General features: G+C 60.3%; 48 protein-coding genes and 2 tRNA genes (1 of these 50 running past the window's edge). 30 read left to right on the top strand and 20 right to left on the bottom strand.

The features are described from left to right. The 4 genes from AC07V4_RS23780 to guaA all read left to right on the top strand — a co-directional run. Nucleotides 1-387, top strand: partial view of a sulfite exporter TauE/SafE family protein gene (locus AC07V4_RS23780; RefSeq protein ID WP_492638323.1) — the 3' portion only. 381 nt of this gene lie to the left of the window's left edge; only the last 387 of its 768 coding nucleotides appear in the window; its start codon lies off the left edge, out of view; its stop codon occupies nt 385-387. A 122-nt stretch (nt 388-509) separates the two neighbouring features. Next, on the top strand, nt 510-1,058 hold the full coding sequence (locus AC07V4_RS23775; protein ID WP_005791157.1) for a hypothetical protein: 549 nt from the start codon (nt 510-512) through the stop codon (nt 1,056-1,058). A 104-nt stretch (nt 1,059-1,162) separates the two neighbouring features. Beyond that, entirely contained in the window at nt 1,163-2,632 is a 1,470-nt protein-coding gene (gene guaB, locus AC07V4_RS23770) for an IMP dehydrogenase (RefSeq protein ID WP_010207937.1), read from the top strand. 82 nt (nt 2,633-2,714) lie between these two features. Then, the gene (gene guaA, locus AC07V4_RS23765; protein WP_431752650.1) at nt 2,715-4,292 is read left to right on the top strand and encodes a glutamine-hydrolyzing GMP synthase; all 1,578 of its coding nucleotides are present in this window, start codon (nt 2,715-2,717) and stop codon (nt 4,290-4,292) included. Between the two features lie 203 nt (nt 4,293-4,495). Here the strand turns inward: guaA and treR are convergent, their stop codons facing one another. After that, nucleotides 4,496-5,200, bottom strand: a complete 705-nt coding sequence (treR, locus tag AC07V4_RS23760) for a trehalose operon repressor (protein ID WP_492638322.1) — start codon at nt 5,198-5,200, stop codon at nt 4,496-4,498. A 233-nt stretch (nt 5,201-5,433) separates the two neighbouring features. Here treR and treP point away from each other — a divergent pair, with 233 nt between their 5' ends. The 5 genes from treP to AC07V4_RS23735 all read left to right on the top strand — a co-directional run bounded on the left by treP (nt 5,434) and on the right by AC07V4_RS23735 (nt 12,918). Further along, nucleotides 5,434-6,876: a PTS system trehalose-specific EIIBC component gene (treP, locus tag AC07V4_RS23755; protein WP_492638321.1), complete on the top strand. Its 1,443-nt coding sequence runs from the start codon at nt 5,434-5,436 to the stop codon at nt 6,874-6,876. Between the two features lie 118 nt (nt 6,877-6,994). Further along, nucleotides 6,995-8,641, top strand: coding sequence for an alpha,alpha-phosphotrehalase (treC, locus tag AC07V4_RS23750; protein WP_492638320.1), 1,647 nt, complete (start codon nt 6,995-6,997; stop codon nt 8,639-8,641). A 72-nt stretch (nt 8,642-8,713) separates the two neighbouring features. After that, nucleotides 8,714-9,934 (top strand): maltoporin, encoded by a 1,221-nt coding sequence (locus AC07V4_RS23745; RefSeq protein WP_492638319.1) that lies wholly within the window; start codon nt 8,714-8,716, stop codon nt 9,932-9,934. Nucleotides 9,935-10,117: 183 nt separating this feature from the next. Continuing rightward, on the top strand, nt 10,118-12,643 hold the full coding sequence (gene ptsP / locus AC07V4_RS23740) for a phosphoenolpyruvate--protein phosphotransferase (protein ID WP_492638318.1): 2,526 nt from the start codon (nt 10,118-10,120) through the stop codon (nt 12,641-12,643). Between the two features lie 2 nt (nt 12,644-12,645). Continuing rightward, nucleotides 12,646-12,918 carry a PTS sugar transporter subunit IIB gene (locus AC07V4_RS23735; protein ID WP_492638317.1) on the top strand — a complete coding sequence of 91 codons (273 nt, stop codon included), beginning with the start codon at nt 12,646-12,648 and terminating at the stop codon, nt 12,916-12,918. Nucleotides 12,919-13,043: 125 nt separating this feature from the next. Here the strand turns inward: AC07V4_RS23735 and mltF are convergent, their stop codons facing one another. After that, a complete protein-coding gene (mltF, locus tag AC07V4_RS23730) occupies nt 13,044-14,504 on the bottom strand; it encodes a membrane-bound lytic murein transglycosylase MltF (protein WP_431752797.1) in 1,461 nt (486 codons plus the stop codon). Nucleotides 14,505-14,791: 287 nt separating this feature from the next. On the opposite strand from mltF, the gene purL reads away from it, so the two are divergent. Further along, nucleotides 14,792-18,688 carry a phosphoribosylformylglycinamidine synthase gene (purL, locus tag AC07V4_RS23725; protein ID WP_492638316.1) on the top strand — a complete coding sequence of 1,299 codons (3,897 nt, stop codon included), beginning with the start codon at nt 14,792-14,794 and terminating at the stop codon, nt 18,686-18,688. A gap of 4 nt (nt 18,689-18,692) precedes the next feature. Next, nucleotides 18,693-19,004 (top strand): NGG1p interacting factor NIF3, encoded by a 312-nt coding sequence (locus AC07V4_RS23720; RefSeq protein WP_492638315.1) that lies wholly within the window; start codon nt 18,693-18,695, stop codon nt 19,002-19,004. Nucleotides 19,005-19,173: 169 nt separating this feature from the next. Here AC07V4_RS23720 and nagE read toward each other — a convergent pair whose 3' ends face one another. From nagE to AC07V4_RS23685, 7 genes are all read right to left on the bottom strand, one after another. Continuing rightward, nucleotides 19,174-20,880: an N-acetylglucosamine-specific PTS transporter subunit IIBC gene (gene nagE / locus AC07V4_RS23715; protein ID WP_492638314.1), complete on the bottom strand. Its 1,707-nt coding sequence runs from the start codon at nt 20,878-20,880 to the stop codon at nt 19,174-19,176. Between the two features lie 27 nt (nt 20,881-20,907). Then, nucleotides 20,908-23,418, bottom strand: a complete 2,511-nt coding sequence (gene ptsP, locus AC07V4_RS23710) for a phosphoenolpyruvate--protein phosphotransferase (RefSeq protein WP_492638313.1) — start codon at nt 23,416-23,418, stop codon at nt 20,908-20,910. A 36-nt stretch (nt 23,419-23,454) separates the two neighbouring features. Continuing rightward, a complete protein-coding gene (locus tag AC07V4_RS23705) occupies nt 23,455-24,477 on the bottom strand; it encodes an SIS domain-containing protein (protein ID WP_492638312.1) in 1,023 nt (340 codons plus the stop codon). Further along, a complete protein-coding gene (gene nagA / locus AC07V4_RS23700; RefSeq protein WP_492638311.1) occupies nt 24,458-25,564 on the bottom strand; it encodes an N-acetylglucosamine-6-phosphate deacetylase in 1,107 nt (368 codons plus the stop codon). The genes AC07V4_RS23705 and nagA overlap by 20 nt, the downstream gene beginning before the upstream one ends. Before the next feature lie 10 nt (nt 25,565-25,574). Beyond that, complete coding sequence (locus AC07V4_RS23695) at nt 25,575-26,333, bottom strand: GntR family transcriptional regulator (RefSeq protein ID WP_492638310.1); 759 nt, start codon at nt 26,331-26,333, stop codon at nt 25,575-25,577. A gap of 263 nt (nt 26,334-26,596) precedes the next feature. Continuing rightward, on the bottom strand, nt 26,597-27,100 hold the full coding sequence (locus AC07V4_RS23690; RefSeq protein WP_492638309.1) for a L,D-transpeptidase family protein: 504 nt from the start codon (nt 27,098-27,100) through the stop codon (nt 26,597-26,599). Between the two features lie 39 nt (nt 27,101-27,139). Beyond that, nucleotides 27,140-27,688: an NUDIX hydrolase gene (locus AC07V4_RS23685; RefSeq protein WP_492638308.1), complete on the bottom strand. Its 549-nt coding sequence runs from the start codon at nt 27,686-27,688 to the stop codon at nt 27,140-27,142. Nucleotides 27,689-27,834: 146 nt separating this feature from the next. On the opposite strand from AC07V4_RS23685, the gene AC07V4_RS23680 reads away from it, so the two are divergent. The 5 genes from AC07V4_RS23680 to purT all read left to right on the top strand — a co-directional run bounded on the left by AC07V4_RS23680 (nt 27,835) and on the right by purT (nt 31,078). Further along, on the top strand, nt 27,835-28,437 hold the full coding sequence (locus tag AC07V4_RS23680; RefSeq protein ID WP_492638307.1) for a CoA pyrophosphatase: 603 nt from the start codon (nt 27,835-27,837) through the stop codon (nt 28,435-28,437). Between the two features lie 35 nt (nt 28,438-28,472). Continuing rightward, nucleotides 28,473-28,997 carry a gamma carbonic anhydrase family protein gene (locus AC07V4_RS23675; RefSeq protein WP_431753542.1) on the top strand — a complete coding sequence of 175 codons (525 nt, stop codon included), beginning with the start codon at nt 28,473-28,475 and terminating at the stop codon, nt 28,995-28,997. Beyond that, on the top strand, nt 28,994-29,209 hold the full coding sequence (locus AC07V4_RS23670; protein ID WP_431753541.1) for a DUF1289 domain-containing protein: 216 nt from the start codon (nt 28,994-28,996) through the stop codon (nt 29,207-29,209). The genes AC07V4_RS23675 and AC07V4_RS23670 overlap by 4 nt, the downstream gene beginning before the upstream one ends. 150 nt (nt 29,210-29,359) lie before the next feature. Further along, nucleotides 29,360-29,827, top strand: a complete 468-nt coding sequence (locus tag AC07V4_RS23665; protein ID WP_431753540.1) for a preQ0 transporter — start codon at nt 29,360-29,362, stop codon at nt 29,825-29,827. Between the two features lie 69 nt (nt 29,828-29,896). Further along, entirely contained in the window at nt 29,897-31,078 is a 1,182-nt protein-coding gene (purT, locus tag AC07V4_RS23660; RefSeq protein ID WP_492638306.1) for a formate-dependent phosphoribosylglycinamide formyltransferase, read from the top strand. 96 nt (nt 31,079-31,174) lie between these two features. Here purT and AC07V4_RS23655 read toward each other — a convergent pair whose 3' ends face one another. From AC07V4_RS23655 to AC07V4_RS23645, 3 genes are all read right to left on the bottom strand, one after another. Continuing rightward, a complete protein-coding gene (locus AC07V4_RS23655) occupies nt 31,175-32,485 on the bottom strand; it encodes an MFS transporter (protein ID WP_492638305.1) in 1,311 nt (436 codons plus the stop codon). A gap of 336 nt (nt 32,486-32,821) precedes the next feature. Next, nucleotides 32,822-34,060, bottom strand: coding sequence for a transporter associated domain-containing protein (locus AC07V4_RS23650; protein ID WP_492638304.1), 1,239 nt, complete (start codon nt 34,058-34,060; stop codon nt 32,822-32,824). A gap of 12 nt (nt 34,061-34,072) precedes the next feature. Then, on the bottom strand, nt 34,073-34,885 hold the full coding sequence (locus AC07V4_RS23645; protein ID WP_372339912.1) for a cytochrome C assembly family protein: 813 nt from the start codon (nt 34,883-34,885) through the stop codon (nt 34,073-34,075). Between the two features lie 234 nt (nt 34,886-35,119). Between AC07V4_RS23645 and ffh the strand changes: the two genes are divergently transcribed. The 6 genes from ffh to AC07V4_RS23615 all read left to right on the top strand — a co-directional run bounded on the left by ffh (nt 35,120) and on the right by AC07V4_RS23615 (nt 39,186). Beyond that, entirely contained in the window at nt 35,120-36,496 is a 1,377-nt protein-coding gene (gene ffh, locus AC07V4_RS23640) for a signal recognition particle protein (RefSeq protein WP_003193965.1), read from the top strand. A 250-nt stretch (nt 36,497-36,746) separates the two neighbouring features. Further along, on the top strand, nt 36,747-36,998 hold the full coding sequence (gene rpsP / locus AC07V4_RS23635; protein WP_025854836.1) for a 30S ribosomal protein S16: 252 nt from the start codon (nt 36,747-36,749) through the stop codon (nt 36,996-36,998). A 5-nt stretch (nt 36,999-37,003) separates the two neighbouring features. Next, nucleotides 37,004-37,540, top strand: coding sequence for a ribosome maturation factor RimM (rimM, locus tag AC07V4_RS23630; RefSeq protein WP_003175898.1), 537 nt, complete (start codon nt 37,004-37,006; stop codon nt 37,538-37,540). Then, complete coding sequence (gene trmD, locus AC07V4_RS23625; protein ID WP_492638303.1) at nt 37,522-38,295, top strand: tRNA (guanosine(37)-N1)-methyltransferase TrmD; 774 nt, start codon at nt 37,522-37,524, stop codon at nt 38,293-38,295. Before rimM ends, trmD begins: the two co-directional genes overlap by 19 nt. A 45-nt stretch (nt 38,296-38,340) precedes the next feature. Beyond that, nucleotides 38,341-38,691 carry a 50S ribosomal protein L19 gene (rplS, locus tag AC07V4_RS23620; RefSeq protein WP_003175895.1) on the top strand — a complete coding sequence of 117 codons (351 nt, stop codon included), beginning with the start codon at nt 38,341-38,343 and terminating at the stop codon, nt 38,689-38,691. An 81-nt stretch (nt 38,692-38,772) separates the two neighbouring features. Continuing rightward, the gene (locus AC07V4_RS23615) at nt 38,773-39,186 is read left to right on the top strand and encodes an acyl-CoA thioesterase (protein WP_492638302.1); all 414 of its coding nucleotides are present in this window, start codon (nt 38,773-38,775) and stop codon (nt 39,184-39,186) included. Here AC07V4_RS23615 and AC07V4_RS23610 read toward each other — a convergent pair whose 3' ends face one another. After that, on the bottom strand, nt 39,187-40,995 hold the full coding sequence (locus AC07V4_RS23610; RefSeq protein ID WP_492638301.1) for a cation:proton antiporter: 1,809 nt from the start codon (nt 40,993-40,995) through the stop codon (nt 39,187-39,189). 107 nt (nt 40,996-41,102) lie between these two features. Here AC07V4_RS23610 and xerD point away from each other — a divergent pair, with 107 nt between their 5' ends. The 4 genes from xerD to thrC all read left to right on the top strand — a co-directional run bounded on the left by xerD (nt 41,103) and on the right by thrC (nt 45,784). After that, nucleotides 41,103-41,999 carry a site-specific tyrosine recombinase XerD gene (gene xerD / locus AC07V4_RS23605; protein WP_431749555.1) on the top strand — a complete coding sequence of 299 codons (897 nt, stop codon included), beginning with the start codon at nt 41,103-41,105 and terminating at the stop codon, nt 41,997-41,999. Nucleotides 42,000-42,140: 141 nt separating this feature from the next. Then, nucleotides 42,141-42,872 (top strand): thioredoxin fold domain-containing protein, encoded by a 732-nt coding sequence (locus tag AC07V4_RS23600; protein ID WP_431749554.1) that lies wholly within the window; start codon nt 42,141-42,143, stop codon nt 42,870-42,872. 130 nt (nt 42,873-43,002) lie between these two features. After that, on the top strand, nt 43,003-44,307 hold the full coding sequence (locus AC07V4_RS23595) for a homoserine dehydrogenase (protein WP_492638300.1): 1,305 nt from the start codon (nt 43,003-43,005) through the stop codon (nt 44,305-44,307). Nucleotides 44,308-44,374: 67 nt separating this feature from the next. Then, on the top strand, nt 44,375-45,784 hold the full coding sequence (thrC, locus tag AC07V4_RS23590; protein WP_492638299.1) for a threonine synthase: 1,410 nt from the start codon (nt 44,375-44,377) through the stop codon (nt 45,782-45,784). 81 nt (nt 45,785-45,865) lie between these two features. On the opposite strand, the gene AC07V4_RS23585 is transcribed toward thrC, so the two are convergent. Continuing rightward, complete coding sequence (locus AC07V4_RS23585; RefSeq protein WP_016971927.1) at nt 45,866-46,087, bottom strand: hypothetical protein; 222 nt, start codon at nt 46,085-46,087, stop codon at nt 45,866-45,868. A gap of 313 nt (nt 46,088-46,400) precedes the next feature. Between AC07V4_RS23585 and AC07V4_RS23580 the strand changes: the two genes are divergently transcribed. Further along, entirely contained in the window at nt 46,401-46,685 is a 285-nt protein-coding gene (locus tag AC07V4_RS23580) for a DUF3509 domain-containing protein (RefSeq protein WP_492638298.1), read from the top strand. A gap of 170 nt (nt 46,686-46,855) precedes the next feature. Here the strand turns inward: AC07V4_RS23580 and AC07V4_RS23575 are convergent, their stop codons facing one another. Beyond that, the gene (locus AC07V4_RS23575; RefSeq protein ID WP_492638297.1) at nt 46,856-47,740 is read right to left on the bottom strand and encodes a TIGR02285 family protein; all 885 of its coding nucleotides are present in this window, start codon (nt 47,738-47,740) and stop codon (nt 46,856-46,858) included. Next, entirely contained in the window at nt 47,740-48,939 is a 1,200-nt protein-coding gene (locus AC07V4_RS23570; protein ID WP_492638296.1) for a CaiB/BaiF CoA transferase family protein, read from the bottom strand. The genes AC07V4_RS23575 and AC07V4_RS23570 overlap by 1 nt, the downstream gene beginning before the upstream one ends. A 149-nt stretch (nt 48,940-49,088) precedes the next feature. On the opposite strand from AC07V4_RS23570, the gene AC07V4_RS23565 reads away from it, so the two are divergent. Both AC07V4_RS23565 and recJ read left to right on the top strand, forming a co-directional pair. Continuing rightward, nucleotides 49,089-49,631: a YaeQ family protein gene (locus AC07V4_RS23565; RefSeq protein WP_492638295.1), complete on the top strand. Its 543-nt coding sequence runs from the start codon at nt 49,089-49,091 to the stop codon at nt 49,629-49,631. 171 nt (nt 49,632-49,802) lie between these two features. Further along, nucleotides 49,803-51,512: a single-stranded-DNA-specific exonuclease RecJ gene (gene recJ, locus AC07V4_RS23560; RefSeq protein WP_492638294.1), complete on the top strand. Its 1,710-nt coding sequence runs from the start codon at nt 49,803-49,805 to the stop codon at nt 51,510-51,512. A 133-nt stretch (nt 51,513-51,645) separates the two neighbouring features. On the opposite strand, the gene AC07V4_RS23555 is transcribed toward recJ, so the two are convergent. The 4 genes from AC07V4_RS23555 to AC07V4_RS23540 form a co-directional block, all read right to left on the bottom strand. Further along, nucleotides 51,646-52,926, bottom strand: a complete 1,281-nt coding sequence (locus AC07V4_RS23555; RefSeq protein WP_492638293.1) for a virulence factor family protein — start codon at nt 52,924-52,926, stop codon at nt 51,646-51,648. Further along, nucleotides 52,926-55,568, bottom strand: a complete 2,643-nt coding sequence (mprF, locus tag AC07V4_RS23550; protein ID WP_492638292.1) for a bifunctional lysylphosphatidylglycerol flippase/synthetase MprF — start codon at nt 55,566-55,568, stop codon at nt 52,926-52,928. The genes AC07V4_RS23555 and mprF overlap by 1 nt, the downstream gene beginning before the upstream one ends. Nucleotides 55,569-55,847: 279 nt before the next feature. Continuing rightward, a tRNA-Met gene (locus AC07V4_RS23545) sits at nt 55,848-55,924 on the bottom strand. Between the two features lie 242 nt (nt 55,925-56,166). Further along, nucleotides 56,167-56,244 (bottom strand) — tRNA-Met (locus AC07V4_RS23540). Between the two features lie 278 nt (nt 56,245-56,522). On the opposite strand from AC07V4_RS23540, the gene dinB reads away from it, so the two are divergent. Beyond that, nucleotides 56,523-57,584: a DNA polymerase IV gene (gene dinB, locus AC07V4_RS23535; protein ID WP_492638291.1), complete on the top strand. Its 1,062-nt coding sequence runs from the start codon at nt 56,523-56,525 to the stop codon at nt 57,582-57,584. Nucleotides 57,585-57,671: the final 87 nt, after the last annotated feature.

Here is a 57,671-nt window from a genome sequence, read left to right as displayed (position 1 = left end):
AAGGCACGGCCCGCCCAGCTGGCGGCGGGCTGGTCGATTCCCATGGGCACCGTCGGTGGTTTGTTCGGCGCATTGTTCGGCAGTGGTGGTTTTTTGTATGCGATCTATCTGAACAGCCGTCTGCCCAAGGACGCGGCGCGTGCCACGCAAAGTGCGCTGATCAGTTGCAGCACGGTGGTGCGCCTGAGCCTGTTCCTGATCGCCGGGGTGTATGCTGACTTACCGCTGCTGATGCTGGCGCTGTGTCTATTGCCGGCGATGGCCCTGGGGTTGTGGTGTGGGCGCAGGCTGACTATGCGCATGTCCCGAGAGGCGTTTGTAAGATTGGTGACCTGGCTGGTGCTGGCCAGTGGGATTGCGTTGATTGGGCGTTACTTGAGCACTTGACCTCATTTCTTCAGGGATTAAGCTGCCAGCCTTCAGGGCCTCATCGCGGGCAAGCCCGGCTCCCACACTCTGGGAGCCGGGCTTGCCCGCGATGGCGTCAGACGCCACACCGCAGGACTCCCATGAACTCCCAAAGCATCCTTGTCCCGAAAATCTCCACCTTGCCCGTCCACGAACCCCGCGCCCGGGCGATCGTGCGCTGGCTGGTGCGCAAGAACATCATCAAGGAAGAACTCACCACCTGCGGGCGCACTGGCAACCGCATGGGCTACGCCCTGGCTGACGGCGCCCGCGCTGTTGTGTTGCATCCTGAGGCGCTGCCGTTCAACGAACCGGTCAACGGCCTGGAGATCATCTACAAGCGTTGCATCTATACGCCGGCCAAAGGTTTTCTCGAAGAAGCCGGATGCCCGGAGTGCCTTAAAGAAGTCGGCGAGGCGCTGTTCGAAAGCCTGGAAGACTGGATGCCCGGCCACACCGACAACTTCACCTGCCCGTTGTGTGGGCATGAAGATGACATCAACGGGTTTCTGTTCCTGCAGGAATGCGGGTTTTCCAACCTGGGATTCATCTTCAACAACTGGGCGGAGGCGGGGTTCAAGCAGAGCTTCATCGACGAATTTGCCGACTGGCTGGACCAGAAGATGAGTTGGGTCAAGGTCGAGCTTTAATCCATCTATCAGTATTACCAAGTTTGTCAGAGTTTTACATTGAGCCTGGCAGGGTGCATGTATATAATGGCGCGCTTCCATTTTCCCGCTCGGGAGCCCCCGCGATGCTGCGTATCAGCCAAGAAGCTCTGACATTCGACGACATTCTCCTAGTGCCCGGTTATTCCGAGGTGCTTCCTAACGAAGTCAGTCTCAAGACCCGCCTAACCCGTGGCATCGAGCTGAATATTCCTCTGGTTTCCGCTGCCATGGACACCGTCACTGAAGCCCGTCTGGCCATCGCCATGGCTCAGGAAGGCGGCATTGGCATCATCCACAAGAACATGACCATCGAGCAGCAAGCTGCCGAAGTGCGCAAGGTCAAGCGTTACGAAGCCGGTGTGGTGAAAGATCCGATCACCATCGAAGCCGACGCCACCGTGCGTGACCTGTTCGACCTGACCCGCCTGCACAACATCTCCGGCGTTCCGGTGCTGCACGATGGCGACCTGGTCGGCATCGTCACTTCCCGTGACGTGCGTTTCGAGAACCGTCTTGAAGTCACCGTTCGCGAAGTGATGACGCCGAAAGAGCGTCTGGTCACTGTCAAGGAAGGCGCCGACAAGAACGATGTGCGTGAACTGCTGCACAAGCACCGCATCGAGCGCGTGCTGATCGTCGACGACAAATTTGCCCTCAAAGGCATGATGACCGTTAACGACATCGAAAAAGCCAAGGCTTACCCGCTGGCCAGCAAGGATGACCAAGGTCGTCTGCGTGTTGGCGCCGCTGTCGGTACCGGTAAAGACACCGGCGACCGCGTTTCGGCCCTGGTAGCCGCCGGTGTTGACGTGGTGGTGGTCGACACTGCCCACGGTCACTCCAAAGGCGTGATCGACCGCGTTCGTTGGGTCAAACAGAATTTCCCTGAAGTGCAGGTGATCGGCGGCAACATTGCCACCGGCGCTGCCGCCAAGGCCCTGGCCGAAGCGGGCGCGGACGCAGTCAAGGTCGGTATCGGCCCGGGCTCGATCTGCACCACCCGTATCGTTGCCGGTGTCGGCGTACCGCAAATCAGTGCCATCGCCAACGTCGCCGCTGCCCTTGAAGGCACTGGCGTTCCGTTGATCGCCGACGGCGGTATCCGTTTCTCCGGTGACCTGTCCAAGGCCATCGTGGCCGGTGCTTCCTGCGTGATGATGGGCTCGATGTTCGCCGGTACCGAAGAAGCGCCGGGCGAGATCGAACTGTTCCAGGGCCGTTCGTACAAGGCTTACCGCGGCATGGGTTCGCTGGGCGCCATGTCCCAGGCGCAAGGTTCTTCCGACCGTTACTTCCAGGACTCCTCGGCAGGCGCCGAGAAGCTCGTCCCGGAAGGCATCGAAGGTCGTGTGCCGTATAAGGGCACCCTGAGCGCGATCATCCATCAACTGATGGGCGGCCTGCGTTCCTCGATGGGCTACACCGGCAGCGCCGACATCGAAGAAATGCGCACCAAGCCAGAGTTCGTACGGATCACCGGCGCCGGCATGGCTGAGTCCCATGTCCACGACGTGCAGATCACCAAGGAAGCGCCAAACTACCGCGTAGGTTGATGCTTTCTGCAAAACGTTAAGTAACCGGGGCTGTTTTATTCAGCCCCGAGTTGTTTCTGATTCACTAGACGAGACTGACTTCATGGCCCTCGACATTCACGCCCACCGCATCCTGATCCTCGACTTCGGTTCCCAGTACACCCAACTGATCGCCCGCCGCGTGCGTGAAATCGGCGTGTACTGCGAACTGCATCCGTTCGACATGGACGACGAAGCGATCCGCGAATTCGCCCCCAAAGGCGTCATCCTCGCCGGTGGCCCCGAGTCCGTGCACGAAGCCAACAGCCCGCGTTGCCCGCAAGCCGTATTCGACCTGGGCGTGCCCGTCTTCGGTATCTGCTACGGCATGCAGACCATGGCCGAGCAACTGGGCGGCAAGGTCGAAGGTTCCGAACTGCGTGAATTCGGTTATGCCCGTGTCGACGTGGTCGGCAAGAGCCGCCTGCTGGACGGCATCGAAGATCACATCGACGCTGATGGCCTGTTCGGCCTCGACGTATGGATGAGCCACGGTGACAAGGTCACCAAGATGCCGGAAGACTTCCACATCCTGGCCAGCACCCCGAGCTGCCCGATCGCCGGCATGTTCAGCGATGAGCGTCGTTACTACGGCGTGCAGTTCCACCCGGAAGTGACCCACACCAAGCAAGGCGGCCGCATCCTGTCGCGTTTCATCCTCGACATCTGCGAGTGTGAAGCCCTGTGGACCCCGTCGAAGATCGCTGAAGACGCCATCGCCCAGGTTCGAGCCCAGGTCGGCACCGACAACGTGCTGCTCGGCCTGTCCGGCGGCGTTGACTCCTCCGTGGTAGCGGCTCTGTTGCACAAAGCCATCGGCGACCAACTGACCTGCGTCTTCGTCGACAACGGCCTGCTGCGCCTGCACGAAGGTGAGCAAGTGATGGCCATGTTCGCCGAGAACATGGGCGTCAAGGTGATCCGCGCCAATGCCGAAGATCAGTTCTTGAACAACCTGGCCGGCGAGTCCGACCCGGAGAAGAAGCGCAAGATCATCGGTCGCACCTTCATCGACGTATTCGATGCCCAGTCCAACAAACTGGACAACATCAAGTTCCTCGCCCAGGGCACTATTTACCCTGACGTGATCGAGTCGGCTGGCGCCAAGAGCGGCAAGGCCCACGTGATCAAGTCCCACCACAACGTGGGTGGCCTGCCGGATGAAATGAACCTCAAGCTGGTAGAACCGCTGCGCGAACTGTTCAAGGACGAAGTCCGCCGTCTGGGCTTGGAACTGGGCCTGCCGTACGACATGGTCTACCGCCACCCATTCCCAGGCCCGGGCCTGGGCGTGCGTATCCTCGGTGAAGTGAAGAAGGAATACGCCGACCTGCTGCGTCGCGCCGACCACATCTTCATCGAAGAACTGCGCAAAGCCGATTGGTACCACAAAGTCAGCCAGGCGTTCGTGGTGTTCCAGCCGGTGAAATCCGTTGGCGTGGTTGGCGATGGTCGTCGTTACGCATGGGTCGTGGCCCTGCGTGCGGTGGAAACCATCGACTTCATGACCGCCCGTTGGGCACACCTGCCGTACGAACTGCTGGAGACTGTCAGCGGCCGTATCATCAATGAGATCGAAGGTATTTCGCGCGTTACTTATGACGTGTCGAGCAAGCCGCCAGCGACGATTGAGTGGGAGTGATCCTGCGGTAGCAGGTGAGTGCTGAATAACAAAACCCCGGTCTTTTTGCCGGGGTTTTGTGTTTCTGGTACGCGGTGAGTCAAACACCATCAATCAAATGTGGGAGCTGGCTTGCCTGCGATGGCATCACCTCGGTATGACTTGATACCCAGGCGCCTGCATCGCGGGCAAGCCCGCTCCCACATTGGGTTATGTGTGAGGTCTCACCGTCGCGCAATATCCGAAAAATAAAACTTATCCAACGTATGCCGCGACTCGGTGTACTCGAACTGCCGTCCATCCTGCAAAAACGTCTGGTTGCTCACCACGATCACATGGCTCTGACCTTCGAGGTCCAGGTGTGTCTGGTCGTCCTTGCCACGCGGCAGGGCTTCGATGGTGCGTTGGGCGTATGCAATTTGCAGTTGCAAGGTCTGTTCAATGAACGCGTAGATCGACTGTTCGGCGATCGAGCGGTCCAGGCCGGGAATCACCTCGGCAACGAAATGGTTGATATCGAGGATCACCCGTTTGCCACCGATGCGCCGTACCCGTTTGATGCGGGTGATCAGGGTGCCAGGTTCGGCTTCGATGTGTTGCAGCAGCGAACCCTCCAGCGGGAATTGGGTGAACTCGACCACTTCGGTGCGGACGTCATCGCCCAGGTCGGCGTGGGTTTCGTGGAAGCTGACGATGCCTCCCAATTGGAATTCAATCGGGTTGGGTGACAGCACGAAGGTCCCCTTGCCGTGGATTTTTTGCGCGAACCCACGCTCCTGCAGCTGTTCGATCGCGCGGCGCACGGTGCCACGGCTAGCTTGGTAGGCGTCCATCAGTTCTGTTTCGGAGGGGAGGCGCGTGCCGCGTTGCAGGCGTTCAGTGGTGATGCTGGCAAGCAGATCCGTATAGATCTGGTTGTATTTGCTCATGGGGATGGCTCTGTGCCCGGCTTGTTCAGGCAGGAACCTTAGTGGCAGCCATGGGGTTTGTCCATTGGGTGCCGGTGTAAGAACAGAAATGTCTGACTCAATACTCAGAAAAATAAACAATTTGTAACTCGTACAGACGAGTTGTTGCTTTAACTCGTCTGTACGAGTAGTTTTGCCCTCGGCGTGCTGCCAATGACTGCCCCTAAATAAAAAAACCAAAGTGGAAACCAAGCATGAGCCACGACTATTCGACGATTGCCCGCGAGATTCTCGAGAACCTCGGGGGCAGCGACAACCTTGAACAAGCTGCCCACTGTGTGACCCGCCTGCGCCTGGCGCTCAAGGACCCGAGCCGGGTCAACAACAGTGCGTTGAACCAGGTCGATCTGGTCAAGGGCTCGTTCTTTACCGGTGGCCTGTTTCAAATCGTGATTGGCCCGGGCGAAGTGGAAAAGGTCTACGCGGCCTTGCGCGAAGCCACTGGCCTTGCGGTGTCTACCATTGCCGACGTGAAGCAGAAGGGCGCCGACAAAACCAATGCCATGCAGCGCCTGGTACGGGTGTTTTCCGATGTGTTCATGCCGATCCTGCCGGCGTTGATCATCGCTGGCCTGCTGATGGGCGTGAACAACCTGATGGGCGCCAAGGGCATGTTCATCGAGGGCAAGACACTGCTGGAGGCGTATCCGAACCTGGATGGCCTGTGGAGCCTGATCAACCTGATGGCCAACACTTCGTTTGTGTTCCTGCCGGCGCTGGTGGGCTGGTCGGCGGCCAAGCGGTTTGGCGGCAGTGAGATCCTCGGCATCGTGCTCGGCCTGATGCTGGTGCACCCGGACCTGCTCAATGCCTGGAACTACGGCAAGGCGGTCGCCGGCCTGGACGGCCAGAGCTTGCCGTACTTCGATATTTTCGGCTGGTTCAAGATCGAAAAAGTCGGCTACCAGGGGCAGATCCTGCCGATCCTGATGGCTGCCTATGTGATGAGCGTGATCGAGAAGTGGCTGCGGGCGCGAGTACCCAATGCGATTCAACTGCTCGTCGTACCGATCACCACCATCGTCGTCACCGGCGTGCTGGCCCTGGCCATCATCGGCCCGGTGACCCGTCACCTCGGCATCCTGATCACCGAAGGCGTGGTCACCCTGTTTGACCTGGCGCCGATGGTCGGTGGAGCGATTTTCGGCCTGCTGTATGCGCCGCTGGTAATCACCGGCATGCACCACATGTTCCTCGCCGTGGACCTGCAATTGATCGCCACCCAGGGCGGCACCTTTATCTGGCCGATGATCGTGATGTCCAACCTGGCCCAAGGCAGCGCCGCGCTCGGCGTGTTCTACATGACCCGCAATGCGCGGGACAAAAGCATGGCTTCCACCTCAGCGATTTCCGCGTACTTCGGCATCACGGAACCGGCGATGTTCGGCGTGAACCTGCGCTTCAAGTTCCCGTTTTATGCCGCGCTGCTGGGCTCGGCGTTGGGCGGTATTTTCCTGTCGCTGAACAAGGTACAGGCGTCGGCGATTGGCGTCGGTGGCTTGCCGGGATTTATCTCGATCATTCCGCAGTACATCCCCAGTTTCGTGATCGGGATGATCGTGGCGATGGTGGTGCCGTTTGTTTTGACCTGTGCGTTGAGCATGAAGATTGTTCGGCCGGGTTATCGCGTCGCCTGAGCCACCGCCTTCGCAGGCAAGCCGGCTCCCATATTTGAAATGCATTCCCATGTGGGAGGGGGCTTGCCCCCGATGAGGCCCCAGAGGCCAGCACAAAACTCTACTGAAGGAGTCCACCATGCAAGACTGGCAACACTCGGTGATCTACCAGATCTACCCCAAAAGCTTCCACAGCCACGCGGGTAACGCCACCGGTGACCTGCTGGGCATCGTGGGCAAACTCGACTACCTCAAATGGCTGGGTGTGGACTGCCTGTGGATCACGCCGTTCCTGCGCTCACCTCAGCGCGACAACGGTTACGACATCAGCGATTACTACGCCATCGACCCCAGCTACGGGACCATGGCCGACTGCGACCTGCTGATCAGCGAAGCGGCCAAGCGCGGCATCAAGCTGATGCTCGACATTGTGGTCAACCACACCTCCATCGAGCACGCGTGGTTCCAGCAGGCGCGCAGCAGCCTCGATAACCCGTACCGCGACTTCTACATCTGGCGCGACCAGCCGAACAACTGGGAGTCCAAGTTCGGTGGTTCGGCCTGGGAATACGAGGCACAAACTGGCCAGTACTTCCTGCACCTGTTCGACCACACCCAGGCCGACCTCAATTGGGACAACCCCAAGGTACGCGCCGAGGTGTTCAAACTGATGCGCTTCTGGCGCGACAAGGGCGTGGGCGGCTTCCGCCTGGACGTGATCAACCTGATCTCCAAACCGGCCGATTTTCCCGAAGACAACACTGACGGCCGGCGCTTCTATACCGACGGCCCGAACGTGCACGAATACCTGCAGGAAATGCACCGCGAAGTCTTCGAGGGGCATGACCTGATCAACGTCGGCGAGATGTCATCCACTAGCCTCGAACACTGCATCCGTTACTCGCGGCCAGAGTCGAAAGAGCTGTCGATGACCTTCAACTTTCACCACCTGAAAGTCGATTACCCGAATATGCAGAAGTGGGTGAAGGCGGACTTCGATTTCCTGCAACTCAAGCAGATCTTCTCCGACTGGCAACTGGGCATGCAGGCCGGTGGTGGTTGGAACGCGTTGTTCTGGTGTAACCACGACCAGCCACGGGTGGTCTCGCGTTTTGGTGATGACGGCGAACACCGTGTGGTGTCGGCCAAGATGCTCGGCACCGCGTTGCACTTCCTCCAGGGCACACCCTACGTGTACCAGGGTGAAGAGCTGGGCATGACCAATCCGGGTTTCGACAGCATCTCGCAGTACCGCGACGTGGAGACCCTGAACATCTTCCGTCTCAAGCGTGATGCCGGTGAATCCGAGGCATCGAGCATGGCGGCGATCATGCAGAAGTCCCGCGACAACAGCCGCACACCGATGCAGTGGAACACCCAAGCCAATGCGGGTTTCAGCACGGGCGAACCGTGGATCGGCATCCCGGCCAACGCGGCGCAGATCAACGTCGAGTGCCAGATGGATGACCCGGATTCGGTGCTGCATCACTACCGCGCATTGATTGCCTTGCGTCGCCACGAGCCGTTGATCCAGGCGGGCGTCTACCGCGAACTGCTGCAAGGCCATCGTCAGGTCTGGGCGTACCTGCGTGAAGGCCATGGCGAACGCTTGTTGGTGATCAATAACTTCTACGGCCAACCCTGCGAAATCCAATTGCCGCCAAGCGTTCTCGGCACCGCGAACGAGCAACGCCTGCTGATCAGCAACTATCCCGACTGTCCATTGCGTTCGAGCACGGTGGTGCTGCGCCCTTATGAGTCGTTTGTGCTGCACCTCAAGGATTGAGACCCGTTGTAACCCCTGTGTGGGAGCGCGGGGGGGCGTCAAAACAACATAATAAAAAGAGTGGAGTGCTTCATGAAAACAACAATAAAGCTGGGCCTCATTGCGTCGTGCCTCACCGCTCCGTTTGCTGTGCAAGCCTTGGAGTTCGCAGGTTACTTACGCAGCGGCGCAGGTACTTCAACGGGGAGTGGCAAACAGCAGTGCTTCCAGTTGCCGGGGGCTCAATCCAAGTATCGATTGGGCAACGAATGTGAACAGTACGCCGAGCTTGAGTTACGCCAGGACTTACTCACCCTTGATGACGGCTCGGTCCTTAGCGTCGATGCCATGGCGTCCCTCTACAACCAATACGACCGTGCCCTGAAATTCCAGGGCGAAGACAACGGCTCGGCGCGGATGCCGCAGATGTATGCGCAATGGTCCAACTTGCCCAGCCTCAATGGCGGCTCGCTGTGGGCGGGGAGACGTTACTACAAGCGTAACGACATCCATATTTCCGACTTCTACTACTGGAACCAGAGCGCCACGGGCGGTGGTGTCGAGGACGTGTTGATCGGCGACCTCAAATACAGCTACGCCATTTCGCGCAAGGACAACCTGTACCAGAAGGAATACGCCACTCGTCATGACTTCAACGTGGCGGGCTTCAAGACCAACCCCGGCGGCGAGTTGGAGTTGGGCTTGAGCTACATCGACAAAGCTGGCGGGCGTGATGCCAACAGCGGCTGGGCGATCACCGCGCAACATGTGCAAAAGCCTTTCCTCGGTGGCAAGAACAAATTCTCTTTGCAGTACGGTGAAGGTCCGGGCACCGGCCTCGGTTACACCGGCGATACCACGCTGGACAAGAGCAGCAAAAGCTACCGTGCGGTGGAGTTTTTCGACTGGCAGGTGACCCCGCGTTTCGGCGGGCAGATCGAAGCGGTGTACCAGAAAGATATTCGTCCAGGCTCAACGGACCAGACGTGGATGTCCATCGGCGTGCGCCCGGCGTATGCGATCAGCGAGCAATTCAAACTGGTCACCGAACTTGGACATGATCAGGTCGAAGCCACAGGTGGGACGCGCAAGCTGAGCAAATTTACCTTCGCCCCGACGTGGTCACCTAAAGGCCCGGAATTCTGGGCACGGCCAGAGGTGCGTTTGTACTACACCTATGCCAGTTGGAACGAAGCGGCCAAGCGGGCGGCGAATGAGCTGGCGGCGGGTTCGGCGTTGTCCGACACCGGCGCCTACGGCACGGCGCGGCATGGCTCGAATGTGGGTGTGCAAGTCGAATACTGGTGGAAATAACCGGCCCCTTATGTAAACCCCCTTTATGTGGGAGCTGGCTTGCCTGCGATGCATGCGACTCGGTCTCTCAGCAAGACCGAGGTGATGCAATCGCAGGCAAGCCAGCTCCCACAGGGGGTGTTGCTTACCCAAGTATTTGCATCCGACCAATGATTTTTAAAGAACAAAACAGCAGGTGAAGTCATGACCACAACTCAACCCCTGGAACTGCTGGCGCCCCTGTCCGGGGTGCTGCTGGCGCTGGATCAGGTGCCTGACCCGGTGTTCGCCAGCCGCCTGATCGGCGATGGCCTGTGCATCGATCCGACCTCGCAGACCCTTTGCGCACCCTTGGCCGGGGTGATCAGCAATATCCAGGACAGTGGGCATGCCGTCAGCGTGACCGACGACAACGGTGTTCAGGTGCTGATGCATATCGGCCTGGACACCGTGAACCTGGCGGGCCAGGGTTTCACCCGGCTGGTCGAGGAAGGCCAGCGGGTGGAGGCCGGGCAACCGTTGATTGAGTTCGATGCCGACTATGTGGCGCTCAATGCACGGAGTTTGCTGACCCTGATGTTGGTGGTCAGTGGTGAGCCGTTCACACTGCTGGCCCATGGCCTGGTGGAAACGGGGCAGCCAGTGTTGCGGGTTTCTCCCGGCGATAGTCCTGAACAAACCGCCGAGGAGGAGGGCGATGCACTGTTCTCCAAGCCGCTGACCTTGCCCAATGCCAACGGCCTGCACGCCCGCCCTGCGGCGGTATTGGCCCAGGCGGCCAAGGGATTCAAGGCGAGCATCTATCTGCATAAGCAAACCCAGAGCGCCAACGCCAAGTCGCTGGTGGCGATCATGGCGCTACAAACCGTACAAGGCGATACCTTGCAGGTGAGTGCGGCGGGTGAGGATGCAGAGGCGGCGATCAAGGCGCTAGTGGTGCTATTGAATGAAGGTTGTGGTGAGGCGGTAGTGGCGCCAGTCGAGGTGATTGAGCCGGTGGTGCCTGCGTCGTCACCGACATTGCTGCGAGGCGTGTGTGCGTCACCGGGTTCAGCATTTGGCCAGGTGGTTCAGGTGGCCGAGCCTGAATTGACGATCACTGAAAAGGGCGCCGGCGAGACGCTCGAGCGTGCAGCCTTGGAGCGTGGGCTGCGGGCGGCAAGCGAAGCCCTGCAAACATTGCAAGACAACGCGTCGGGTAGTGCCCAGGCCGAGATTTTCCGTGCCCATCAGGAATTGCTCGAGGACCCGACATTGTTGGAGCAAGCCCATGGATCATTGGCGAAGGGCAAGAGCGCCGCCTTTGCCTGGAATAGTGCCACGGTCGCGACCAGCAAGCTGTTCCAGGGGCTGGGCAGCGTATTGCTCGCCGAGCGGGCGGCGGACCTGGCCGATGTCGGCCAGCGCGCGCTGAAGCTGATCCTCGGCATTCAGGACAGCGTCTGGGATTTGCCCGAGCGCGCGATCCTGATCGCCGAACAACTGACCCCATCGCAAACCGCCAGCCTGGACACACGCAAGGTGCTGGGCTTTGTCACCGTCGGCGGTGGTGCGACCAGCCATGTTGCGATCCTCGCGCGTGCGTTGGGCCTGCCCGCCATCTGCGGCGTGCCGGTGCAGGTATTGGCGTTGGATAACGGCAAGCAGGTATTGCTCGATGCCGATAAGGGCGAGTTGCACCTGGAGCCGAACCTGGTCGAGATCGAGCAATTGGAAGCCGCGCGCAAACAGCAGGTGCAGAAGCGTCAGTGTGACGTGGCGCAGGCGGCTTTGCCGGCCACCACCTGCGACGGTCATCACGTCGAAGTCACGGCCAACGTCGCCTCATTGCAGGAGGTGGAGCAAGCCCTGGCCCTCGGCGGTGAAGGCGTGGGCCTGCTGCGCTCGGAGTTTCTCTACCTGGACCGCAACCGCGCACCGAGCCCGGAAGAACAAGCAGGCACCTATACCGCCATCGCCCGAGCCTTGGGCGCCGAGCGCAATTTGGTGGTGCGCACCCTGGACGTCGGTGGCGACAAACCGTTGGCCTATGTGCCGATGGACAGTGAGACCAATCCGTTTCTTGGTTTGCGTGGCATTCGGCTGTGCCTGGAGCGTCCTGAGCTGCTGCGCGAGCAGTTTCGCGCGATTCTCGCCAGCGCAGGTTTCGCGCGACTGCACATCATGTTGCCGATGGTCAGCCTGCTTTCGGAGCTGCACTTGGCCCGCACGATTCTTCAAGAGGAAGCTCTGGCGCTCGGGCTCACCGAGTTGCCGAAACTGGGCATCATGATCGAGGTGCCGTCTGCCGCCTTGATGGCCGATGTGTTTGCCCCGCATGTGGATTTCTTTTCCGTCGGCACCAATGACCTGACCCAATACACCCTGGCCATGGACCGCGACCATCCACGTTTGGCCAGCCAGGCCGACAGCTTTCACCCGGCCGTGCTGCGTTTGATCGCCACCACGGTCAAGGCCGCCCATGCCCATGGCAAGTGGGTCGGCGTATGCGGCGCATTGGCGTCCGAGGCGCTGGCGGTGCCGGTGTTGATCGGGCTGGGGGTGGATGAGTTGTCGGTCAGTGTGCCGTTGATCCCGACCATCAAGGCCACCGTGCGCGAGTTGAACCTGGCTGACTGCCAACTCATCGCCCGTCAGGTACTGGGCCTGGAAGAGGCCGTCCAGGTGCGCGAGGCGCTGCGCCTGTATCACGCCGCTACTGTTGAAACCTCACCTGTCGTGGAGCATTGAGCATGTTCGAGAAATTGCAGCGAGCGTTTTGGAAAGCGTTGACGCCGGATTTGATTGCCGAGAACGTAGCGGCGCCGGGGTTGTTGTCGCCCGAGGTGCTGAGTGGGCTCGGCGGCGCGGATAACCTCAAGTCGCAACAGCGTGTGGCGCTGACGCGGGTGAGGGTGCAACTGCTGGATGCGGGGCGGTTGGATGCCACAGCCCTAAAGGCGGCTGGAGTGCCGGGAGTGATGGTGTTGTCAGGCGGCGTGGTCCATCTGCTAACCGGCCTCTAAGCCAGTTGGAGATCTAAATGTGGGAGGGGGCTTGCCCCCGATAGCGGTGGGTCAGCTACAGATAAGCAGACAGATACACTGCAATCGGGGGCAAGCCCCCTCACACATTGGTTTTGTGGTGTTTGTTAGAGCTGTGGGGTTTCTTCCGGCGGCTTGGTCTTGTCGATGCCCGGCACATGCAAGTTGCCCTCGACCACCTGGTTGCCCTCCAACTGCGGTTGGGTTACCCAGGTGAGGATGTCGTAGTAACGCCGGATGTTCGCCACAAAGTGTACCGGCTCGCCGCCCCGGGCATAGCCGTAGCGGGTCTTGCTGTACCACTGCTTCTGCGACAGGCGTGGCAGCATCTTCTTTACATCCAGCCACTTGTTCGGGTTCAGGCCCTCGCGCTTGGCCAGGGTGCGCGCGTCTTCCAGGTGGCCAGTACCGACGTTGTAGGCGGCGAGGGCGAACCAGGTGCGATCGGGCTCGGCGATGCTGTCGTCCAATTCATCTTTGATTTTCGCCAGGTACTTGGCGCCGCCCATGATGCTTTGCTTGGCGTCCAGGCGGTTGGACACGCCCATGGCCTGGGCGGTGTTCTGGGTCAGCATCATCAGGCCGCGCACGCCGGTCTTGGAGGTGACGGCCGGTTGCCACAGGGATTCCTGGTAGCCGATGGCCGCCAACAGTCGCCAGTCGACTTTTTCTTCCTTGGCGTAGGTACGGAAGTGTTTTTCGTATTTGGGCAGGCGCTGCTGCAAGTGTTGCGCGAAGGTGTAGGCGCCGACATAGCCGAGTACATCGACATGCCCGTAGTAGCGGTCTTTCAGGCGTTGCAGGGTGCCGTTCTTCTCGACTTTGTCGAGGTAGCTGTTGATCTCGTTGAGCAGGCTGTTGTCATCACCCGGGGCCACGGCCCAGCTCTGGTTGCTGGCATTGCCGAGATCGAACGCCACGCGCACGTTGGGGAAGTACACCTGGTTCATCGCCACTTCGTTGGAGTCCACCAGGGTCAGGTCGATCTGGCCCTCGTCCACCATGCGCAGCAGGTCGACGACTTCAACGGCGTCGGACTCTTCATATTCAATCGCAGGGTTCTGCTTTTTAAGCTCGGCCAGTTGTTCGGCGTGGGTGCTGCCCTTGAGCACCATGATCTTCTTGCCGACCAGATCCGCCGCGTTGGTGGGGCGCGACTGGCCGTTGCGGTAGATGATCTGCGGGGTCACTTCGAGATAAGGATGGGAGAAGCGCACCTGCTGCTGACGCTGCTCACTGCTGACCAGGCCAGCGGCGGCGAGGACCGGCCCGTTGGGCTTGCCCAGTTGGCCGAACAGGTCGTCGAGGTTGTCGGCGGTCTCGATCTCCAGCTTCACGCCCAGTTCGTCGGCGAAGCGCTTGACCAGTTCATATTCGAAACCGGTTTCACCGTTGCGGTCCTGGAAATAAGTCGCCGGACTGTTTCGGGTGACCACCCGCAATACACCATCCTCCTTGATTCGCTCGAGCGTGCTGGGTTTATCAACACAGGCGCTGAGCAGCAGGAAGAGACCGGTGACGAAGAGCCATTTGGCGCATCGCTGGCGCAAAGCAGTTGGGGAGAACATTGGCGCAGTATACGCAAACGGCCCTCGGCGCCATATCTCGACAGCAGGGGACTTGTCTGCTAGCACCCGCAAAACCGGGCTGAAGCCCGCAGAAACGCGGGTTGGCGAGGGTTTGTGACGGTTAAAATAACTGTGCGCGTGATCTTGGAAAACGCCCCGATACCGTGCATTCCGTGCCAACTGACGTTCGGCAGCGGCCAGCCGTAGCGTTTCGGGTGCCGTTGGCGGCGGTTTACGCTAGAATGCACGGCCTCAAAGCACACCCCCTTCCCGAGGCTGTCCCGAAGATGTTGATCCTGCGCGGCGCTCCTGCCCTTTCTGCCTTTCGCCACAGCAAACTCCTTGAGCAACTGAGCCAGAAGGTTCCAGCTGTTACAGGCCTGTACGCTGAATTTGCTCACTTCGCCGACGTTACCGGCGTCTTGACCGCCGACGAACAGCAAGTGCTGGCACGCCTTCTGAAGTACGGTCCCAGCGTTCCCGTCCAAGAGCCTAACGGCCGCTTGTTCCTGGTTCTGCCGCGGTTCGGCACCATCTCGCCCTGGTCGAGCAAGGCCAGCGATATCGCCCGCAACTGTGGCCTGGAAAAAATCCAGCGCCTGGAGCGTGGTATCGCTTTCTACGTCGCCGGCCAGTTCAGCGACGCCGAGGCCGAGCTGATCGCCAGCAGCCTGCACGACCGCATGACCCAGATCATCGTCAGCCAGTTGGAACAGGCTGCCGGCCTGTTCAGCCATGCCGAGCCCAAGCCGCTCACCGCGATTGACGTGCTCGGCGGTGGCCGCGCCGCCCTCGAGAAGGCCAACACCGAACTGGGCCTGGCCCTGGCCGAAGACGAGATCGACTACCTGGTCAACGCCTTCAACGGCTTGAAGCGCAACCCGCACGACATCGAACTGATGATGTTCGCCCAGGCCAACTCCGAGCACTGCCGTCACAAGATTTTCAACGCCAGTTGGGACATCGACGGCGAGAGCCAGGAAAAAAGCCTGTTCGGCATGATCAAGAACACCTACGTGATGCACAGCGAAGGCGTTCTGTCGGCTTACAAGGACAACGCCTCGGTGATCGTCGGCTCCGTCGCCGGGCGTTTCTTCCCGGACCCTGAAACCCGCCAGTACGGCGCGGTGCAGGAGCCGGTGCACATCCTGATGAAGGTCGAGACCCACAACCACCCGACCGCGATTGCCCCGTTCCCGGGTGCAGCCACCGGTTCCGGCGGCGAGATCCGCGACGAAGGTGCTACCGGCCGTGGCGCCAAACCAAAGGCGGGTCTCACCGGCTTCACCGTGTCCAACCTGCAGATCCCGGGCTTCGAACAGCCGTGGGAAGTGCCGTACGGCAAGCCTGAGCGCATCGTCACCGCCCTCGACATCATGATCGAAGGCCCACTGGGCGGTGCAGCGTTCAACAACGAATTCGGTCGTCCGGCCCTCACCGGCTACTTCCGTACCTTCGAACAGTCCATCACCACCCCGCGTGGCGATGAAGTGCGCGGCTACCACAAGCCGATCATGCTGGCTGGCGGCATGGGCAACATCCGTGAAGAACACGTCAAGAAAGGCGAGATCCTGGTCGGCTCCAAGCTGATCGTGCTCGGCGGCCCGGCGATGTTGATCGGCCTGGGCGGCGGCGCCGCTTCCTCCATGGCCACCGGCACCAGCTCGGCGGACCTGGACTTCGCTTCCGTACAGCGCGAAAACCCAGAGATGGAGCGTCGCTGCCAGGAAGTCATCGACCGTTGCTGGCAATTGGGTGACAAGAACCCGATCAGCTTCATCCACGACGTCGGCGCGGGCGGTCTGTCCAACGCCTTCCCGGAACTGGTCAACGATGGCGACCGCGGTGGCCGTTTCGAACTGCGCAACATTCCAAACGACGAGCCGGGCATGGCCCCGCACGAAATCTGGAGCAACGAATCCCAGGAGCGCTACGTACTGGCGGTTGGCGCTGAAGATTTCGCACGCTTCCAGGCCATCTGCGAACGCGAGCGTTGCCCGTTTGCCGTGGTCGGCGAAGCCACTGCCGAGCCGCAACTGACCGTTACCGACAGTCACTTCGGCAACAGCCCGGTGGACATGCCGCTGGAAGTGCTGCTGGGCAAAGCCCCGCGCATGCACCGTTCGGCCGTACGTGAAACCGAACTGGGCGATGATTTCGACCCAAGCACACTCGACCTGGCCGACAGCATCGAACGCGTGCTGCACCACCCGGCCGTGGCGAGCAAAAGCTTCCTGATCACCATCGGCGACCGCACCATCACCGGCCTGGTGGCCCGTGACCAAATGGTTGGACCATGGCAGGTTCCGGTGGCTGACGTTGCCGTCACCGCCACCAGCTTCGACGTCTACACCGGTGAAGCCATGGCGATGGGCGAGCGTACGCCGCTGGCCTTGCTGGACGCCCCGGCGTCGGGCCGCATGGCGATTGGTGAAACCCTCACCAACATCGCGGCGTCGCGCATTGGCAAGCTGTCCGACATCAAACTGTCGGCCAACTGGATGTCCGCTGCCGGCCACCCGGGCGAAGACGCCCGCCTGTACGACACCGTGAAAGCTGTCGGCATGGAGTTGTGCCCTGAGCTGGGCATCACCATTCCGGTGGGCAAGGACTCCATGTCCATGGCCACCCGTTGGAACGAAGACGGCGTAGACAAGACGGTCACCTCACCGCTGTCGCTGATCGTCACCGGTTTTGCACCCGTCACCGACGTGCGTCAGACCCTGACCCCGCAACTGCGCATGGACAAGGGCACCACCGATCTGATCCTGATCGACCTGGGCCGTGGCCAGAACCGCATGGGGGCCTCGATCCTCGCGCAAACCCACGGCAAGCTGGGCAAACAGGCACCGGACGTCGATGACGCCGAAGACCTGAAAGCCTTCTTTGCCGTGATCCAGGGCTTGAACGCTGACGGTCACCTGCTGGCTTACCATGACCGTTCCGATGGCGGCTTGCTGACCAGCGTTGTAGAAATGGCTTTCGCCGGTCACTGCGGCCTGAACATCGTGCTCGACAGCGTTGCCGAGGATGCATCCGAGATCAACGGCATCCTGTTCAACGAAGAACTGGGCGCGGTGATCCAGGTTCGCCAGGACGCTACCCCGGACGTACTCGCACAATTCAGCGCCGCTGGCCTGGGCGATTGCGTGGCGGTGATCGGCCAGCCGATCAACAACGGTCAGATCGACATCGTCTTCAACGGCGACACTGTGTTCGAAGGCCAGCGCCGTCTGCTGCAACGCCAGTGGGCCGAGACCAGCTACCAGATCCAGCGCCTGCGTGATAACGCCGACTGCGCCGAGCAGGAATTCGATGTAATCCTGGAAGAAGACAACCCGGGCCTGAGCACCAAGCTCAGCTTCGACGTCAACCAGGACATCGCCGCGCCTTACATCAAGAAAGGCATCCGCCCACAAGTTGCCGTACTGCGTGAGCAGGGCGTCAACGGCCAGGTGGAAATGGCGGCCGCGTTCGACCGCGCCGGCTTCAATGCGATTGACGTGCACATGAGCGACATCCTCGCCGGTCGCGTTGACCTCAACGAGTTCAAAGGCCTCGTCGCCTGCGGCGGTTTCTCCTACGGCGACGTGTTGGGTGCCGGTGAAGGCTGGGCCAAGTCGGCCCTGTTCAACAGCCGTGCCCGCGATGCGTTCCAGGGCTTCTTCGAACGCAACGACAGCTTCACCCTGGGTGTGTGCAACGGTTGCCAGATGATGTCCAACCTCAGCGAACTGATCCCGGGCAGCGAGTTCTGGCCGCACTTTGTGCGCAACCGTTCCGAGCAGTTCGAGGCCCGTGTCGCCATGGTGCAAGTGCAGGAGTCCAACTCGATCTTCCTGCAAGGTATGGCGGGTTCGCGCATGCCAATCGCCATCGCCCACGGCGAAGGCCATGCCGAGTTCTCCAGCGAAGAAGCGTTGCTGGAAGCCGATTTGTCCGGTTGCGTGGCCATGCGTTTCGTCGACAACCACGGCAAAGTCACCGAGGCCTACCCGGCCAACCCGAACGGCTCGCCGCGCGGGATCACTGGCCTCACCAGCCGCGACGGTCGCGTCACCATCATGATGCCGCACCCGGAGCGTGTATTCCGCGCGGTGCAGAACTCGTGGCGTCCGGAAGAGTGGAACGAAGACGGCGCCTGGATGCGCATGTTCCGCAACGCTCGCGTATGGGTGAACTAAGACGGTGTTCAAGCTCGCCTTCTTTGTGCCCGACAGCCATGTGGAAACGGTGAAAACCGCCGTCTTCGCAGCCGGCGGTGGGCGCATCGGCAGCTACGACAACTGCGCCTGGCAAGTGCTGGGCCAGGGCCAATTCCGCGCGTTGGACGGCAGCCAACCGTTTATCGGGCAGGTCGGCCAGGTTGAAGTGGTTGAGGAGTGGAAGGTTGAGCTGGTGGTGACGGATGAGTTGATTGGGGCTGTTGTGGCTGCTTTGAAACTCAGTCACCCGTATGAGACACCGGCGTATGAGGTGTGGCAGTTGGCGGATTTTTGATTCGTACGCTGTAAAAACAAGAAACCCGCTGGGCCAGTTTGGTCAGCGGGTTTTTTGTTGTCTGTACGGGCCAATCGCAGGCAAGCCAGCTCCCACATTTTTAATGCATTCACCAATCAAAATGTGGGAGGGGGCTTGCCCCGATGGCGCCTGCACAGGCAACGAAGATTTAGGCGCCAGCCCCGATCTGCCGACCACTGACCAGCCGCTCCAACGCTTCACCCAACCCCAAAGCCTTGTCGCCAATCAGCAAATGCCAAACACCACTGTCGAGTTGGGTTACGCCTTGGCATCCAAGCGCCACAAGCTGAGCCTCGGACAACACCGAGTCATCCCCCAATTCCACCCGCAACCGCGTCATCGCCACCGCTTCCAGCTGGCGTACATTCCCCCGGCCACCCAAGGCATTCAGCCATTTCTCGGCTTCCTGCACATTCACCGCCACCGGCTTATCCACAGGCGTAACGCTCACTGGCGCAGTGGCGACAAACGACGGCATGGCCAAGCGAATTTCATCGGCGATGCTATCAGCCATCGGCCCAACCACTACCTGCAAGCTCCCGCCATTACCCGGCCGAACCACCGCCATGGCGCCCAGGGCTTTCAGCTCGGCATCCACGGCCTTATTGCGATCAACCATGTCCAACCGCAGGCGCGTGGTGCAAGCACCCACGCTCAGCAAATTCTCTGCACCGCCCAACGCCTGGATGTAAGCCGTGGCTCGCTGGTTATCACTCATCGCTTCAGCTTGTACGACCTGAATATCTTCACGCCCCGGCGTCTTCAGGTTGAACCGACGAATGCAGTAGTTGAACACGCTGTAGTAGATCGCTGCGTAGGCCAGGCCCACCGGAAACACCAACCAGCCATTGGTGGACTTGCCCCAACCCAGCACCATGTCGATAAACCCACCAGAGAAGGTAAAGCCCAGGTGGATATTCAGCATATTGGTGACGGCCATCGACAAGCCGGTGAGCACCGCATGGATCAGGTACAGGAACGGCGCCAGGAACATAAACGCGAATTCAATCGGTTCCGTCACCCCAGTCAAAAACGACGTCAGCGCCATCGACAGGAAGATCCCGCCCATCACCTTACGGCGTTCCGGCAAGGCATTGCGATACATCGCCAAACACGCCGCTGGCAGACCGAACAGCATCACCGGGAACATCCCTGTCATGAACTGGCCACCTTTCGGGTCGCCGGCAAAGTAGCGGGTCAGGTCGCCGGTCACGACCGCGCCGGTGGCCGGGTCGGTAAAGCTGCCGAACACAAACCACGCCATGTTGTTGAGGATATGGTGCAGGCCGGTGACGATCAGCAGGCGGTTGAACACGCCGAACACGAACGCGCCGAAGCTGCCGCTTTCCATTAGCAATACGCCGAAGCTGTTGATGCCGTGCTGGATCGGCGGCCAGATCAAGCCAAAGATGACGCCCAACCCCACCGCACTGAACCCGGTGGCAATCGGCACAAACCGCCGCCCACCAAAGAACGCCAGGTACTCCGGCAGTTTGATGTCCTTGAAGCGGTTATACAGTCCACCGGCCATCAAGCCGCTGACAATGCCGGCGAGCATGCCCATGTTGATGCTGGTGTCCATCACCTTGAGCGTGGAGACCATCACCAGGTAACCAATCGCGCCAGCCAGGCCTGCTGTGCCGTTATTGTCACGGGCAAAGCCTACGGCGATGCCGATGGCGAAGATCAGTGCCAGGTTGGCGAAGATCGCTTGCCCGGCGTCGTGCATGACCGCGATGTTCAAAAGATCCGTATCACCCAGGCGCAGCAACAGGCCGGCGATCGGCAAGATCGCAATCGGCAGCATCAGCGCACGGCCCAGGCGTTGCAGGCCTTCGATAAAGTGTTGGTACATGGCGAGTCTCCTTTGTTCTTGTTGTTGTCAGCTCAGCGGCCAGTGGTGTTGACAGGCTTGGCGAACCGCCTTGGCACTGCTCAGGTCAAGCAGGCTTCGGCTCAGTTGCCGGCATTGCGCCGCATCCAGGTGGCGGACGCGGTCCTTGATTTCTCCGATCTGCGGCGGGCTCACCGACAGTTCGCTGACCCCCAGGCCTACCAGCACCGGCGTGGCCAGCGGGTCAGAGGCGAGGGCGCCGCAGACGCCGACCCAGCGTCCATGTTTGGCAGCTCCCGCACAGGTCTGCGCGATCAGCCGCAGCAGTGCCGGGTGTAGGGCGTCGACCCGTGCGGCGAGGCCCGCGTGGTCGCGGTCCATAGCCAGGGTGTACTGGGACAGGTCATTGGTGCCGATGGACAGGAAATCAGCGTGCTCGGCCAGTTGTTCGGCCATCAACGCGGCGGCGGGCACTTCGATCATCACGCCCAATTCCGGGCGCTGCGTCAGCCCAAGTTCTGTGCATAACTCATCCAGGCGCAGGCGAATCTGCAACAGTTCGTCGACTTCACTGACCATCGGCAGCAGGATGCGGCAGCGCTCCAACGGGCTGATTTGCAACAGGGCGCGCAGTTGCTGGTCGAGCAGTTCCGGGCGCACCTGGGCCATGCGGATGCCACGCAGGCCCAACACCGGGTTGGCCTCGATGGGCAGCGGCAGGTAGTCGAGCTGCTTGTCGCCGCCCACGTCGATGGTACGGATGATCACGGATTTATCGCCCATGGCCTCCAGCACGGCTTGATAGGACTGGCGTTGTTCCTGCTCATCCGGCGCGGTGCGGCGGTCGACGAAGAGGAATTCGGTGCGCAGCAGGCCGACGCCGTCAGCCCCGTTTTCAAAGGCCACTTGGGCCTCGGCGCTGGAGGCGACATTGGCCGCAATTTCAATGCTCACGCCATCGGTGGTACGCGCCGGTTCGCGGGCCTGGGCCTGCTGCTGTTGGCGGCGCAGTTTCTGCGCGTCGCGAATCTGGTGCACTTCGGCGTGACGCGCTTCACTCGGCGCCAGTTCCAGGCGGCCGTTGGCGGCGTCGAGCACCACCCGTTGGCCTTGGGGCACATCGAGTACTTCGTCTCCAAGTGCGACCACACAAGGCAGGCCTTTGCCACGGGCCAAAATGGCCACATGGGACGTGGCGCCGCCTTCGGCCATGCAGATGCCGACGGCGTTCTGTGCACTCAGTTGCAACAGGTCGGAGGGGGTCAGCTCATGGGCGCTGACAATCGATCCTGCGGGTAACTCGAAATGCCAGGCTTCGCCCAGCAGCGCACGCAGTACACGTTGCTGCAAATCCCGCAGGTCGTTGGCGCGTTCGGCGAACAGCGGCTTACCCAGCGCCAGCAGCACGGCACATTGCGCCTGGATCGCATCGCGCCAGGCGTGGGTAGCGGCGCTGCCGTGTTCGATGGCGCCGGTGGCGGCGTCCAGCAGGGTCGGGTCTTCGAGCAGGGCGAGGTGGGCGGCGAAGATGTCTTCTTCTTCGGTGTTCTTACGCTGACGGGCGTGGTCCAGGGTGCTGCGGATTTCCCCGCGCACTTGTTCCAGCGCGGCATCCAGTCGTTGCAGTTGCTCATCGGCGATGTGGTCGCCGGAGTCTTGCGGCAGTTCGATGCCAGTCAGATGGAACAACGGCCCGCAGACCAGGCCGGGAGCGGCGCACACGCCTTGCAGCACGTTGGCTTCGGTGTTCGCCCGGCGTGGCGTGGCGACGACCGGCGCGTGGTGTTCTTCTTTGAGGGGGGCGGACAGCGCGGCAAGCAATGCCTGCAAGGCCGCCTCGGCATCCTTGCCGCGACAGGTCACACGTACTTCGTCACCTTCGCCAATCCCCAGCCCCAACAAGCCGGTCAGGCTGTCGCACGCGGCCGATTTATCGCCGAAGTGCAGATGGGCCGTACTGCTGAAATCCTGGGCTGTCTTGCGGATCAGCGCGGCCGGACGAGCATGCAAGCCGCCACGGTGGGTAATGCGCACGCTGGCGCTGACCTCGGTGGTTGAGTTATCCACAACCGCTTGCACCGCTGCCGTCGAGCGCGTCGCGATCTGCAACAATGGCTGGCCGACCTTGACCGTTTGTCCGGCGAGTGCCCGTAATTCAAAGCGCTCGCCATTGGTCAAAATGATCAAGCTGACCAGGCTTTTGCACTGGCGCGCAATGCGATCCAGATCAAACTGCACCAGCGCCTCGCCCTGGCTCACCCGTGCGCCTTCCTTGACCAGCAGCGCAAAGCCTTCGCCATTCAGTTCTACCGTGTCGATGCCCACATGCATCAATATTTCAGCGCCGTTCTCGGCACGGATCGTCAGTGCATGCCCGGTGCGGGCGACGTGGATGATCACCCCGTCACACGGTGCATGCAGGCAATCATTCAGCGGGTCGATGGCTATCCCATCGCCCATGGCGCCACTGGCGAACACTTCGTCGGGAACGTTGCCCAGGGTCAGCACGGGCCCGCTTAGGGGGGCGCTGAGGGTCAATGCATTATTGTTGTTGGACATGGGCACGGTACTCATCAGGAAAACGCTGCAAACCACTCAGTGAGTGCGGGTAACTTTGCTCAGGTGACGCGGCTGGTCCGGGTCCATGCCCCGGGCAACCGCCAGGCCTGCGGCCATCACGTAAAAGCTCTGGATCGCCAGGATCGGGTCCAGGCTCGGGTGCTCGGCGCGGCTCAGGGTCAGGTCGCGCTCGGCGATATCGTCTGGCGCGGCCAGCAGTACGCGGGCGCCGCGTTGACGCATGTCGGCAGCCAGGCTCAACAGTCCGGCTTGTTCAGCACCCCGTGGGGCGAACACCAGCAAGGGGTAGTTCTTGTCGATCAAGGCCATCGGCCCGTGGCGCACTTCGGCGCTGCTGAAGGCTTCGGCCTGGATTGCCGAGGTTTCCTTGAGCTTGAGCGCGGCTTCCTGGGCGATGGCAAACCCGGCACCACGACCGATCACCATCAGTTGCTGGCAGTCGCGCAGGGCTTCGATGGCCAGGCTCCAGTCCTGTCGGGCGGCTGCACGCAGCTCGACTGGCAAGGCGCGGCAGGCTTGCAACAGATCGACTTCCTGGTTCCAGTGGCCGATCAACTGCGCGCTGGCGCTCAGGGTGGCAATAAAGCTTTTCGTCGCAGCGACGCTTTGTTCCGGTCCGGCGCACAGCGGCACGTGGAACTCGCAGGCGGCTTCCAGCGGCGAGTCTTCGGCGTTGACCATCGAAATGCTCAAGGCACCGCGTTTGCGCAGCAGGCGCAGGCTGTTGACCAGGTCCGGGCTCTGGCCCGACTGGGAGAAACCAAACGCGACCTGGCCGCTGACTTTCATCGGTGCTTGCAACAAGGTCACCACCGACATGGGCAACGATGCCACTGGAATGCCCACGTGCTGCATGGCCAGGTACGCAAAGTAACTGGCGGCATGGTCCGAGCTGCCACGGGCGATGGTCATCGCCACTTGCGGCGGCTGACGGCGCAGGCGGCCGGCGATTTCTTCCAGCAACGGGTCCAGGCGTTGCAGTTGCGCCGCGACGGCGTCACAAGAGGCCAGGGCCTCTTCAAGCATTTTTGAAGTCAATGGTTTCTCCTTCGACCATTACGTCGGTGAGTGTCAGGGAGCGGTCCATGCGCACGCAGTCGGCAAAGCTGCCGGGCTGCAGGCGCCCGCGTTCTTCCAGGCCCAAATAGTCCGCAGGAAACTGCGACAGGCGTTGTGAGGCTTCGCTGATGGGCAGGCCGATCTTCACCAGGTTGCGCAGCGCCTGATCCATGGTCAGGGTGCTGCCGGCCAGGGTGCCGTCGGCCAGGCGCACGCCGCCCAGGCACTTGGTCACGGTGTGGCTGCCCAGCTTGTATTCGCCGTCGGGCATGCCGGCGGCGGCGGTGGAATCGGTGACGCAGTACAGGCACGGGATCGAGCGCAGGGCCACGCGCATGGCCCCGGGGTGCACATGCAGCAGATCCGGGATCAATTCCGCGTATTTGGCGTGGGCCAGCGCGGCGCCGACGATGCCCGGCTCGCGGTGATGCAGCGGGCTCATGGCGTTGTACAAATGGGTGAAGCTGGTGGCGCCAGCGGCGAGGGCGGCGACGCCTTCTTCATAGCTGCCCAGGGTGTGGCCGATCTGCATACGCACGCCGCGCTCGCTGAGGGCGCGGATCAAGGCGTCATGCCCGGCGATTTCCGGCGCGATGGTGATCACGCGGATCGGTGCCAGGCGCAGGTAGGCTTCCACTTCGGCCATCAGTGCGGTGTGGGCGAAATTGGGTTGGGCGCCGAGTTTTCCTGGATTGATATAAGGGCCTTCCAGGTGCACGCCGAGGACCCGGGCGCTGCCTGCCGGGCGCTGCTCACAGAAGGTGCCGAGTTGGCCGAGCACGCGGGAGATTTCTTCCACCGGCGCAGTCATGGTGGTGGCCAGCAGCGAGGTCGTACCAAAGCGTACATGGGTGCGGGTGATGGTCTCGAAGGCAGTGCTGCCTTCCATGATGTCCGCACCGCCGCCGCCGTGTACGTGCAGGTCGATAAAGCCCGGCAGCAGGTAGGGCAGGCCATTTTCCGCTGGGTCGCACGGCGTGCCTTCGATGGCGACCACCTTGCCGTGTTCGTGCACCAGACGGCCGCGAATCCAGCCGTGGGGCGTGAGGATATTGTCTTCGGACATGGGCAGTTCTCTAAGTTCGCAGTTCAGCGGAATAGTCATGGCGGCGCAGCTCTGCGACGAAGTCGTAGTAGTCGTTGCGGCAATAGGTATCGGTGATTTCAATCGGGGTGTTGTCGGCGGTGTAGCCGACCCGGGTCATCAGCAGCATGGCGGTACCGGGGGCGATGCCCACCAGCTTGGCGAACTCATCGGAGGCGTTGATCGCCTGGATGTGTTGCAGGGCCCGCACGATGGGTTTGCCGATGCCTTCGAGGTATTCGTACAGCGAATTGCCGATGGCCTGCGGGTGCGGCAACACCGAGGCGGGCATGGCGGTCGTTTCAATCGCCATCACGGTGTCATCGGCTTTGCGCAAACGCTTGAGGCGCGCCACCTTGTCAGTGGGCGACAGGCCCAGGCGGATCAGCTCTTCGTGGGTCGGCGGGGTGACTTCGCGCTCCAGCCACTGGGAGGTGGGCACAAACCCTTTGAGCCGCAGCATTTCGCTGAAGCCCGACAGGCGTGACAGCGGTTGTTCCAGGCGCGGGGTGATAAAAGTGCCGGAGCCTTGGCTGCGGCGGATCAGACCCTGGGCCAGCAACACTTCCAGCGCTTTACGGGCCGTCACCCGTGAGATGCCCAATTGCTCGCTGAGGACGCGTTCCGACGGCAACGCCTGTTCGGATTTCCACTGGCCGGCATGGATCGCCGCTTCCAGGTTGCGGGCCAATTGCAGATACAGCGGCGTGGATTGTTTGTCGTCGGGGCGCAGGGTCAGGATGGCGTTCATCTGTCAGGTTTCCGATGCGGTTATTGGAATGTTGTCGCCCGGTATTGGCCGGAAAGTAATACCACTTAAATACCATGTCAATGCAGCTAAAAGGGTGAAAACGATGGTTTTAGGGCCTTCTAGTGGGGCCTGGTATCAAGTGGTATTAGAGAGGTCTTTGTTGCGCGCAGAACGGCGCAGCCCGGCGCGGTGAACTGGTATTCACCGGCAGGCACGGCCAGGGGCGGGAATTTTTTTCGGATTATTTTACGAACGGTACGAGATTACGGACGAATCTCGATCAGGGTGCCGTCTTTGACCAGGTTCCAGACTTCACGCATGTCCACGTTGCGCATGCCGATGCAACCGTCGGTCCAGTCCAGGGTATGGAAGAGTTGTTCCGGGTACTCCTCGCTGTCGGGGGTGCCGTGGATCATGATCATGCTGCCCGGTTTCACCCCTTCGCGACGGGCGCGGGCGGCGTCGCTGATATTGGGGTAGGAGATGTGCATCGACAGGTTGAAGCGGTCGCTGGTCTTGCGCCAGTCGATCCAGTAGAGGCCTTCCGGTGTGCGACGGTCACCCTCGATCAGCTTGGTGCCCCTGGGATTGCGGCCCAAGGAAATGCGATAGGTCTTGAGGGGCTTGCCGTCGTTGATCAACTGCAACTGACGGGCAGACTTGAGCACCAGGATTTTTTCGACCGGCTTGCCGTCGATGATTTCCACCGTGGAGGCCGAAGAGAGCGTAGCGAACGACAGGCAGATAATAGCGAGCAACCAACGCATTAAAACGGATTCCCTTATTAGAAAGGTGCTGCCTGAAAATTATTTGGCCGACGGCTTCATCGGCGGCACCGACTCGCTGCGTACCGGGAACGCCTGTTGGCGACGGTCAGCGAAGAAGCATTCTAAGGTACGCCCGACCGTGCGGAAAGCCAGCTCGGACCAAGGGATGTCGGCTTCATCGAATAGCTTCACTTCAAGGCTTTCGGGGCCGGCGGCAAAGTCCAGGTCGACCAGTTCGGCACGGTAGAAGATATGCACCTGGCTGATGTGCGGCACATCGATCAATGTATAGATGCACAGGTTGCGTACGCGGGCGCAGGCTTCTTCCAGGGTTTCGCGCGCTGCGGCCTGTTCCACGGTCTCGCCATTTTCCATGAAGCCTGCGGGCAGGGTCCAGTAACCCAGGCGTGGCTCGATGGCGCGGCGGCACAGCAGTACTTGATCGCCCCACACCGGCACCGTACCGGCGACGATATTGGGGTTCTGGTAGTGAATGGTCGAGCAGTGGTCACACACATAGCGCAGGCGGCCGTCGCCTTCGGGAATGCGTTGGGTCACCGGTTTGCCGCACTGGCTGCAGAAGTTCATGCTGGGGTTCCTGGAGAATGGGCCTATCTTGGCTTGGCGGGCAGGGCCCTGCAAGTTGTCGTTTCGCGACATGCACCGGGTTTTGGGGTTGGGCGCCCGCACGCTTTGGTGCATGATGCAAGGTAGCCAACAGACCGAGATGACTCATGCTGGACGAGCTACTTCGCCGGGTAAGCAATCACACCCCCCACACGTTGGAGACTGACGGGCGTTTCCCCGAGGCCGCCGTGCTGGTGCCCATTACCCGCAGTGACGAACCTGAGCTGATCCTGACCCTGCGCGCCAGCGGCCTGTCGACCCACGGTGGCGAAGTGGCCTTTCCTGGCGGACGTCGCGACCCCGAAGACCCCGACCTGATCTTTACCGCACTGCGCGAAGCCGAAGAAGAAATCGGCCTGCCGCCCGGGCTGGTGGAGATCATCGGACCGTTGAGCCCGTTGATCTCCCTGCATGGCATCCGGGTCACGCCCTATGTCGGTGTGATCCCGGATTACGTCGAATACCTGGCCAACGATGCCGAGATCGCCGCAGTCTTTAGCGTGCCCCTGGAGTTTTTCCGCCAGGACCCGCGCGAACATACCCACCGGATCGATTATCAGGGGCGCAGTTGGTATGTGCCTAGCTATCGGTTTGGCGAATACAAGATCTGGGGCCTGACGGCGATCATGATTGTCGAGCTGATCAACCTTCTGTATGACGATGCGAAGATCAGCTTGCACCAGCCGCCCAAGAGCTTCATCAAAACCTGAGCCACCGCTTGAGTGGCACGCCGTGAGGACACACCATGAAATATCGCCTGGGCGACGCTCGCGTCGAGACGCACCCCCACAGCTGGGTGGCACCGAATGCCACGCTGGTAGGCAAGGTCAAGCTGGAGGAGGGCGCCAACGTGTGGTTCAACGCGGTGTTGCGTGGCGACAACGAACTGATCCTGATCGGCAAGAACAGCAACGTGCAGGACGGCAGCGTGATGCACACTGACATGGGCTACCCGCTGACCCTGGGCACCGGCGTGACCATCGGCCATAACGCGATGCTGCATGGCTGCACGGTCGACGACTACAGCCTGATCGGCATCAATGCGGTAATCCTCAACGGTGCCAAGATCGGCAAGCACTGCATCATCGGCGCCAATTCACTGATCGGCGAAGGCAAGGAAATTCCCGACGGCTCACTGGTGATGGGCTCGCCGGGCAAGGTGGTGCGCGAGTTGACCGAGGCGCAGAAACGCATGCTCGAAGCCAGTGCCGCGCACTATGTGCATAACTCACAGCGCTATGCGCGTGACCTGGTTGAGCAGGAAGAATGAACCCGATTGAACGCCCCGTCGCTTCGCCATGCGTGAATATTTGCGCGTTGGATGACGACGACATTTGCACCGGCTGCCAGCGTACGGTGGACGAGATCACGCGTTGGAGCCGCATGGACAACGCCGAGCGCCGGGTGGTGCTGGGGCTGTGCCATGAGCGGGCGAAGGCGAGTGGGTTGGTGTGGATGATTCCTGGGAAATCCGGTGCCTGATAGACCGCTATCGCAGGCAAGCCAGCTCCCACATTTTGAATTGTGAATACCTTCAAATGTGGGCGCTGGCTTGCCTGCGAAGAGGCCCTGCCAGACGACATATTTCCAAATGTGCAGTACCCTGTGCCCCTTGTTCACAGGTCCATCCCCATGCTCTTCCTGATCGCCTACATCAGCAGCGTCGTGCTGATCAACTTCGCCTTCTCCACCGCCCCGCACCTGGATGTCATCTGGTCCGCCTGGGGTGGCCTGGTGTTTATCCTGCGCGATATGGTGCAAACCCGCTTCGGCCACGGCGCAATCGTCGCCATGCTGGCGGCGTTGGTGCTGTCGTACGTGACATCCGACCCAGCCATTGCCCTGGCCAGTGCCACAGCGTTCGCCGTGTCCGAGTGCATCGACTGGCTGGTGTTCAGCATCACCAAGCGCCCGCTCCACGATCGCCTGTGGATAAGTTCGGCGCTGAGCATTCCTCTCGATACCTTCATTTTCTTCGGCCTGATCGGTGCGCTGACGCCTGCGGTGGCGGGGACGGCGCTGGTGTCGAAGTTCGCCGGGGTCACGGTGGTGTGGTTGATCATGGCCTGGCGTTTGCGCAAACGGGCCATCGCCAACTGAGGCCAATTTTTACAGTTCATGTAAAATGCCGGCCTTTCTCCCCATGATCCGCTCCCCTGAGGACCTGAGATGACCCGAATCGGAACTCCATTGTCGCCAACCGCGACCCGCGTTTTGCTGTGTGGCTGCGGTGAGCTGGGCAAGGAAGTGGTAATCGAACTGCAGCGCCTGGGCGTTGAGGTGATTGCCGTGGATCGTTACGCCAATGCGCCGGCCATGCAGGTCGCGCACCATAGCCACGTGATCAACATGCTCGATGGCGCCGCCCTGCGTGCGGTAATCGAGGCCGAGAAGCCGCACTTCATCGTGCCGGAAATCGAAGCCATCGCCACTGCCACCCTGGTGGAACTGGAAGCCGAAGGCTTCACCGTGATCCCGACCGCACGTGCGACCTCGCTGACCATGAACCGTGAAGGCATCCGTCGCCTGGCCGCCGAAGAGTTGGACCTGCCGACTTCGCCGTACCACTTCGCCGACACCTTCGAAGACTACAGCAAGGCCGTGCAAGACCTGGGCTTCCCGTGTGTGGTCAAGCCAGTGATGAGTTCGTCGGGCAAGGGCCAGAGCCTGCTGCGCAGCACGGACGATGTGCAGAAAGCCTGGGACTACGCCCAGGAAGGTGGCCGCGCCGGTAAAGGCCGTGTGATCATCGAAGGCTTTATCGACTTCGACTACGAAATCACCCTGCTGACCGTGCGCCACATTGGCGGTACCACCTTCTGCGCACCTGTTGGCCATCGTCAGGAGAAAGGCGACTACCAGGAGTCCTGGCAGCCACAGGCCATGAGCCCGATTGCCCTGGCAGAATCCGAGCGCGTTGCCAAAGCCGTTACCGAAGCTTTGGGCGGTCGTGGTCTGTTTGGCGTGGAGTTGTTCATCAAGGGTGATCAGGTGTGGTTCAGCGAAGTATCGCCGCGCCCTCATGACACTGGCTTGGTGACGCTGATTTCCCAGGACTTGTCCCAGTTCGCGCTGCACGCTCGCGCTATTCTCGGTTTGCCGATCCCACTGATCCGTCAGTTCGGGCCTTCGGCGTCGGCGGTGATCCTGGTGGAAGGGCAGTCGACCCAGACTGCATTCGCCAACCTTGGCGCGGCCTTGAGCGAACCGGACACGGCGTTGCGTCTGTTTGGCAAGCCGGAAGTGAATGGCCAGCGCCGCATGGGTGTGGCGTTGGCGCGGGATGAGTCGATTGAAGCGGCTCGGGCGAAAGCGACCCGTGCTTCCAAGGCTGTCGTCGTAGAGCTCTAAACCGAGTCGCGCCCATCGCGGGCAAGCCCGGCTCCCACATTTTGAATTGTGAATGCCTTCAAATGTGGGAGCTGGCTTGCCTGCGATAGCGGTGCATCAGGCGACGCGATTCAAATCGTTATCCCGCGTCTCTTTCAGGCACAGCACGGCAATCAAGCTAAGCAGCGCCGCCGCCGACACATACCCGCCGACATAACTCAGCCCGCCCATCGCCACCAGCTTGGTCGCGAAGAACGGCGCCGCCGAGGCTCCCACAATCCCACCCAGGTTATACGCCGCCGACGCGCCGGTATAACGCACGCGGGTCGGGAACAGTTCCGGCAGCATGGCGCCCATTGGCGCGAAGGTCACACCCATCAGGAACAACTCCAGCGCCAGGAACAATGCAACCGCCCAGGTTGAACCGTGGGTCAGCAGCGGCTCCATGGTGAAGCCCGACAGAATCGCCAGGAGCGCCCCGACGATCAGCACCGGCTTGCGCCCGTAGCGATCACTGGCCAGGGCTGCCAGCGGCGTTGCCAACCCCATGAACAGCACGGCAAAGCACAGCAGGCCGAGGAAGGTCTCGCGGCTGTAGCCCAGCGTCGACACGCCATAGCTCAGGGAAAATGCGGTGGTGATATAGAACAGCGCGTAGCACACCACCATCGATGCCGCGCCCAGCAGCACAGGCGCCCAATGTTGGCTGAACAGCTCAACCAGCGGTACTTTCACCGGGGCTTCTTTGGCGACGGCATTGGCGAACACCGGCGTCTCGTGCAGTTTCAGCCGCGCATACAGGCCAACCATCACCAGCGCAGCGCTGAGGATGAACGGGATACGCCAGCCCCAACTGCGAAATTGCTCATCGCTCAGGCTCATGGCCAGGATCAGGAACAAGCCATTGGCCGCTAGAAACCCAATCGACGGACCCAGTTGCGGGAACATGCCGAACCAGGCGCGCTTGCCCTTCGGCGCGTTCTCGGTCGCCAGCAACGCCGCGCCACCCCATTCTCCACCCAGGCCCAGGCCCTGGCCGAAACGCAGCACACACAACAGGATCGGGGCCCAGGCGCCAATGCTGTCATACCCCGGCAGCAAGCCGATCAGCGTCGTGCACACGCCCATCAGCAGCAAGGACGCTACCAGTGTGGATTTGCGGCCGATACGGTCACCGAAGTGCCCGAACAGCGCGGAGCCCAGCGGGCGGGCGATGAAGGCGATGCCGAAGGTCAGGAACGAGGCCAGCATCTGCGCGGTGCCGGAGGTTTGTGGAAAGAACACCGGCCCGATCACCAGCGCCGCAGCAGTGGCATAGATGTAGAAGTCGTAGAATTCGATGGCGGTGCCGACGATGCTCGCCGTGGCGACCCGTGCGGTCGAGTTGCTCGGGGCGGCGGTCGCAGCCTCGTTGTAGGTGGTGCTCATGGTGGTATCCCTGACAGTCATAGCGCGTTTGGACGCGGATTTTTATTGGTCGAACACCCAGGGTTCAGGGCAGTGCACGGGGCGGCTCGGGATGAGAGCAAACACCGGCCGGACAGAATGATACGGTGCCGGGACGCGCTCAGTGCGGGTAGCACGCGGTCGGGCGGGGCTTGGATAAGCCGCCCGATTATAGGAAGGGGGTTGAAGATACAACAAGTCAAAATGTGGGAGCGGGCTTGCTCGCGAATGCTGAGTGTCAGTCACTGAATAAGGCGACTGACCCACCGCTTTCGCGGGCAAGCCCGCTCCCACATTGGATTGAGTTTTGTCAGAGGGTTATGCAGCGACTGGCATGCGGCTGGTGTGCCAGATCAGTACCTTGCTGACGCGATTGTCCTCGGTTTCGAGGATTTCCAGGCGATAACGGCCGATCTTCAGGCACACCGCGCAATCGGGGATGGTCTCCAGTGCTTCGGTCACCAACCCGTTGAGTGTCTTGGGGCCATCGCTGGGCAGGTGCCAGCCCAGGCTTTTATTCAGCTCGCGGATCGAGGCGGCGCCGTCGATGATGTAGCGCCCGTCGGTTTGCGCTTCGATGTGCGGGTTGTCCGCACTTTGCTCGCTTTCGAACTCGCCGACGATTTCTTCGAGGATATCTTCCAGGGTGACAATGCCCAGTACTTCGCCGTATTCGTCCACTACCATGCCCAGGCGCCGTTGCTGCTTGTGGAAGTTCAGCAGCTGCAGTTGCAGGGGCGTGCTTTCCGGAACGAAGTAAGGTTCGTGGCAAGCGGCGAGCAAGGTTTCTTTGGTCAGGCTGGCGTCGGGCAACAGGTGCTGGATCTGCCGCGTGTTGAGCACGGCCTCGACCTGGTTGATGTCGCTGTGGAATACCGGCAGGCGGGTGCGCAGGGAGGTGCGCAGTTGCTCGATGATCTCTTCGGTGGAGTCATCCAGGTTGATGCCATCCACTTCGCTGCGTGGCACCAGGATGTCGTTGACCGTGATGTTGTCCAGTGCGTGGATACCCGGCATGCCTGGCGTACGGCCTTCGTCGGCTTCAGGTTCCGGCTCGTCGTCATGCTCGGGCTGCGGCTCGTCGCTCTTTTTCACCACGCCGGATTTGCGCGCGAATGGGCGCAGCAGCAACAGGCTGATGCTATTAAGCAGCCAGGCCAGGGGGTAGAGGATTTTCAGTGGTACGCCCAACAGCGCATTGCCGAACCCCAGTACCGCTTGCGGGTGGCGGGTGGCTAGGGCGCGAGGCAGGTAGTCGGCAAGTATCAGCAGCAGGGCGCAGGAAATCAGTCCGCCGAGCCAGGGGCCGTTCTGTGCCCAGGCGTAGATGGCGAGCAAGGTGCAGAGAATCACCACTCCAGCGCGGCACAGGTTGTTGCACAGGATCAAGCTATTGCGCGGGAAACTCAGGCGGGCCGCGGCCTTGTCACCCTGGCGTGTGCCGGGACGCAGGGCCAGCAGGTGCTGCTGTGCGGCCTCGATGGCGGTAAACAGCGCCGCCCATAGAATCAGCAGGGCGATTACCGCGAGCATCGGCCCTAAGGGCAAGTTGTCCATTTTTGCTGCCCGTCAGATATGCAGGATGTATTCGCGAACCAGCTTGCTGCCGAAATAGGCCAGCATCAGCAAGCAGAAACCAGCCAGGGTCCAGCGGATCGCCTTGTGCCCACGCCAGCCGAGGCGGTTGCGCCCCCACAGCAACACGCTGAACACCACCCAGGCCAGGCACGCCAGCAGGGTTTTATGCACCAGGTGCTGGGCGAACAGGTTTTCAACGAACAGCCAGCCGGAAATCAGCGACAGCGACAGCAGCGTCCAGCCAGCCCACAGGAACCCGAACAGCAGGCTTTCCATGGTTTGCAGTGGCGGGAAGTTCTTGATCAGCCCAGAGGGGTGTTTGTTCTTGAGCTGGTGGTCCTGCAACAGCAGGAGCAAGGCTTGGAACACCGCAATGGTGAACATGCCGTAGGCCAGGATCGACAACAGGATATGGGCCAGGATGCCGGGTTCTTCATCAATGACCTGAACAGTGCCGGTCGGGGTGAAGTGCGCCAGCAGCACTGTCAGCATTCCCAGTGGGAATAACAGCACCAGCAGGTTCTCGACCGGAATGCGGTAGCAGGCGAGCAGGGTCAGCGCGATCACGGCAGCGGCGATCAGGCTGGCAGCGCTGAAAAAGTCCAGGCCCAGGCCGACCGGAGTCATCAGGTGGGTGAACAGGCTCGTGGCATGGGCCAGCAGGGCCAGGACGCCAAGACCCACCAGCAGACGTTTGTCCGCTTTAGTGCCTTGGGCCAGACGAGTGCCCTGATAGAGGGTCGCAGCGGCATACAAGATGGCGGCGGCGAGGCTGGGTAGCAAACTGGGTGACAAGGGGACCATAAATCCTGATAGACAAGCCCGAAAGGCGTTGAGTTTGGCATACCCCCGCGTTCCACGAAAGACTCCCGGGCCAGACAGCGGGTGTGCACGGGCGCAGTCTTCGCTATAATCCGCGACCTGCCCCCGCCGCAGGCTCGCCGAGCGCTGTTTCTAATAGCGATTTACCACAGCCTGGGCCGCCATTACCTCGGTCTATCACTTCACTTCGATGAATAGGGCCTGAAAGGATCGCGCATGTTTGAAAATCTGACTGACCGTCTCTCGCAGACGCTGCGCCACGTTACCGGCAAGGCCAAGCTGACCGAGGACAATATTAAAGACACCCTGCGTGAAGTGCGCATGGCGTTGCTGGAAGCCGACGTGGCCTTGCCTGTGGTCAAGGACTTCGTCAACTCGGTCAAAGAGCGTGCGGTGGGCACCGAAGTGTCCCGCAGCCTGACTCCGGGCCAGGCCTTTGTGAAGATCGTCCAGGCCGAACTCGAAAGCCTGATGGGCGCGGCCAACGAAGACTTGAACCTCAGTGCCGTGCCTCCGGCCGTTGTGCTGATGGCCGGTCTGCAAGGTGCGGGTAAAACCACCACCGCCGGCAAGCTGGCGCGCTTCCTTAAAGAGCGCAAGAAGAAGTCTGTGATGGTGGTGTCGGCTGACGTCTACCGTCCGGCCGCTATCAAGCAGTTGGAAATGCTGGCGGGCGAAGTCGGCGTGACCTTCTTCCCGTCCGACCTGAGCCAGAAGCCGGTCGACATCGCCAACGCTGCTATTAAAGAAGCAAAACTCAAATTCATCGACGTGGTCATCGTCGATACCGCCGGTCGCCTGCACATCGACGAAGAGATGATGGGCGAGATCAAGGCGCTGCATGCCGCGATCAACCCGGTCGAGACGCTGTTCGTGGTCGATGCCATGACCGGCCAGGACGCGGCCAACACCGCCAAGGCTTTTGGTGACGCACTGCCGCTGACCGGTGTGATTTTGACCAAGGTCGACGGCGACGCCCGTGGTGGTGCTGCACTGTCGGTACGTGCCATTACCGGCAAGCCGATCAAGTTCATCGGTATGGGTGAGAAGAGCGAAGCGCTCGAGCCATTCCATCCGGAGCGTATTGCCTCGCGCATCCTCGGCATGGGCGACGTGCTCAGCTTGATCGAGCAGGCCGAAGCCACCCTCGACAAGGACAAGGCCGACAAGCTGGCCAAGAAACTGAAGAAGGGCAAGGGCTTCGACCTCGAAGACTTCCGCGACCAGTTGCAACAGATGAAGAACATGGGCGGCCTTGGCGGCCTGATGGACAAGCTGCCGAACATCGGCGGTGTGAACCTGGCGCAGATGGGCAATGCCCAGGGCGCGGCAGAGAAACAGTTCAAGCAGATGGAAGCCATCATCAACTCCATGACCCCGGCCGAGCGCCGCGACCCTGAGCTGATCAGCGGTTCGCGCAAACGTCGGATTGCCATGGGTTCCGGCACCCAGGTGCAGGACATCGGTCGCTTGATCAAGCAGCACAAGCAGATGCAGAAGATGATGAAGAAGTTCTCTGCCAAAGGCGGCATGGCCAAGATGATGCGCGGCATGGGCGGTATGTTGCCCGGCGGCGGCATGCCCAAGATGTAAAGAATTCGCGTCGACAGTCATGTCGGCGCGGCCCCACATGGACGTGGGACCTCCAGCAAACCCGCCGTTGGCGGGGGCTGACTCGCCGTTTTAACCGACGGCTCTATAGCAGATCTGAATGGCACGCCGATAGGCGCCAGAAAAAGACATTTGCAAAAGTCCGGATATTCCTTAGAATATGCGGCCTTTCGGGCACCTATGCCCGCTGTGCATTTAGATTTGCAGCACCGACTACAGGAACGATGTTCACATGCTAACAATCCGTCTTGCCCTTGGCGGCTCCAAAAAGCGCCCGTTTTACCACTTGACCGTAACTGACAGCCGCAACCCACGTGACGGCTCTCACAAGGAACAAGTTGGCTTCTTCAACCCGATCGCTCGTGGTCAAGAAGTTCGTCTGTCCGTGAACCAAGAGCGCGTAGCCTACTGGCTGAGCGTTGGTGCACAACCATCTGAGCGTGTTGCTCAGCTGCTGAAAGACTCGGCTAAGGCCGCAGCCTGAGCAATATGAACGCGACGCCAGCTGTTGCTGATGATTTGATCGTTATCGGCAAGATTTACTCTGTTCATGGCGTTCGCGGCGAAGTGAAGGTGTATTCCTTTACTGATCCGACTGAAAACCTGTTGCAGTACAAGACCTGGACGCTCAAGCGCGAAGGTAGTGTGAAACAGGTCGAGCTGGTCAGTGGACGCGGGAGCGATAAGTTCCTGGTCGCAAAGCTCAAGGGTCTTGATGATCGTGAAGAAGCTCGTCTTCTGGCCGGTTATGAGATCTGCGTGCCGCGCAACCTGTTCCCTGAATTGACCGACGGCGAGTACTACTGGTACCAGCTGGAAGGTCTGAAGGTTATCGATCAACTGGGGCAATTGCTCGGGAAAATCGATCATCTTCTGGAAACCGGCGCCAATGATGTAATGGTGGTCAAGCCTTGCGCTGGCAGCCTGGATGATCGCGAACGCCTGTTGCCGTATACCGAGCAATGCGTGTTGGCCGTCGACCTGGCAGCGGGCGAGATGAAGGTGGAATGGGACGCGGACTTCTAAGCGTGGCTAATTTGCGCATTGAAGTGATCAGTTTGTTTCCCGAGATGTTTTCCGCCATCAGCGAGTACGGCATCACCAGTCGGGCGGTGAAACAGGGGCTGTTGCAGCTCACCTGTTGGAACCCGCGAGACTACACGACGGATCGACATCACACTGTGGACGATCGCCCATTTGGCGGTGGCCCGGGCATGGTGATGAAGATCAAGCCCCTGGAAGACGCGTTGGTTCAGGCCAAGGCAGCCGCCGGGGAGAAGGCGAAGGTAATTTACCTGTCCCCTCAAGGCCGTCAGCTGAAACAGGCTGCGGTACGCGACATGGCGAATGAGGAAGCACTGATCCTGATTGCCGGTCGTTATGAAGGCATTGACGAGCGTTTTATTGAAGCTCATGTCGATGAAGAGTGGTCGATTGGGGACTATGTCTTGTCTGGCGGCGAGCTGCCGGCGATGGTCCTGATAGATGCGGTTACACGACTGCTGCCCGGAGCTTTAGGGCATGCGGACTCCGCGGAGGAAGATTCCTTCACGGATGGTTTGCTGGATTGCCCGCACTACACCCGTCCGGAGGTGTATGTGGATCAGCGTGTTCCCGACGTATTGCTAAGTGGCAATCACGCACACATCCGGCGTTGGCGTTTACAGCAGTCCCTTGGTCGGACCTATGAACGACGCGCCGATCTTCTGGAAAGCCGCTCGCTTTCTGGAGAAGAGAAGAAGCTGCTCGAGGAATACATCCTCGCGCGGGACGATAGTTAACAACGTATCGATGGTAGGTCCATTGACTTACCTTAGGAGCACAGCATGACTAACAAAATCATCCTTGCACTCGAAGCAGAGCAGATGACCAAAGAGATCCCTACCTTTGCCCCGGGCGACACCATTGTCGTTCAGGTGAAAGTGAAGGAAGGCGACCGTTCGCGTCTGCAAGCGTTCGAAGGCGTGGTAATCGCCAAGCGTAACCGTGGTGTGAACAGTGCTTTCACTGTTCGTAAAATCTCCAACGGTGTTGGCGTAGAGCGTACTTTCCAGACCTACAGCCCGCAAATCGACAGCATGGCCGTCAAGCGTCGCGGTGACGTACGTAAAGCCAAGCTGTACTACCTGCGTGACCTGTCCGGTAAAGCAGCTCGCATCAAGGAAAAACTGGCTTAAGTCCAGCTTCCCGATGCAGAAAAAAGCAGCCTACGGGCTGCTTTTTTGTGCCTGAAATTTGTCTATTCCCGGTATTTTTCCATGACCTCCCGCCTCGAAGAAATCCAGCGCCGCACCGACCTGTCCGTGACCCATGTGACCAAGGCCGTGTTCCCGCCGACCACCAACCACCACAACACCTTGTTCGGTGGCACTGCCTTGGCGTGGATGGATGAAGTGTCGTTCATCACCGCGACGCGTTTCTGTCGCTTGCCCTTGGTGACGGTGTCTACCGACCGTATCGACTTCAATCATGCGATCCCGGCCGGCTCCATCGTTGAACTGATTGGCCGGGTGATCAAGGTGGGCAACACCAGCCTCAAGGTAGAAGTGGAGGTGTTTGTCGAGAGCATGAGCGTTGATGGCCGTGAAAAGGCGATCCAGGGCGTGTTCAGCTTTGTCGCGATTGACGCGGATAAACGCCCTGTACCGGTGCTGCCTGGGTTTGTCGACTGATTACCCGGCTGTGCTGTTCTCCGGCTGAATCACGGCCAGCAAGGTCCAGCCGGCTGTAGGTTTCAAGCTGCTGTCTGGGGTGACGACATGCACCCAGCCGCTGGTATCTTGGGCAAACAACAGCGTCGCTCGATCGCCATGGAGTGCTTGGTACTGCTCCCAGCCGAAGCCTTCGGTGAGGTGAGTGCTGTACAGTTCGGCGCCTTGTCCCAGCAGGCTGGCGAGTTTGGTATAGCTCAGGGGCTGGCTGCCTAGCAGGTGGCCGCGGTGCTCATGGCTGGCCTTGTGTTTATCGGTGCGGCGGCTTTCCTGACTACTTGCCAGGGCGAACAGGCGGTGCCCGAAGTCGTGGCGAAAACGCATTGCAGCCAGGGTATTCAGTTCGCCCGAAGGGGAAAGCGCCAGCAAATGTCCGAGTCCAACCAGATCCAGGTGCGATTCGGCATGCTGGGACGCCGGATTACCGAAATACGTCGGTAGTCCCTCCATCCGACTGGCACGGATATTTTCCCAGCTTGAGTCGGTCAGCAGCACACGACTGCCCAGTTGTTGCAGGGCCTTGCCTAGGACTCGCGCCGGACCGTTCGCGCCGACTATCAAAAAGCCGCTGGGCGCAGGCTCGGCCACTTTCAGCAAACGAGCCAAGGGGCGCGCAGTGGCACTTTGCAGTACCACGGTGCCGATAATGACTGCAAACGTGAGTGGCACCAGCAGCAATGCGCCTTCATGACCGGCCTCATCCAGGCGAATCGCAAATATTGCCGACACTGCTGCGGCCACAATCCCGCGTGGCGCGATCCACGCCAGCAGTGCGCGCTCCCGCCAGCTTAGTTTCGAACCGAAGGTAGACAGCACAACATTGAGGGGGCGAGCAATGAACTGAATGATCAATAGCAGGATCAGTACAAAAGGGCCCAAGGCAATCAAAGCATTCAGGTCCAGGCGCGCCGCCAGCAGGATGAACAGCCCGGAAATCAGCAGCACACTGAGGTTTTCCTTGAAGTGCAGGATGTGCCTTACATCCACGCCCTTCATATTCGCCATCCACATGCCCATCAGTGTGACCGCCAGCAGGCCGGACTCATGCATCACCTGGTTGGAGGCGATAAAGATGCCCAGCACGCCAGCCAGCGTCGCCAGGTTATGCAGGTATTCCGGCAACCATTGCCGGCGCATGATCTGCCCCAGCACCCAACCACCGGCGATCCCGAACAGGCTGCCACACACAATCACCCCACCGAAAGTCAGCAGGCTGTGGCTCAAGCCATCACCCGAGGCACGGCTGATAATGAAGCTGTAGACCACCACGGCCAGCAGCGCGCCTATCGGGTCGATGACGATGCCTTCCCAGCGCAGGATATTGGCGATGGAGGCCTTGGGCCGTACCACGCGCAACATGGGCACGATAACCGTCGGGCCGGTGACCAGTGTCAGCGTGCCAAACAGCAGTGCCAGCATCCAGTCAAAGCCCAGTAGCCAGTGGGTAGCCAGTGTTATTACCGCCCAGGTTGAAAGCGCACCGATGGTCACCAAACGGTGCACCACGCTACCAATTTCCTTCCATTCCGACAGGTGCAACGTCAGGCTGCCTTCGAACAGGATCAGCGCAACCGCCAACGACACCAATGGCATCAGCAAGGAGCCGAACATTTCCTGCGGGTCCAGCCAGCCAAGTATTGGCCCTGCCAGAATCCCGCTCAGTAGAAGAAACAGAATCGCCGGCAGCTTCAGGCGCCAGGCCAGCCATTGGCAGCCGAGTGCGGCCACGCCAATACCGCCAAAAGCCAACAAAATCTGTTGTTCGTTCATTAAAGCTCCCTGTTCCTTGAAATAGCGGGCTATGAAAGACTAGTGACCTGAATCACAGTTCACTAATTAATTGTCGCAAAGCCCCGTGCCGTGTTGCTTGAGTACCCATGCCAGCCATTGACCACCTACTTATTGACCGTTTTCTCGATGCCCTTTGGCTGGAGAAGGGCCTATCCGACAATACACGCCAGGCTTATCGCAGTGACTTGGCCCTGTTCAACGGTTGGCTGCAGGAGAAAAACCTCGACCTGATCAATGCCGGGCGCGAGCTGATCCTCGATCACTTGGCCTGGCGGCTTGAGCAAAACTACAAGCCGCGTTCAACGGCGAGATTTCTCTCAGGAGTACGTGGCTTTTATCGCTATTTGTTGCGTGAAAAACTGATAGCAGTCGATCCGACTCTGCAAGTCGACATGCCGCAATTAGGTAGGCCTCTTCCTAAGTCTTTATCAGAAAAAGATGTGGAGGCCTTGCTTGCCGCTCCCGATCTCAGTGAGGCCATCGGCCAGCGCGACCGTGCCATGCTCGAAGTGCTATACGCCTGCGGCCTGCGAGTGACCGAATTGATCAGTCTCACCCTGGAGCAGGTCAACCTGCGTCAGGGCGTATTGCGGGTGATGGGCAAAGGCAGCAAGGAGCGCTTGGTACCGATGGGCGAGGAGGCAATAGTGTGGGTCGAGCGCTATATGCGCGATGCCCGCAGCGAATTACTCGGTGGGCGACCCAGCGATGTGCTGTTTCCTAGCCTGCGCGGTGAGCAGATGACCCGCCAGACCTTCTGGCACCGCATCAAGCATCAGGCCAAGGTCGCCGGGATTGGCAAGGCGTTGTCGCCTCACACATTGCGCCATGCCTTTGCCACCCATTTGCTCAACCATGGTGCCGATCTGCGGGTCGTGCAAATGCTGCTCGGCCACAGCGACTTATCCACCACGCAGATTTACACCCACGTGGCGCGAGCGCGATTGCAGGATATGCATGCCAAGCATCACCCGCGTGGTTGAAAACCGCCAATTTGTCCCGCTACGGGCTGCCCTGTGGCCCAACTGTGGTAGGCTTTGCCGGTTAGCAAAGGGGACTGCCCCGGCCCGCGTTACAGAGCGGTGTTCCTGTGCCAGTCCCTGCATCTGCCTTCAGGAGTTCCCATGCGCTTGACCCAGATTATTGCCGCCGCAGCCATTGCGTTGGTATCCACCTTTGCCTTCGCCGATGACGCTGCCGAGCAGACCATCCGCAAGAGCCTGGCCAACCTGCAACTCGACACCCCGATCGAAAGCATCAGCGCCAGCCCCATGGCCGGCCTGTACGAAGTCAAGCTCAAAGGCAGTCGCGTGCTGTACGCCAGTGCCGATGGTCAATACATTGTCCAGGGCTACCTGTTCCAGCTGAAGGATGGCAAGCCGGTCAACCTGACCGAAAAAGCCGAGCGCCTGGGCGTATCCAAGCTGATCAACGGTATTCCGGTGGCTGAAACCGTGGTTTATCCCGCTATCGGCGAAACCAAGACCCACATCACCGTGTTCACCGACACCACCTGCCCGTACTGCCACAAGTTGCACGCCGAAGTGCCTGCGCTGAACAAGCTGGGCATCGAAGTGCGCTACGTCGCGTTCCCGCGCCAGGGCCTGGGTTCGCCGGGTGACGAGCAGTTGCAGGCGGTGTGGTGCTCGACCGACAAGAAAGCGGCGATGGACAAGATGGTCGACGGCAAGGAAATCAAGGCGGCCAAATGTGCCAACCCGGTTTCCAAGCAGTTTGCGTTGGGCCAGTCCATCGGTGTGAACGGTACACCGGCCATCGTTTTGGCTGACGGCCAAGTGATTCCGGGCTACCAGCCGGCACCACAAGTTGCCAAACTGGCGCTGAGTGCCAAGTAAACCAGCATCGTCGAACCTTTGACGATCATGGCCCGCCGACAGATCGACGGGCCATCAAATTGCAGGCCGCCGTCGTGCGGCTGTTTTCCACGGCCGACCTAGCGTCGGCCGTTTCATGGGGAGTTCTTCAGTGAAACCGGTCAAAGTAGGCATCTGTGGGTTAGGGACCGTCGGTGGCGGCACCTTCAACGTGCTTCAGCGTAATGCTGAAGAAATTTCCCGCCGTGCAGGGCGTGGGATTGAAGTGGCGCAAATTGCCACGCGTTCGCCAAAGCCTCAGTTCCAAACGACCGGTATTGCGATTACCAACGATGTCTTCGACGTTGCCACCAACCCTGAAATCGATATCGTCATCGAACTGGTCGGCGGCTACACCGTGGCCCGTGAGCTGGTACTCAAGGCCATCGAAAACGGCAAGCATGTGGTCACTGCCAACAAGGCGCTGATCGCCGTGCACGGCAACGAGATCTTCGCCAGGGCCCGCGAGAAGGGTGTGATCGTGGCGTTCGAAGCCGCCGTGGCCGGTGGTATCCCAGTGATCAAGGCGATCCGGGAAGGCTTGTCCGCCAACCGCATCAACTGGGTCGCCGGCATCATCAACGGCACCGGTAACTTCATCCTCACCGAAATGCGCGAGAAAGGCCGTACCTTCGAAGACGTCTTGGCTGAAGCCCAGGCCCTGGGCTATGCCGAAGCCGACCCGACGTTCGACGTGGAAGGTATCGATGCCGCGCACAAGCTGACCATCCTGGCATCCATCGCCTTTGGTATCCCGCTGCAATTCGACAAGGCCTACACCGAAGGCATCACCAAACTGACCACCGCCGACGTGAACTATGCCGAAGCCCTGGGCTACCGCATCAAGCACCTGGGCGTGGCGCGCAGCACCGCTGCCGGTATCGAGTTGCGTGTACACCCGACGCTGATCCCGGCCGACCGCCTGATCGCCAACGTCAATGGTGTGATGAACGCTGTGATGGTCAACGGTGACGCGGCTGGCTCGACCCTGTTCTATGGCGCTGGCGCCGGTATGGAGCCGACCGCTTCGTCGGTGATCGCTGACCTGGTGGACGTGGTTCGCGCCATGACCAGCGACCCGGAAAACCGCGTACCGCATCTGGCCTTCCAGCCGGATTCGTTGTCGGCTCACCCGATCCTGCCGATCGAAGCCTGCGAAAGTGCCTACTACCTGCGCATCCAGGCCAAGGATCACCCGGGCGTGTTGGCCCAGGTGGCCAGCATCCTGTCGGAGCGTGGTATCAACATCGAGTCGATCATGCAGAAGGAAGTCGAGGAGCAAAACGGCCAGGTGCCGATGATCCTGCTGACCCACCGCGTGCTCGAACAGCACATCAACGATGCCATCGCGTCCCTGGAAGCCCTGCAAGGCGTGGTTGGCCCGGTGGTGCGGATCCGCGTCGAACACCTGAACTAATGGTTTTGCTGCAAGGGCCCCGCAGGTTCGGCGGCCCTTGTTCAAGAATGCTCTAGAGGAGCCAGTCATGCGTTATATCAGCACCCGCGGCCAGGCACCGGCCCTGAATTTCGAAGACGTTCTGCTGGCAGGCCTTGCCACTGACGGCGGCCTGTACGTGCCGGAAAACCTGCCACGCTTTACCCAGGAAGAAATCGCTTCCTGGGCCGGACTGCCATACCACGAGCTGGCGTTCCGGGTGATGCGCCCGTTCGTCACCGGCAGCATTCCGGACGCAGATTTCAAAAAGATTCTGGAAGAGACGTACGGCGTGTTTTCTCACAACGCCATCGCGCCATTGCGTCAGCTGAACGGTAACGAATGGGTACTTGAGCTGTTCCACGGCCCGACCCTGGCGTTCAAGGACTTCGCCCTGCAACTGCTGGGTCGTCTGCTGGACTACGTGCTGCAGAAGCGCGGCGAGCGCGTGGTGATCATCGGCGCCACCTCCGGTGATACCGGCTCGGCGGCCATCGAAGGGTGCAAGCACTGCGAAAACGTCGACATCTTCATCCTGCACCCGCACAAGCGCGTGTCGGAAGTGCAGCGTCGCCAGATGACCACCATCTTTGGTGAGAACATTCACAACATCGCGATCGAAGGCAACTTCGATGACTGCCAGGAAATGGTCAAGAACAGCTTCGCTGACCAGAGCTTCCTGAAGGGCACGCGCCTGGTGGCGGTGAACTCGATCAACTGGGCGCGGATCATGGCCCAGATCGTCTACTACTTTCACGCGTCCCTGCAGTTGGGCGGCCCGGCGCGTTCGGTGTCGTTCTCGGTGCCGACCGGCAACTTCGGCGACATCTTCGCCGGTTACCTGGCGCGCAACATGGGCCTGCCGATCAACCAGTTGATTGTCGCCACCAACCGCAACGACATCCTGCACCGCTTCATGAGCGGCAACCAGTACGTCAAGGAAACCCTGCACGCTACCTTGTCGCCGTCCATGGACATCATGGTCTCGTCGAACTTCGAACGCCTGCTGTTCGACATGCACGGTCGCAACGGCGCGGCCATTGCCGGCTTGATGGACACCTTCAAGAGCGGCGGCGGTTTCAGCGTGGATGAAGAGCGCTGGACCGAAACCCGCAAGCTGTTCGACTCCCTGGCGGTTGACGATGCGCAGACCTGCGAAACCATCGCAGAGATTTTCGCCCAGACCGGCGAACTGCTGGACCCGCACACCGCCATCGGTGTGAAGGCCGCCCGCGAATGCCGTCGCAGCCTGGATATCCCGATGGTGATTCTGGGCACCGCCCATCCGGTCAAATTCCCGGAAGCGGTGGAGAAGGCCGGTGTCGGCAAGGCACTGGAGTTGCCGGCGCATCTGGCGGACCTGTTCGAGCGTGAAGAGCGTTGCACCGTGTTGGCCAATGACCTGAAGACTGTGCAGGCGTTTGTGAGCCAGCATGGCAACCGAGGCAAGCCGTTGTAAGGCGAACCGCGCACACAAAAACGCCGCTCTCCCTTCCGTGGGTCAGCGGCGTTTTTTGTATCTGGCAGGCCGGGTCAAGCGCTACGAGAATAGTTTCTGAGCGACGACTATTACGGTGCCGACTGCGGCATAGAATCCCGTCGCGATACCCACTGGGTACCAGAAAGTCTCACAGGTTATCTTCAGGGACTCTTTATTGAGTTTGTTCTGCTCTGCATTCATACGTGCAATTTCAGCAAAAATACGTGATACCTCGGCGTGCATTCTGTCTGTCGATGTCTGCTGTTCATTTTGTTCCGCCATCTTGATCATCCTTCGTAGTAACGGCCTTTTGACATGCGCTTTTGTCTGCACCGCAGCGTGACCAGCGCTCACCGAGTATAGGATTCACCTCTGGCCTCAGCCCTCGGCCAACCCCAAAACAGTTGCCCATTGCGTAGGCAGTTATGTGTCGCCGTTTTTTCGTTGTCATGTTGCAAGCGCATGCTGGAATCCGTCACCCCTGACGGCCCCATAAAGACGAGAAAGCGAACTTTCCTACGTCACAAACAGTCACTTAGGATAGATGCAGCTCCCGTTGAAACGATTGTTCCCGAACTATTGAGTGGTGATCGAGATGGAAAGTATCAGCCTATTGCTCGAAGAAGCACTGAGCCCTTATCAGGTTACGCTGACCACCTCTGGTGTGCAGGACGAGTGTCTGGTGACCGTGAAGAACCCTGCTGGCGCCATCGTGGTCGAGCGTGAAGTTGACCGCGCGCAATTGACGGACAAGCGCGTCTTGGTCGACGTCGTGGATTGCCTGCTGCGCGATCTGAAGATTGCCGAAGGGCGCCTGGAACCGTCAGTCATTGCGGCTTTGCGCAACGCCGCGCAGACCCGTAGCGCAGTCCGCGCATGAAGAATTGTTCATCGCTGGAAACTTCCTACTGCATGGCCGGTCAGATTTTTTAACAGCAAGAGCAAGCATTGTGCTCCGGTGTTTGTGGCTTGTTGTACTGGTCTTTGTAGGCCACGTTTAACCCCGAGTTGTCTCCCCACTGCTCGGGGTTTCTTTTTGCCTGAAATTTTTCAGGGCTGTGGGTAATCCTGGAAAAAGTGCGGGTTGTCTTTCAAATACTGCTCGCGCATGACCGGGTCCAGCCACAGCGCATAGGCGTTCTGTACCTGCGCTTGTGGGAGATCTTCCAGTGCCTGATTGATCCGTGCGATGGCCTGGCGCCCCTGCGCGGTGTTCGAACACCCGACGTAGATGCGTTGGTAAGGCTCGGTGCCTTTGATTGCAAGGAACATCAGGTCGTCAGGCGCTATGCCCTGTTGCATCGCTTGGTAACGGATTTCCGTCCAGTAACCGAGCACGGCTTCCAACCTGCCCAGCCGCTGCATTTGCAGCAAGCTGCCCAGAGCGTCGTTACCGTAATGCAGGGCGAGTTTATGTGAGTCGGTGCTCTTGAGTCGCTCATCGATCACAGGCCCGTAGCTGCGCTCGGCGATGGCTCCAAGGCGGGCATTCGGGGTTTGCAGAAATGCCTGCAAGTCGAAGTGCCCTTCGACGATAAACGGCGCCATTGCTGCCTGCTGGCTGCGGCGGATCATCACCCCATTGCTGACCACCACAAATGCCTGGGCGGAAAACGCCACGTACTTTGCCCGTTCCGGGGTCCACAGCAGTGAGGGATCGCAGGTTAAAGACGGGGTACGCAACATTTGCATGCCCCGGGCACGGTTCACATGCAGAACCTGATGATGATATTCCGGCAGGCGCTCTTGAAGCATGGGCATCAGCTGGTCCAGTGCTCCCAGGCCTTTTTGCGGCCCTTCGAAAATAGTCAGCGGTGGCAGGTCACGCAGCAGCCAAGTCAGCGTGTCTTCGGCGCTAGCTGTGGGCGGCCACGCGCAGGCGATCAGGCTGACCAGGCACCCGTGCATAAACCAACGCAGGGAGCGGCGAGCCATCAGATCGCGCCATCCTCACGCAACCGAGAAATGGCTGTGACGTCGTAACCCAATTCATTGAGCAGTGTACTGTTGTGCTCGCCCAATTGCGGCCCGACCCACTCACAACTGCCCGGCGTGTCCGAGAGCTTGGGCACGATGCCGGGCATCTTGAAGTCCTTGCCGTCCGGCAGCTGTGCCTTGAGGAACATTTCCCGTGCCAGGAATTGTGGGTCGCCCAGCATGTCCTCGGCGCTGTAGATACGGCTGGCAGGTACTTCGGCTTTGTTCAGGATCTCTACCACCTGATCCAATGGCAGCGAGTTGACCCAGCGATCAATCACGCCATATAGCTCATCACGGCGGCTATCGCGTCCGTCGTTGCCGGCCAGTTGTGGATCATTGGCCAGATCTTCACGACCAATGGCCGACATAAAGCGTTTGAAGATCGCATCGCCATTGGCACCGATTTGCACGTGCTTGCCATCGGCACTGGTATGGATAGAGGAGGGCGTGATACCGGGCATGATGTTGCCGGTGCGCTCGCGGATGAAACCGAACACGTCGAACTCCGGGATCATGCTTTCCATCATCGCGAAAATGGCTTCATACAACGCCACGTCCACCACCTGGCCCAGTCCACCGTTGACCTCCCGATGACGCAGCGCCATCAACGCCCCGATCACCGCCCACAACGCGGCAATCGAATCGCCGATGGAAATCCCGGTACGCACCGGCGGGCGGTCTTCGAAACCGGTGATATAACGCAAGCCGCCCATGGACTCACCTACCGCACCAAACCCCGGCTGGTCCTTCATCGGGCCGGTCTGGCCGAAGCCGGAGAGACGCACCATCACCAGTTTAGGGTTCAGGGCATGCAAGGTTTCCCAGTTCAGACCGAGTTTTTCCAACACGCCGGGGCGGAAGTTTTCGATCAGGATGTCGGCGTCAGTCAATAGCTGCTTGAGGATCGCCAGGCCGTCCGGATGCTTGAGGTTCAGCGTCAACGACTTTTTGTTGCGCGCCTGCACAAACCACCACAGCGAGGTGCCTTCATACAGCTTGCGCCATTTGCGCAGTGGGTCGCCTCCGTCAGGCGATTCGACCTTGATCACCTCTGCACCGAATTCGGCGCAGATACGCGATGCAAACGGGCCGGCGATCAGGGTGCCCAGTTCGATGACTTTCAGGCCGGCAAGCGGTTTGGCATTAAACGACATGGGGATCCTTAGCGAGCGTGGGACGGTGATGTGATGCGTTTTAACATAGGCGAGCGATTCAGGGATAAGGATGATGCAGCGCAGTATTCGGTGAATGACCCCTGCATCGGTTAGACTGGCCGCCTTTCCCTGTCTCTAGAAGCCCGTTCATGGCCCAGCCGTCCACGACCTACAAATTCGAACTCAACCTCACTGACCTTGACCGCTCGGTGTACGAGAACGTTAAACAGACCATCGCCCGCCACCCTTCGGAAACCGAAGAACGCATGACTGTGCGCCTGCTGGCCTACGCCCTTTGGTACAGCGAGCAGTTGGCGTTTGGTCGTGGCCTGTCAGATGTAGACGAACCGGCCCTGTGGGAAAAAAGCCTGGATGACCGTGTCCTGCACTGGATCGAAGTCGGCCAACCCGACGCCGACCGTCTGACCTGGTGCTCGCGCCGTACCGAGCGCACTAGCCTGTTGGCCTATGGCAGCTTGCGTGTGTGGGAAGGCAAAGTGGTTCCGGTGGCGAACAACCTGAAGAACGTACACATCGCCGCGGTGCCGCAAGAAGTCCTGGAGACCCTGGCCAAGGACATGCCCCGCGTTATCAAGTGGGACGTGATGATCAGCGAAGGCACCATGTTCGTCACTGACGACCGTGGGCAGCACGAAGTGCAACTCCAGTGGTTGGTCGGCGAGCGCGGTTAAAAGGTGGGAGGGGCTTGTGTGGGAGCGGGCTTGCCCGCGATTGCATCACCAAGGTGTAACCGTTTCACCGAGTCGTGCGCATCGCCGGCAAGCCAGCTCCCACATTGGGTCCCGAATGTTTTCAAGATTGTTGTTCAACCGTTGTACTAGAAGAGAAGCTTCCGTCACCCCATGCGTATCGATCCCCGTCCGTTGCCTGCTGTTTTGCCGTTCCTCGGTGAACTGCCACCGTTGTTGACCCGTCTTTATGCCGCACGCGGGGTGCAGTCGGAAGCCGAACTGGACAAGAGCCTGGCGCGGTTGATTCCCTACCAGCAGCTCAAGGGCATCGACGCCGCGGTAGACCTGTTGGTGACGGCATTGGAGCAGCGCCAGCGCATCCTGATCGTCGGTGACTTCGACGCCGACGGCGCCACGGCCAGCACCGTGGGCACCCTGGGCTTGCGTTTGCTGGGGGCGGCCCATGTGGATTACCTGGTGCCGAACCGATTCGAGTATGGCTATGGCCTGACCCCGGAAATTGTCGCCGTAGCCCTGCAACGTGATCCGCAATTGCTGATTACGGTGGATAACGGTATCTCCAGCGTCGAAGGCGTGGCAGCCGCGAAAGCCAAAGGGTTGAAAGTGCTGGTCACCGACCACCACTTGCCGGGGGATGAATTGCCGGCGGCGGACGCCATCGTCAACCCGAACCAGCCGGGCTGTGAGTTTCCGAGCAAGGCGCTGGCTGGCGTAGGCGTGATCTTTTACGTGTTGATGGCCCTGCGTGCCCGTTTGCGCAGCCTGGGTTGGTACGACAATAAGCCGCAGCCCAATATTGGTGAATTGCTCGACCTCGTGGCCTTGGGCAGCGTCGCCGATGTGGTGCCGTTGGATGCCAATAACCGCATCCTGGTCCATCAGGGGCTGGAGCGCATCCGCGCGGGGCGCGCCCGGCCGGGGATCAAGGCGATCCTCGAAGTCGCCAAGCGCGACCACGCCCGAATTACCTCCACCGACCTCGGCTTTATCCTCGGGCCACGGCTCAATGCTGCGGGGCGCCTGGATGATATGAGCCTGGGTATTGAATGTCTGCTCACTGCCGACGTCGCGGCCGCCAGGGAAATGGCTGCGCAGCTCGACGGCATGAACCAGGACCGCAAATCCATCGAGCAAGGCATGCAGCGCGAGGCCCTGGCCCAGCTCAAAGACTTGCCGGTGGAGTCGATGCCTTACGGCTTGTGCCTGTTCGACCCTGAATGGCACCAGGGTGTGATCGGTATTTTGGCGTCGCGCATGAAAGAACGGTATTTCCGTCCGACCATTGCCTTCGCCGATGCCGGTGATGGCCTGCTCAAGGGCTCTGGACGCTCCGTGCAGGGTTTTCATATCCGTGATGCCCTGGCAGTCGTGGCGAGCCAGCATCCTAGCCTGATCACGAAGTACGGCGGCCATGCGATGGCGGCTGGCCTGACGTTGCCGGAGGCGAATTTCCCGCTGTTTGCCGAAGCGTTTGATGCTGAAGTGCGCCGGCAACTGCGCGAAGAAGACCTTACTGGACGCCTGCTGTCTGATGGCACCCTGACGGTGGAAGAGTTTCACCTGGAGCTGGCGCGGGCACTGCGACATGCCGGGCCATGGGGGCAACACTTCCCTGAGCCGTTGTTTCACGGCGTGTTTCAGTTGGTGGAACAACGCGTAGTTGGGGAGCGGCACCTGAAGGTGGTGCTCAAGAGCGAATGCGGGTCAGTGAAATTGGATGGCATTGCATTTGGCGTGGACCGTGAGGTCTGGCCGAACCCGACGGTAAAGTGGGTGGAACTGGCCTACAAGCTGGATGTGAACGAATTCCGAGGCAATGAAACCGTGCAACTGATGATTGCGCACATCGAGCCGCGCTAGATCTAAGCAACACCACAAACCAATGTGGGAGGGGGCTTGCCCCCGATGGCAGTAGACCAGCCAACTCATCTTTGGCTGACCCACCGCTATCGGGGGCAAGCCCCCTCCCACATTTGGTTGCATAGAAGCTGAATTATTCGGCTTTAGCCTGGTGCTTCACAATGATGTCCACCAAACGCTTGGCCAGCGCCGGGTAGTTCTCATCGAAGTGATGACCGCCTGGCAGTTTCACGGCTTCGCCCACGGCAGTCTTGTCGGTGCAGCCGCTCTCGTCGACTTCTTCGGCACCGTAGATGCACACGACTTTGTCAGCCGGTAGCTTGGCCATTTCCGGGCCGGTGGCGGCTTCTTTGCCTGCGTTGCCCAACCAGCCTTCCACTTCGATTTCAAAGCTGCCGGTACGTGCGAATGCCAGCAGGATGATCGCGTCGACGCGTTGCTGTTCGTTTTCCGGCATGCGGTTGTAGATAGCCGGGAGCACGTCGGCACCGAACGAGTAACCGGTCAGCACGAAGCGCTTGGTGCCCCATTTCTGCCGGTAGTGTTGCATCAGCTCGGTGAGGTCCTTGGCGCTTTGTTCCGGGGTCTTGTGCTGCCAGTAGTAGCGCAGGGTGTCGATACCGACGACCGGGTAACCGATCTTGGCCATTTCACCGGCCACGTCACGGTCCAGGTCGCGCCAGCCGCCGTCACCGGAGAGGAACAGGGTAACGGTGTCCTTGGCTTGGCCGGCCGGTACTTCAACCACGGGAATCGCCAGGCCGCCGTTGTCGGAGCCGACCAACTGCTTGCGCAGCTCGTTGTTCAGCACTTGCGGGTAGTGAATGTCGTAGTCGCTGATGCTGGTGGTGGCGCGTGGGGTATCACGAACGAAACTGGCGCTTTCGTCGTCAGGGTTATCGTTCCAGGCTACCAGCCAGTTGCCATGGGCGGCGGTTTTCGGCAGCGGGTCTTTGCAACCTTCCTGTACTAAAGCGAAGCCGACGGAGATGGCATTGGCCTTGTCGTCGTTCTGTGTGGCGAGCCAGCGCCACGCCAGTGCTGCACCCGGGCCGATGCCGCTGACCAGGGTCGCCGGGCCTTTAAGCTGGGCCAGGGCGCCTTGCAGCGCTTGTTCCTGCAATTTGCAGTCGTCTTTTGGCAGAACCACCTGAACGATTTGTGCTGAACCGCCTTGGCTCAGGGCAATCAGTTGGCTGTCGGTCAGGGTTTCGTCGGCCATGACGGCCACGGCCACTCGGGCTTTTGCCGAGCCAGCAGGGGTCACACGGGTCAACACGGAACCGTCGGCCTGGAGCATTTGCTCCAGGGTCGGCTGTGGGGCAGGGCGGTTCCAGTACCAGAAGCCACCGCCTGCAATCAGGGCGAGCAGCACTACTATGGCCAATACATACCGCCAGGAGCGTCGAATCATCAGCGTTTCACCAATCCAGTCAAGCCGCCTGCAATCAGGGCGGCGGTATCGGCCAGTGCCACCAGCGGATCAAGTCCTGCGGGCACGGCCATGTAACGGGGTTCCCAGTCGGGCTGGAACTTGTCCTTGAAGCGGCGCAAACCTTGGAAGTTATACAGTTGCTCGCCACGGCGGAACACCATCGACCCCAAACGTTGGGTCAGTGGGGCGCCACGGCGTGGTTGCAAGCCCGACAACGGCACCATGCCGAGGCTGAAGCGGGCGTAGTCATGGTTCTTATAATGTTGAATCAGGCCAACCATCATGAACTCCATGGTCAGCTTGGGCGCGTCGGGGTGGGCGCGCATCAGGTCGAGGCTGGCCAGGTCGTGGTTGTAGGTCTCGAGCAGGTTGGCGAAGGCTACCGGGCGCCCTTCGAAGCGAATGATCGCAATTCTGAAGTGCTTGAGGTAGTCGTCGCTGAAGCGGCCCAGGGAGAAGCCCTTTTCCCGTACGTTCTTGCCAGTCAGCCAGGCATCGGAGATGACTTTGAGTTCATCCATGGGCGCCTGGCCCTGATCGAAGATCTCCAGGGACAGGCCGTCCCGGGTGCCACGGTTCCAGGTGTAGCGCAGGTCCTTCATCTCTTTGCCCTTGGCTTCCAGGTCAAAGCGTTTCAGGTCGACGCGGGCTTCTTCGCCCAGTTTGATCGCGGTGAGGCCGATGTCCATGTAGTACGGCAGGTTCTCGGCGCGCACCTGGTAGAACACCGGGCGGGCGTGATGGATGTCGCACAGGTCGCGGAACTGCCAGATCATTTCGGCGCGCGGTTGGGTCGGGCCGATAGGGTCATAGAGCGCTACCAGGCTGCGCCCACGACGGGCATACATCAGGAACGCTTCGTCGTTGGGGTGGAACAGCAACGCCTTGTCGCCGGTCAGTGCGAGGCCGCCATCGGGCTGGGAGGAAGCCATCAGGATCTTGGTGGCGCGCTTCAGTTCATCCGGCGTCGGCAAGTGGATGATCGGGCGTGCAGTACGCAGCAGCCAGGTCAGCGACACGATGACCAGCAACACCGCCGCGCCCAGCAGAGAGCGCAAGCCACGGGGGGCGTTGGCATCCAGGGTGAATTGCCACCACAGTTGGTGACTGTAGGGTACGTCTTGATAGGCAAACAGCAGCAGCCAGATCGAGGCCCCCAACACACACACGCTGGCCACCAGGTACAGCGGCGAGAATGGCAGTTCGGTCAGGCGACTGGCGCGGTAGAACGAGCGACGGAAGATCGCCAGCAACACCGCGGTCATGATCATCAGGCTGGCTTCTTCCCAATCGAAGCCTTTGAGCAGCGAGAGCAGGGCGCCGGTCAACAGCAGCACCATGGTCAGCATCCAGGCGGCGGACAAGCGTCGGCGCAAGCCTTGGGCCAGCAGCAGGCACAGTACGCCGATCAGGCTGGCACCAAAGTGCGAGGCGTCAATCAGGCGGTGGGGAATCAGGAAGCCGATGTTTTCCAGGCGTGAGTCGATTTCCGGTGTTGCGCCGGAAAACAGCAGGACCACGCCGGACAAAAAAACCAGTACGGCCAATACCGGCGCCGCTAGGCCTGAGGCCACCCGCAGGCTCTGCTGGGTTTGGAACAGGCGCTGGGCTTCGTTGACCAACAGGAAGATACAGGCGATCAACAGCGGCAGTACCACGTAGATCATCCGATACAAGAGCAAGGCGGCAGCCAACGGTGCCGCGCCGAGCTTGTCGGCGAACGCGGCCAGCAGGATTGCTTCGAAGACCCCGACCCCGCCCGGCACATGGCTGAGTACGCCTGCGGCCAGGGCCAGCAGGTACACCAGCAGGAACGGGCCGAACGGCGGCGCTTCCGGCAGCAGCATATAAAGGACGGTGGCGGCAGCGGCGACGTCGAGTGCGGTAATGATCAGTTGCAGGAAGGTCAGGCGACGGCCCGGCAGGCGCAAGGTGCGACGCCCGGCCTTGACCAGCAGGTTGTCCGGGTAAGGTTGTTCCGGCAGGCGGCGACGATAAATGCCGATGCACAGCACCGCCGACAGCACCAGCACCGCTCCGGCAATGCCGCCTAGCAGGCTTTGCGGCAAATGCAGGTAGGTGGACGCCGCCGGCAGGTTGCTCAGCGTAGCCAATGCGGCCAGCGGCGGCAGGGCAGTACCCAAGGCCAAGCTGGCGAATACGGTCATGTGCGCTACTTCCGCCGCCCCGACGCCATGGCGTGCATATAAACGGTAACGCACCGATCCGCCCGAGAGCATCGACAGGCCGATGGCATTGCCGATGGCAAAGGCGGTGAAGCCGCCCATGGCCAGGGTCTTGGCGGGGAGTTTCACACCAGCATAGCGTGCGCCGGAGAATTCATAGCCCAGCAGAATGATGAAACCGGCGACCGCTGCGGCGAACGCACCCAGCAGGGCCGGCTTGGGCACTTCCAGGATCGAGTCGTGGAGGGCGTACAGGTCCAGTTCCAGCAACAGGTGTCGGCAGGCGATCAGGGCGATTGCGAACAGCAACAGGGTGACGGCCAGCCCGATGGGTTGACGGTACTTGCTCAACAGATCCAGCCAACGCAAGCGGGTGGGTGTGATCGGTTGTTCTGCTGTGACGGTGTCTTGTGGTTCAGACGAGTTGGCGCGCATCAATCACCTCGTGGATTGTGCGCGACAGGATGGAGGTATCCAGCCAAGTTACCAATCCCTATGGACAAAATAATTACAAATATTAACGCTTATCGCCGGGGGCGGCGACTGCGGCCATTGGTCGTAGAGGGTCGTGCTTGAGTACTGAGCATAGCTTGCAATGACATGGACTCCGCAAACCGTGTACGGTTTCATGAAAGATGCCATGCCATTGTTTCAGAAGAACTTTTTCACCGGATACAAAAAAGGCCACTCTTTCGAGTGGCCTTTCTTGATGTTTGGTTGCGGGAGCCGGATTTGAACCGACGACCTTCGGGTTATGAGCCCGACGAGCTACCAGACTGCTCCATCCCGCGTCTGTGGGCGGCATTCTACAGCCAAGCGGCGAGGTGTCAACCGTTAATAGGCTGATGGGTCAAATAAGTGTGAATTAGCGGCTTAGGCAACCTAAGTCCGCGATTGAAAACGCTTTTGTAGTGAGCGGGCTTGTCCCGCGCCGGGCTGCTCCGCAGTCCGTAGGGACGTTCACGCTGTCTTAAAAAGGAAAAATCAGCGCGCACAAAAAAGGCCACTCTTTCGAGTAGCCTTTTTTGATGTTTGGTTGCGGGAGCCGGATTTGAACCGACGACCTTCGGGTTATGAGCCCGACGAGCTACCAGACTGCTCCCATCCCGCGTCTGTGTGTCGGCATTCTACAGAGGAACGCTGGTGTGTCAACCGATGATTTTAAGAAAAGCGCTTGTGGTTCAATTGGTTAGCGCTAAATGGCAGGCCCTGAAAGGGCGCGGGGCCAGTGTGGCTGCGGCTTTCAGCTCTATTGGAAGGCTGAATTCGATTGAGAAAATAAATCTGTCGGCGAAATCTCCTACCGCTCGGGCGGAAGATTCAAACTACTGGTGCTATATACAGGTGTGAGTGCGATACTGGCTACCCGTTGGATCACCCCCTGTTTATATGACGCAGCGCAAAATCATCCACGTCGACTGTGATTGCTTCTACGCCGCCATCGAGATGCGCGACGACCCGAGCCTGGCGCAAAAGCCTCTGGCTGTCGGTGGCTCTGCGGATCGGCGGGGCGTGATTGCCACCTGCAACTACGAAGCGCGGGCGTATGGGGTACGTTCGGCAATGTCGTCGCGCCATGCCCTGAAGCTGTGCCCGGACCTGACCATCGTCAAACCGCGCATGGATGCTTATAAAGAAGCGTCGAAGGAAATCCAGACGATCTTTCGTGACTACACCGACTTGATCGAACCCCTGTCCCTGGACGAAGCCTACCTGGATGTTTCTGACAGCCCGCATTTTGGCGGTAGCGCCACACGAATTGCCCAGGATATTCGCCGCCGCGTCTCCAACCAGCTACACATCACCGTGTCCGCGGGTGTGGCGCCGAACAAGTTTCTGGCCAAGATCGCCAGCGATTGGAAGAAACCCAACGGCCTGTTCGTGATTACCCCGGATCAGGTCGAGGACTTCGTCTCCCAATTGCCAGTGAGCAAGTTACACGGTGTGGGCAAGGTCACGGCCGACAAGCTGGCGCGCCTGGGCATTGAAGACTGCCTGCAACTGCGCGAATGGAACAAGCTGGCGCTGGTGCGCGAATTCGGCAGTTTTGGCGAGCGACTTTGGAGCCTTGCTCGCGGGATCGATGATCGCGTGGTGCAGAATGACAGCCGGCGGCAGTCCATCAGCGTGGAAAATACCTACGATGTGGACTTGCCGGATCTTTCAAGCTGCCTGGCCAAACTTCCCGAATTGATGGAAACCCTGGCCGGTCGCATGGCGCGCATCGACAGCAGCTACCGTGCGGGCAAGCCATTCGTTAAGGTGAAGTTTCATGACTTTACCCAGACGACCTTGGAGCAGGCGGGGGCAGGGCGGGATTTGGAGAGTTATCAACAGCTGCTGACGCAGGCGTTCAATCGGGGTGGGAAACCGGTGCGTTTGCTCGGTATAGGTGTGCGCTTACTGGACCTGAGCGGTGGCAACGAGCAGCTCGAATTTTCCTGGCAGTAACCGGGAACCTAATGTGGGAGCTGGCTTGCCTGCGATAGCGGTGAGCCAGCTTGCATACACAGTGGCTGCCCCACCGCTATCGCAGGC

This window comes from Pseudomonas sp. GW821-FHT03A09, assembly GCF_059421065.1.
The sequence above is the reverse complement of the archived record's forward strand: the minus strand, read 5'-3'. Positions and strand labels throughout refer to the sequence as shown.

Excerpts from the sequence above, each read along its gene's own strand:
- ptsP (WP_492638318.1), top strand. The coding sequence starts at position 10,118 with ATGACCACAACTCAACCCCTGGAACTGCTGGCGCCCCTGTCCGGGGTG.
- AC07V4_RS23675 (WP_431753542.1), top strand. The coding sequence starts at position 28,473 with ATGAAATATCGCCTGGGCGACGCTCGCGTCGAGACGCACCCCCACAGC.
- AC07V4_RS23655 (WP_492638305.1), bottom strand. The coding sequence starts at position 32,485 with ATGAGCACCACCTACAACGAGGCTGCGACCGCCGCCCCGAGCAACTCG.
- AC07V4_RS23610 (WP_492638301.1), bottom strand. The coding sequence starts at position 40,995 with ATGAACGAACAACAGATTTTGTTGGCTTTTGGCGGTATTGGCGTGGCC.
- AC07V4_RS23775 (WP_005791157.1), top strand. The coding sequence starts at position 510 with ATGAACTCCCAAAGCATCCTTGTCCCGAAAATCTCCACCTTGCCCGTC.
- AC07V4_RS23680 (WP_492638307.1), top strand. The coding sequence starts at position 27,835 with ATGCTGGACGAGCTACTTCGCCGGGTAAGCAATCACACCCCCCACACG.
- AC07V4_RS23565 (WP_492638295.1), top strand. The coding sequence starts at position 49,089 with ATGGCCCAGCCGTCCACGACCTACAAATTCGAACTCAACCTCACTGAC.
- AC07V4_RS23665 (WP_431753540.1), top strand. The coding sequence starts at position 29,360 with ATGCTCTTCCTGATCGCCTACATCAGCAGCGTCGTGCTGATCAACTTC.
- xerD (WP_431749555.1), top strand. The coding sequence starts at position 41,103 with ATGCCAGCCATTGACCACCTACTTATTGACCGTTTTCTCGATGCCCTT.
- AC07V4_RS23650 (WP_492638304.1), bottom strand. The coding sequence starts at position 34,060 with ATGGACAACTTGCCCTTAGGGCCGATGCTCGCGGTAATCGCCCTGCTG.
- AC07V4_RS23645 (WP_372339912.1), bottom strand. The coding sequence starts at position 34,885 with ATGGTCCCCTTGTCACCCAGTTTGCTACCCAGCCTCGCCGCCGCCATC.
- guaA (WP_431752650.1), top strand. The coding sequence starts at position 2,715 with ATGGCCCTCGACATTCACGCCCACCGCATCCTGATCCTCGACTTCGGT.
- AC07V4_RS23745 (WP_492638319.1), top strand. The coding sequence starts at position 8,714 with ATGAAAACAACAATAAAGCTGGGCCTCATTGCGTCGTGCCTCACCGCT.
- purL (WP_492638316.1), top strand. The coding sequence starts at position 14,792 with ATGTTGATCCTGCGCGGCGCTCCTGCCCTTTCTGCCTTTCGCCACAGC.
- treC (WP_492638320.1), top strand. The coding sequence starts at position 6,995 with ATGCAAGACTGGCAACACTCGGTGATCTACCAGATCTACCCCAAAAGC.
- AC07V4_RS23670 (WP_431753541.1), top strand. The coding sequence starts at position 28,994 with ATGAACCCGATTGAACGCCCCGTCGCTTCGCCATGCGTGAATATTTGC.
- AC07V4_RS23695 (WP_492638310.1), bottom strand. The coding sequence starts at position 26,333 with ATGAACGCCATCCTGACCCTGCGCCCCGACGACAAACAATCCACGCCG.
- rpsP (WP_025854836.1), top strand. The coding sequence starts at position 36,747 with ATGCTAACAATCCGTCTTGCCCTTGGCGGCTCCAAAAAGCGCCCGTTT.
- ffh (WP_003193965.1), top strand. The coding sequence starts at position 35,120 with ATGTTTGAAAATCTGACTGACCGTCTCTCGCAGACGCTGCGCCACGTT.
- mltF (WP_431752797.1), bottom strand. The coding sequence starts at position 14,504 with ATGTTCTCCCCAACTGCTTTGCGCCAGCGATGCGCCAAATGGCTCTTC.
- ptsP (WP_492638313.1), bottom strand. The coding sequence starts at position 23,418 with ATGTCCAACAACAATAATGCATTGACCCTCAGCGCCCCCCTAAGCGGG.
- AC07V4_RS23570 (WP_492638296.1), bottom strand. The coding sequence starts at position 48,939 with ATGTCGTTTAATGCCAAACCGCTTGCCGGCCTGAAAGTCATCGAACTG.
- AC07V4_RS23735 (WP_492638317.1), top strand. The coding sequence starts at position 12,646 with ATGTTCGAGAAATTGCAGCGAGCGTTTTGGAAAGCGTTGACGCCGGAT.
- AC07V4_RS23600 (WP_431749554.1), top strand. The coding sequence starts at position 42,141 with ATGCGCTTGACCCAGATTATTGCCGCCGCAGCCATTGCGTTGGTATCC.
- purT (WP_492638306.1), top strand. The coding sequence starts at position 29,897 with ATGACCCGAATCGGAACTCCATTGTCGCCAACCGCGACCCGCGTTTTG.
- mprF (WP_492638292.1), bottom strand. The coding sequence starts at position 55,568 with ATGCGCGCCAACTCGTCTGAACCACAAGACACCGTCACAGCAGAACAA.
- AC07V4_RS23575 (WP_492638297.1), bottom strand. The coding sequence starts at position 47,740 with ATGGCTCGCCGCTCCCTGCGTTGGTTTATGCACGGGTGCCTGGTCAGC.
- nagA (WP_492638311.1), bottom strand. The coding sequence starts at position 25,564 with ATGTCCGAAGACAATATCCTCACGCCCCACGGCTGGATTCGCGGCCGT.
- treR (WP_492638322.1), bottom strand. The coding sequence starts at position 5,200 with ATGAGCAAATACAACCAGATCTATACGGATCTGCTTGCCAGCATCACC.
- AC07V4_RS23685 (WP_492638308.1), bottom strand. The coding sequence starts at position 27,688 with ATGAACTTCTGCAGCCAGTGCGGCAAACCGGTGACCCAACGCATTCCC.
- trmD (WP_492638303.1), top strand. The coding sequence starts at position 37,522 with ATGGGACGCGGACTTCTAAGCGTGGCTAATTTGCGCATTGAAGTGATC.
- guaB (WP_010207937.1), top strand. The coding sequence starts at position 1,163 with ATGCTGCGTATCAGCCAAGAAGCTCTGACATTCGACGACATTCTCCTA.
- AC07V4_RS23690 (WP_492638309.1), bottom strand. The coding sequence starts at position 27,100 with ATGCGTTGGTTGCTCGCTATTATCTGCCTGTCGTTCGCTACGCTCTCT.
- thrC (WP_492638299.1), top strand. The coding sequence starts at position 44,375 with ATGCGTTATATCAGCACCCGCGGCCAGGCACCGGCCCTGAATTTCGAA.
- nagE (WP_492638314.1), bottom strand. The coding sequence starts at position 20,880 with ATGTACCAACACTTTATCGAAGGCCTGCAACGCCTGGGCCGTGCGCTG.
- treP (WP_492638321.1), top strand. The coding sequence starts at position 5,434 with ATGAGCCACGACTATTCGACGATTGCCCGCGAGATTCTCGAGAACCTC.
- recJ (WP_492638294.1), top strand. The coding sequence starts at position 49,803 with ATGCGTATCGATCCCCGTCCGTTGCCTGCTGTTTTGCCGTTCCTCGGT.
- rimM (WP_003175898.1), top strand. The coding sequence starts at position 37,004 with ATGAACGCGACGCCAGCTGTTGCTGATGATTTGATCGTTATCGGCAAG.
- AC07V4_RS23580 (WP_492638298.1), top strand. The coding sequence starts at position 46,401 with ATGGAAAGTATCAGCCTATTGCTCGAAGAAGCACTGAGCCCTTATCAG.
- dinB (WP_492638291.1), top strand. The coding sequence starts at position 56,523 with ATGACGCAGCGCAAAATCATCCACGTCGACTGTGATTGCTTCTACGCC.
- AC07V4_RS23555 (WP_492638293.1), bottom strand. The coding sequence starts at position 52,926 with ATGATTCGACGCTCCTGGCGGTATGTATTGGCCATAGTAGTGCTGCTC.
- rplS (WP_003175895.1), top strand. The coding sequence starts at position 38,341 with ATGACTAACAAAATCATCCTTGCACTCGAAGCAGAGCAGATGACCAAA.
- AC07V4_RS23585 (WP_016971927.1), bottom strand. The coding sequence starts at position 46,087 with ATGGCGGAACAAAATGAACAGCAGACATCGACAGACAGAATGCACGCC.
- AC07V4_RS23615 (WP_492638302.1), top strand. The coding sequence starts at position 38,773 with ATGACCTCCCGCCTCGAAGAAATCCAGCGCCGCACCGACCTGTCCGTG.